The organism is Bradyrhizobium zhengyangense (genome assembly GCF_022012555.1).
Lineage (GTDB): Bacteria > Pseudomonadota > Alphaproteobacteria > Rhizobiales > Xanthobacteraceae > Bradyrhizobium > Bradyrhizobium zhengyangense.
The window spans coordinates 1-57671 of record NZ_JAKLTZ010000016.1 but is presented as its reverse complement, the minus strand read 5'-3'; the positions used below and the strand labels follow the sequence as shown (position 1 = coordinate 57671).

The 57671-nt window shown below is 63.8% G+C and carries 55 protein-coding genes and 1 tRNA gene (1 of these 56 running past the window's edge); 31 read left to right on the top strand and 25 right to left on the bottom strand.

The window, feature by feature from the left end; genetic code table 11:
- The 3 genes from L6639_RS35415 to L6639_RS35405 form a co-directional block, all read left to right on the top strand.
- Positions 1–1199: the 3' portion of a caspase family protein gene (locus L6639_RS35415; RefSeq protein ID WP_237866240.1), read on the top strand. It extends 652 nt beyond the left edge of the window; the window shows 1199 of its 1851 coding nt (coding positions 653–1851); its start codon lies beyond the left edge, outside the window; it ends in the stop codon at positions 1197–1199.
- A gap of 320 nt (positions 1200–1519) precedes the next feature.
- Positions 1520–3361: a caspase family protein gene (locus L6639_RS35410; RefSeq protein ID WP_237866239.1), complete on the top strand. Its 1842-nt coding sequence runs from the start codon at positions 1520–1522 to the stop codon at positions 3359–3361.
- Positions 3362–3374: 13 nt separating this feature from the next.
- Positions 3375–5222, top strand: coding sequence for a caspase family protein (locus tag L6639_RS35405; RefSeq protein ID WP_237866238.1), 1848 nt, complete (start codon positions 3375–3377; stop codon positions 5220–5222).
- Positions 5223–5549: 327 nt separating this feature from the next.
- Here L6639_RS35405 and L6639_RS35400 read toward each other — a convergent pair whose 3' ends face one another.
- Positions 5550–5768: a DUF3126 family protein gene (locus L6639_RS35400; protein ID WP_007602550.1), complete on the bottom strand. Its 219-nt coding sequence runs from the start codon at positions 5766–5768 to the stop codon at positions 5550–5552.
- Between the two features lie 123 nt (positions 5769–5891).
- Positions 5892–6716, bottom strand: coding sequence for a serine O-acetyltransferase (gene cysE / locus L6639_RS35395; protein WP_237866237.1), 825 nt, complete (start codon positions 6714–6716; stop codon positions 5892–5894).
- A 287-nt stretch (positions 6717–7003) separates the two neighbouring features.
- Here cysE and L6639_RS35390 point away from each other — a divergent pair, with 287 nt between their 5' ends.
- On the top strand, positions 7004–8407 hold the full coding sequence (locus tag L6639_RS35390) for a hypothetical protein (protein WP_237866236.1): 1404 nt from the start codon (positions 7004–7006) through the stop codon (positions 8405–8407).
- Here L6639_RS35390 and L6639_RS35385 read toward each other — a convergent pair.
- Together L6639_RS35385 and L6639_RS35380 are read right to left on the bottom strand one after the other, a co-directional pair.
- On the bottom strand, positions 8365–9120 hold the full coding sequence (locus tag L6639_RS35385; protein ID WP_237866235.1) for an alpha/beta fold hydrolase: 756 nt from the start codon (positions 9118–9120) through the stop codon (positions 8365–8367). The two genes, L6639_RS35390 and L6639_RS35385, sit on opposite strands and share 43 nt — an antisense overlap.
- Positions 9121–9156: 36 nt before the next feature.
- Positions 9157–10293 (bottom strand): hypothetical protein, encoded by a 1137-nt coding sequence (locus tag L6639_RS35380; protein WP_237866234.1) that lies wholly within the window; start codon positions 10291–10293, stop codon positions 9157–9159.
- A 307-nt stretch (positions 10294–10600) separates the two neighbouring features.
- On the opposite strand from L6639_RS35380, the gene L6639_RS35375 reads away from it, so the two are divergent.
- Both L6639_RS35375 and L6639_RS35370 read left to right on the top strand, forming a co-directional pair.
- Positions 10601–10846, top strand: a complete 246-nt coding sequence (locus L6639_RS35375) for a zinc-finger domain-containing protein (RefSeq protein ID WP_007602543.1) — start codon at positions 10601–10603, stop codon at positions 10844–10846.
- A 19-nt stretch (positions 10847–10865) separates the two neighbouring features.
- Positions 10866–12068, top strand: a complete 1203-nt coding sequence (locus tag L6639_RS35370; protein ID WP_237866233.1) for an FAD-dependent monooxygenase — start codon at positions 10866–10868, stop codon at positions 12066–12068.
- Here L6639_RS35370 and L6639_RS35365 read toward each other — a convergent pair.
- Positions 12065–12475: a twin-arginine translocation pathway signal gene (locus tag L6639_RS35365; RefSeq protein ID WP_237866232.1), complete on the bottom strand. Its 411-nt coding sequence runs from the start codon at positions 12473–12475 to the stop codon at positions 12065–12067. The two genes, L6639_RS35370 and L6639_RS35365, sit on opposite strands and share 4 nt — an antisense overlap.
- Positions 12476–12645: 170 nt before the next feature.
- On the opposite strand from L6639_RS35365, the gene L6639_RS35360 reads away from it, so the two are divergent.
- From L6639_RS35360 to L6639_RS35350, 3 genes are all read left to right on the top strand, one after another.
- Positions 12646–12734 (top strand) — tRNA-Leu (locus L6639_RS35360).
- Positions 12735–12753: 19 nt separating this feature from the next.
- Positions 12754–13050, top strand: coding sequence for a hypothetical protein (locus L6639_RS35355; RefSeq protein ID WP_237866231.1), 297 nt, complete (start codon positions 12754–12756; stop codon positions 13048–13050).
- A 24-nt stretch (positions 13051–13074) separates the two neighbouring features.
- Positions 13075–13632: a hypothetical protein gene (locus L6639_RS35350; protein ID WP_237866230.1), complete on the top strand. Its 558-nt coding sequence runs from the start codon at positions 13075–13077 to the stop codon at positions 13630–13632.
- A gap of 404 nt (positions 13633–14036) precedes the next feature.
- Here L6639_RS35350 and L6639_RS35345 read toward each other — a convergent pair whose 3' ends face one another.
- Together L6639_RS35345 and L6639_RS35340 are read right to left on the bottom strand one after the other, a co-directional pair.
- A complete protein-coding gene (locus L6639_RS35345) occupies positions 14037–15353 on the bottom strand; it encodes a hypothetical protein (protein WP_237866229.1) in 1317 nt (438 codons plus the stop codon).
- Between the two features lie 158 nt (positions 15354–15511).
- Complete coding sequence (locus L6639_RS35340; RefSeq protein ID WP_237866228.1) at positions 15512–16297, bottom strand: crotonase/enoyl-CoA hydratase family protein; 786 nt, start codon at positions 16295–16297, stop codon at positions 15512–15514.
- Positions 16298–16385: 88 nt separating this feature from the next.
- Here L6639_RS35340 and L6639_RS35335 point away from each other — a divergent pair, with 88 nt between their 5' ends.
- From L6639_RS35335 to L6639_RS35325, 3 genes are all read left to right on the top strand, one after another.
- Positions 16386–16967 carry a TetR/AcrR family transcriptional regulator gene (locus L6639_RS35335; protein WP_237866227.1) on the top strand — a complete coding sequence of 194 codons (582 nt, stop codon included), beginning with the start codon at positions 16386–16388 and terminating at the stop codon, positions 16965–16967.
- 124 nt (positions 16968–17091) lie between these two features.
- Entirely contained in the window at positions 17092–18342 is a 1251-nt protein-coding gene (locus L6639_RS35330; protein ID WP_237866226.1) for a multidrug effflux MFS transporter, read from the top strand.
- Between the two features lie 54 nt (positions 18343–18396).
- Positions 18397–18537, top strand: coding sequence for a hypothetical protein (locus tag L6639_RS35325; RefSeq protein ID WP_237866225.1), 141 nt, complete (start codon positions 18397–18399; stop codon positions 18535–18537).
- A gap of 68 nt (positions 18538–18605) precedes the next feature.
- Here L6639_RS35325 and L6639_RS35320 read toward each other — a convergent pair whose 3' ends face one another.
- The 3 genes from L6639_RS35320 to L6639_RS35310 all read right to left on the bottom strand — a co-directional run bounded on the left by L6639_RS35320 (position 18606) and on the right by L6639_RS35310 (position 23773).
- A complete protein-coding gene (locus L6639_RS35320) occupies positions 18606–20204 on the bottom strand; it encodes a glycosyltransferase family 39 protein (protein WP_237866320.1) in 1599 nt (532 codons plus the stop codon).
- 246 nt (positions 20205–20450) lie between these two features.
- Positions 20451–22061, bottom strand: a complete 1611-nt coding sequence (locus L6639_RS35315) for an ABC transporter substrate-binding protein (protein WP_237866224.1) — start codon at positions 22059–22061, stop codon at positions 20451–20453.
- Positions 22062–22162: 101 nt separating this feature from the next.
- Positions 22163–23773 carry an ABC transporter substrate-binding protein gene (locus tag L6639_RS35310; protein WP_237866223.1) on the bottom strand — a complete coding sequence of 537 codons (1611 nt, stop codon included), beginning with the start codon at positions 23771–23773 and terminating at the stop codon, positions 22163–22165.
- A gap of 17 nt (positions 23774–23790) precedes the next feature.
- Here L6639_RS35310 and L6639_RS35305 point away from each other — a divergent pair, with 17 nt between their 5' ends.
- From L6639_RS35305 to L6639_RS35265, 9 genes are all read left to right on the top strand, one after another.
- On the top strand, positions 23791–24045 hold the full coding sequence (locus tag L6639_RS35305) for a hypothetical protein (RefSeq protein ID WP_237866222.1): 255 nt from the start codon (positions 23791–23793) through the stop codon (positions 24043–24045).
- 11 nt (positions 24046–24056) lie between these two features.
- The gene (locus L6639_RS35300; RefSeq protein WP_237866221.1) at positions 24057–25187 is read left to right on the top strand and encodes a M20/M25/M40 family metallo-hydrolase; all 1131 of its coding nucleotides are present in this window, start codon (positions 24057–24059) and stop codon (positions 25185–25187) included.
- Between the two features lie 229 nt (positions 25188–25416).
- Entirely contained in the window at positions 25417–26358 is a 942-nt protein-coding gene (locus L6639_RS35295) for an ABC transporter permease (RefSeq protein WP_237866220.1), read from the top strand.
- Positions 26359–26378: 20 nt separating this feature from the next.
- Positions 26379–27266 carry an ABC transporter permease gene (locus L6639_RS35290; protein WP_237866219.1) on the top strand — a complete coding sequence of 296 codons (888 nt, stop codon included), beginning with the start codon at positions 26379–26381 and terminating at the stop codon, positions 27264–27266.
- Positions 27267–27277: 11 nt separating this feature from the next.
- Positions 27278–28927 carry an ABC transporter ATP-binding protein gene (locus tag L6639_RS35285; RefSeq protein WP_237866319.1) on the top strand — a complete coding sequence of 550 codons (1650 nt, stop codon included), beginning with the start codon at positions 27278–27280 and terminating at the stop codon, positions 28925–28927.
- Positions 28928–29164: 237 nt separating this feature from the next.
- Positions 29165–30670: a M81 family metallopeptidase gene (locus L6639_RS35280; protein WP_237866218.1), complete on the top strand. Its 1506-nt coding sequence runs from the start codon at positions 29165–29167 to the stop codon at positions 30668–30670.
- A gap of 14 nt (positions 30671–30684) precedes the next feature.
- Entirely contained in the window at positions 30685–31848 is a 1164-nt protein-coding gene (locus L6639_RS35275) for a M20 aminoacylase family protein (protein WP_237866217.1), read from the top strand.
- A 2-nt stretch (positions 31849–31850) separates the two neighbouring features.
- Positions 31851–33269 (top strand): amidase, encoded by a 1419-nt coding sequence (locus L6639_RS35270; protein WP_237866216.1) that lies wholly within the window; start codon positions 31851–31853, stop codon positions 33267–33269.
- A gap of 86 nt (positions 33270–33355) precedes the next feature.
- Entirely contained in the window at positions 33356–34246 is an 891-nt protein-coding gene (locus L6639_RS35265; protein ID WP_237866215.1) for a crotonase/enoyl-CoA hydratase family protein, read from the top strand.
- Positions 34247–34349: 103 nt separating this feature from the next.
- On the opposite strand, the gene L6639_RS35260 is transcribed toward L6639_RS35265, so the two are convergent.
- The 3 genes from L6639_RS35260 to L6639_RS35250 all read right to left on the bottom strand — a co-directional run bounded on the left by L6639_RS35260 (position 34350) and on the right by L6639_RS35250 (position 36774).
- A complete protein-coding gene (locus tag L6639_RS35260; RefSeq protein WP_237866214.1) occupies positions 34350–35327 on the bottom strand; it encodes an NADPH:quinone oxidoreductase family protein in 978 nt (325 codons plus the stop codon).
- A complete protein-coding gene (locus L6639_RS35255; RefSeq protein ID WP_237866213.1) occupies positions 35327–35935 on the bottom strand; it encodes a 2-hydroxychromene-2-carboxylate isomerase in 609 nt (202 codons plus the stop codon). Before L6639_RS35255 ends, L6639_RS35260 begins: the two co-directional genes overlap by 1 nt.
- Before the next feature lie 137 nt (positions 35936–36072).
- Positions 36073–36774 (bottom strand): glutathione S-transferase N-terminal domain-containing protein, encoded by a 702-nt coding sequence (locus L6639_RS35250; RefSeq protein ID WP_237866212.1) that lies wholly within the window; start codon positions 36772–36774, stop codon positions 36073–36075.
- Between the two features lie 132 nt (positions 36775–36906).
- Between L6639_RS35250 and L6639_RS35245 the strand changes: the two genes are divergently transcribed.
- Entirely contained in the window at positions 36907–37929 is a 1023-nt protein-coding gene (locus tag L6639_RS35245) for a methionine synthase (protein ID WP_237866211.1), read from the top strand.
- Between the two features lie 16 nt (positions 37930–37945).
- Here the strand turns inward: L6639_RS35245 and L6639_RS35240 are convergent, their stop codons facing one another.
- The 3 genes from L6639_RS35240 to L6639_RS35230 all read right to left on the bottom strand — a co-directional run bounded on the left by L6639_RS35240 (position 37946) and on the right by L6639_RS35230 (position 40036).
- Positions 37946–38563: a hypothetical protein gene (locus L6639_RS35240; RefSeq protein WP_237866210.1), complete on the bottom strand. Its 618-nt coding sequence runs from the start codon at positions 38561–38563 to the stop codon at positions 37946–37948.
- Positions 38564–38738: 175 nt separating this feature from the next.
- Positions 38739–39266 carry a xanthine phosphoribosyltransferase gene (gene gpt / locus L6639_RS35235; RefSeq protein ID WP_057740910.1) on the bottom strand — a complete coding sequence of 176 codons (528 nt, stop codon included), beginning with the start codon at positions 39264–39266 and terminating at the stop codon, positions 38739–38741.
- Positions 39267–39298: 32 nt separating this feature from the next.
- Positions 39299–40036, bottom strand: coding sequence for a competence/damage-inducible protein A (locus tag L6639_RS35230; RefSeq protein WP_237866209.1), 738 nt, complete (start codon positions 40034–40036; stop codon positions 39299–39301).
- Positions 40037–40315: 279 nt separating this feature from the next.
- Between L6639_RS35230 and L6639_RS35225 the strand changes: the two genes are divergently transcribed.
- From L6639_RS35225 to L6639_RS35200, 6 genes are all read left to right on the top strand, one after another.
- Positions 40316–41734 (top strand): circularly permuted type 2 ATP-grasp protein, encoded by a 1419-nt coding sequence (locus tag L6639_RS35225; protein WP_237866208.1) that lies wholly within the window; start codon positions 40316–40318, stop codon positions 41732–41734.
- A gap of 4 nt (positions 41735–41738) precedes the next feature.
- Positions 41739–42683, top strand: a complete 945-nt coding sequence (locus tag L6639_RS35220) for an alpha-E domain-containing protein (RefSeq protein ID WP_128951022.1) — start codon at positions 41739–41741, stop codon at positions 42681–42683.
- Positions 42684–42730: 47 nt separating this feature from the next.
- Positions 42731–43579: a transglutaminase family protein gene (locus tag L6639_RS35215; protein WP_237866207.1), complete on the top strand. Its 849-nt coding sequence runs from the start codon at positions 42731–42733 to the stop codon at positions 43577–43579.
- 65 nt (positions 43580–43644) lie between these two features.
- Positions 43645–44052, top strand: a complete 408-nt coding sequence (locus L6639_RS35210) for a carboxymuconolactone decarboxylase family protein (RefSeq protein ID WP_237866206.1) — start codon at positions 43645–43647, stop codon at positions 44050–44052.
- An 88-nt stretch (positions 44053–44140) separates the two neighbouring features.
- Positions 44141–44899, top strand: a complete 759-nt coding sequence (locus L6639_RS35205; RefSeq protein ID WP_237866205.1) for a proteasome-type protease — start codon at positions 44141–44143, stop codon at positions 44897–44899.
- A 25-nt stretch (positions 44900–44924) separates the two neighbouring features.
- Entirely contained in the window at positions 44925–45683 is a 759-nt protein-coding gene (locus L6639_RS35200) for an SDR family oxidoreductase (RefSeq protein ID WP_237866204.1), read from the top strand.
- Between the two features lie 50 nt (positions 45684–45733).
- Here L6639_RS35200 and L6639_RS35195 read toward each other — a convergent pair whose 3' ends face one another.
- From L6639_RS35195 to L6639_RS35165, 7 genes are all read right to left on the bottom strand, one after another.
- Entirely contained in the window at positions 45734–47347 is a 1614-nt protein-coding gene (locus L6639_RS35195) for an FGGY-family carbohydrate kinase (RefSeq protein WP_237866203.1), read from the bottom strand.
- Positions 47348–47395: 48 nt separating this feature from the next.
- Positions 47396–48124, bottom strand: coding sequence for an SDR family oxidoreductase (locus L6639_RS35190; RefSeq protein ID WP_237866202.1), 729 nt, complete (start codon positions 48122–48124; stop codon positions 47396–47398).
- Positions 48125–48148: 24 nt separating this feature from the next.
- The gene (locus L6639_RS35185) at positions 48149–49405 is read right to left on the bottom strand and encodes a sugar ABC transporter permease (protein ID WP_237866201.1); all 1257 of its coding nucleotides are present in this window, start codon (positions 49403–49405) and stop codon (positions 48149–48151) included.
- A complete protein-coding gene (locus L6639_RS35180; RefSeq protein ID WP_237866200.1) occupies positions 49402–50226 on the bottom strand; it encodes an ATP-binding cassette domain-containing protein in 825 nt (274 codons plus the stop codon). The genes L6639_RS35185 and L6639_RS35180 overlap by 4 nt, the downstream gene beginning before the upstream one ends.
- A gap of 62 nt (positions 50227–50288) precedes the next feature.
- Complete coding sequence (locus L6639_RS35175) at positions 50289–51362, bottom strand: ABC transporter substrate-binding protein (RefSeq protein ID WP_237866199.1); 1074 nt, start codon at positions 51360–51362, stop codon at positions 50289–50291.
- Positions 51363–51578: 216 nt separating this feature from the next.
- Entirely contained in the window at positions 51579–52463 is an 885-nt protein-coding gene (locus L6639_RS35170) for a helix-turn-helix domain-containing protein (protein ID WP_237866198.1), read from the bottom strand.
- Between the two features lie 205 nt (positions 52464–52668).
- Entirely contained in the window at positions 52669–53907 is a 1239-nt protein-coding gene (locus L6639_RS35165; protein WP_237866197.1) for an MFS transporter, read from the bottom strand.
- A 157-nt stretch (positions 53908–54064) separates the two neighbouring features.
- On the opposite strand from L6639_RS35165, the gene L6639_RS35160 reads away from it, so the two are divergent.
- Positions 54065–55315, top strand: a complete 1251-nt coding sequence (locus L6639_RS35160; RefSeq protein WP_237866196.1) for a NupC/NupG family nucleoside CNT transporter — start codon at positions 54065–54067, stop codon at positions 55313–55315.
- A 117-nt stretch (positions 55316–55432) separates the two neighbouring features.
- Here the strand turns inward: L6639_RS35160 and L6639_RS35155 are convergent, their stop codons facing one another.
- Both L6639_RS35155 and L6639_RS35150 read right to left on the bottom strand, forming a co-directional pair.
- Positions 55433–55984, bottom strand: coding sequence for a cupin domain-containing protein (locus tag L6639_RS35155; RefSeq protein ID WP_237866195.1), 552 nt, complete (start codon positions 55982–55984; stop codon positions 55433–55435).
- A 163-nt stretch (positions 55985–56147) separates the two neighbouring features.
- Complete coding sequence (locus L6639_RS35150) at positions 56148–56435, bottom strand: usg protein (RefSeq protein ID WP_237866194.1); 288 nt, start codon at positions 56433–56435, stop codon at positions 56148–56150.
- Positions 56436–56836: 401 nt separating this feature from the next.
- Between L6639_RS35150 and L6639_RS35145 the strand changes: the two genes are divergently transcribed.
- Positions 56837–57151, top strand: a complete 315-nt coding sequence (locus tag L6639_RS35145; RefSeq protein ID WP_130369321.1) for a co-chaperone GroES — start codon at positions 56837–56839, stop codon at positions 57149–57151.
- A 47-nt stretch (positions 57152–57198) separates the two neighbouring features.
- On the top strand, positions 57199–57671 hold a 473-nt coding region (locus L6639_RS35140), incomplete at its 3' end, for a TCP-1/cpn60 chaperonin family protein (protein ID WP_276576262.1).

Sequence of the window (57671 nt, the reverse complement as noted above, 5' to 3'; positions counted from 1 at the left end):
CGACGCCGGGCCTCGACTTGGGCAAGGCCTTTCGATTCGTTCGCGACGACGTGCTCAAGACCACCGGCTACCAGCAGGAGCCGTATGTGTACGGGTCGCTTGGTGGAGATGACGTTTCGCTGGTACCGGCCAAGCCGGCAGCAGCCGGTCCACAGGCCAACCCGGACAGCGAAATCCGGCGCGACTACGAACTGGCGCTCCAGATTGGCACCCGGGACGTTTGGTCCTCGTTCATCAACCGCTACCCAAGCGGCTTCTACACCGACCTTGCCAAGGGTCAATTGAGCAAGATAGTCGCCGAGGAAGCTCGCGCTGCAGCTGCGGAAAAGGCCAGGCAGGCCGAGGACGAGAAGGCCCGATTGGCAACCGAACGCGCCAAGAAGGTCGAACAGGAGAAGGCCGCTGCGGCTGCCCAAGCCGCCGAGGACGCCCGGATCGCGGCCGAGAAAGCCAAGCAGATCGAGGAAACGAAGGCTGCGGCAGCCGAACAGCGCAGGAAAGATGCCGAGGCCGCCGTCGCCAAAGCGCTGGCCGACAAGCAGGCTGCCGAGAAGGCGCTCGCCGACAAGATGGCAAGTGACAAGGCGGCTGCCGAACTGGCTGCGAAGCAGGCGGCGGACGCGAAATCGCAGGAGGGCGAACAGAAAGTTGCCGCCGTTGCCCCGACCTCTTCACCGTCGAGCCTCTCTCCCCAGGAGACCGCGAAGCTGGTTCAGTCCGAACTCCGTCGTGTCGGCTGCTTGGCCGCCGCGGCCGACGGCGACTGGAATGCGACGTCGCAGCGCTCGCTGACGCAGTTCAACAAATATGCCCGGACGAACTTCGACGCCAAACTTGCAAGCTCCGACGCGCTCGATGCCATCAAGGCCAAGCCGGGCCGGATCTGCCCGCTGGTGTGCGATCACGGCTTCAAGGCCGATGGCGACGCTTGCGTCAAGATCGCGTGCCGCGCCGGCTATCGCATCAACGACGACAACGAGTGCGAGAAGGTGCAGGACAAGAAGCCGGTTGCGACCCGCGAGGATGCCAAGACGCGAGACGACAACAGGAAGAAGGTCGAATCGGCGCCCTCGAAGCCGCAGGCGTCTGGTCAGATCCTTTGCAATACGACAGGCTGTCGGCCGGTAACCCCCGGCTGTCGCATTGTTAGCGGGAGGAATTCAATGGACTCAGGGAAACAATACGAAGTGTGCAATTGAGGCACGGCTGAAAGGCAATTACTGCCTGACGCCACGGCGCGCGGTATTCTGGCGAAGAACCAGATCTCGACGCCAAAAGGTCGGCACCTGCGGACGCGATCCGCACATGCAAAGTAGCCCGGCGCCCGTCACGGCTTCTGATTTTCAATAATTCTGCTTTTTCGATATTTACCCTCGGCCGATACAGGGCATGATGGTATCATGGAGGGATTGATTGACTTGAATAACGCGGTTGCCAGCAATGTGACTGATGTCACAGACCACAAATTGCATTCGGCCATTATGCGGATAATCTGACGCTATTGCATTCGGGGGCTGGAATGCGGCTTCGGCTGTTTGTTTTGTTTGTTGTGGCGACCTGGCTTTCAGCCTGGCTCGGGACCGGCTCCGCACTGGCCGCCGAAAAGCGTGTCGCGCTGGTGATCGGCAATTCGGCCTACAAGAGCGCCCCGCGGCTCACCAATCCGGTTAACGACGCCACCCTGGTCGGTGGCATGTTCAAGTCCGCCGGCTTCGACAATGTCGATGTCAGGCTCGACCTGAATGCTGCCGACATGCGCAGGGCGCTGCGGGAGTTCGCGGGCCGGACGCGCGATGCCGGGGTTGCGGTAATCTACTATGCCGGACACGGCATTGAGCTCGACGGCACCAACTATTTGATCCCCACTGACGCCGCGCTGGAGACAGACGGCGACGTGCTCGACGAGACCGTTGCGCTCGATCGCGCACTGTTCGCTGTCGAACCGGCCAAGCAGCTCCGGCTCGTCATCCTTGATGCCTGCCGCGACAACCCGTTCGCAAAGACCATGAAGCGCACGGTTGCCTCGCGCGCAATCGGCCGCGGCCTTGCCAAGGTCGAGCCGACCAGCCCGAACACCATGATCGCCTTTGCGGCCAAGGCCGGCTCCACCGCCTCGGACGGCGATGCGAAAAACAGCCCGTTTGCCACCGCTCTCGTCGAACGTCTGCCGACGCCGGGGCTCGACCTGGGCAAGGCTTTTCGATTCGTTCGTGACGACGTGCTGAAGAGTACGGGCTACAAGCAGGAGCCTTATGTGTACGGCTCGCTCGGCGGCGATGATGTTTCGCTGGTACCAGCGAAACCAGCGGCCACAGGACCGCAGGCGAGCCCCGATGATGCGACCCGCCGGGGCTACGAACTCGCACTTCAAGCGGGCGATCGCGACGCGTGGGAGGCGTTTCTGCGGGCCTTCCCGAGCGGTTTTTATGCGGACTTGGCGAAGGTGCAGCTCAAGAAGATTGTCGCCGAAGAAACCCGCGCCGCGGCTGCCGACAAGGCACGACAGGCCGAAGAGGAGAAAACCCGGCTCGCGGGCGAGCGCGCCAAGAAAGCCGAACAGGAGAAAGCCGCTGCGGCCGCCAAGGCGGCAGAGGACGCCCGGCTTGCCGCCGAGAAGGCCAAGCAGATCGAAGAGGCCAAGGCGGCCGCAGCAGAACAGCGCAGAAAGGATGCCGAGGCTACCGTTGCCAAAACGCTGGCCGACAAGCAGGCCGCCGAGAAGGCGCTCGCCGACAAGATCGCGAGCGACAGGGCGGCGGCTGACAAGCAAGTGACCGAGAAGCCGCAAATGGCCGACGGTCAAGAGAAGGTTGCAACAGTTGCCCCGACCTCGTCGCAGCCGAGACTTTCCCCCGCGGAAACGGCGAAGCTGGTTCAGTTAGAGTTGCGCCGTGTCGGCTGTCTCGCGGACGCAGCCGATGGCGACTGGAATGCGTCATCGCAACGTTCGCTGACGCAGTTCAACAAATACGCGGGAACGAAGTTCGACGCCAAGCAGGCGAGCTTCGACGCGATCGATGCCATCAAAGCCAAATCGGGCCGGGTCTGCCCGCTGGTCTGCGAGCACGGCTTCAAGGCCGATGGCGATGCCTGCGTGAAGATCACCTGCCGCGCGGGCTATCGCGTCAATGACGACAACGAGTGCGAGAAGACGCGGGACAAGAGGCCGGTTGCCACCCGGGAGGATGCGAAGCCGCGAGACGACGAGAGAAAGAAGAGCGAAGCCACGCCGGCAAAGCCGCAGACCACGGGGCAGATCTATTGCAACTCGACAATGTGTCGTCCGGTGCGACAAGGATGCCGCTTGCAGCTGCCTAAGGCTGCTTTCACTCAGGGACATATGACTGAGGTCTGCGATTGAGGGTTGGCCGCATATGCTGAGAGTCCTGATTGCCCTTCTTCTTACAAGTTTCACCTGCGGCGCGGCGTTTGCCGAAAAGCGTGTCGCGCTGGTGATCGGCAATTCGGCCTACAAGAGCGCCCCGCGGCTCACCAATCCGGTGAACGACGCCACCCTGGTCGGTGGCATGTTCAAGTCCGCCGGCTTTGACAATGTCGATGTCAGGCTCGACCTGAATGCTGCAGACATGCGCAGGTCGTTGCGCGAATTTGCGGGCAAGACCCGCGATGCCGAGGTTGCGGTGATCTACTATGCGGGACACGGCATCGAGCTCGACGGCACCAACTACCTGATCCCCACCGACGCCGCTCTGGAGACCGACGGCGACGTGCTCGACGAGACTGTTGCGCTCGACCGCGCGCTGTTCGCCGTGGAATCGGCCAAGCAGCTCCGGCTCGTCATCCTGGATGCCTGTCGCGACAATCCCTTCGCCAAGACCATGAAGCGGACCATGGCCTCGCGCGCGATCGGCCGCGGCCTCGCCAAGGTCGAGCCGACCAGCCCGAACACCATGATCGCTTTTGCGGCCAAGGCCGGCTCGACTGCCTCGGATGGTGATGCGAAGAACAGCCCGTTTGCCGCCGCTCTGGTCGAACGCCTGCCGACGCCGGGCCTCGATCTCGGCAAGGCTTTTCGATTCGTCCGTGACGACGTGCTCAAGGCCACCGGCAACAAGCAGGAGCCCTTTGTCTACGGCTCGCTCGGCGGAGATGACTTAGCCCTGGTTCCGGCGAAGCCAGTCGCGGCTGGACCGCAGGCAAACCCGGACAGCGAAATCCGGCGCGCCTACGAACTGGCGCTCCAACTCGGCACGCGCGAAGTTTGGGCGGCGTTCCTCAACCGCTACCCGAGCGGATTCTACACAGACCTCGCCAAGGCCCAGCTCAATCGGATTGCCGCCGAAGACGCCCGTGCTGCAGCGGCTGAGAAGGTGCGACAAGCCGAGGAGGAGAAAGCAAGACTGGTAGCCGAACGAGCGAAGAAGGCCGAGCAGGACAAGGCAGGAGCGGCAGCCAAGGCCGCCGAAGATGCCCGGCTAGCGGCAGAAAAGGCCAAGCAAATCGAGGAAGCCAAGGCGGCCGCAGCAGAGCAGCGTAGAAAGGATGCCGAGGCCGCTGTTGCCAAGGCGCTGGCCGACAAGCAGGCCGCCGAGAAGGTGCTCGCCGACAAGGTCGCAAGTGACAAGGCCGCTGCCGATTTGGCTGCGAAGCAGGCTGCGGACGCAAAAGCGCGGGAGAGCGAACAGAAAGTTGCCGCCGTGACCCCGACGTCGTCGCAGCCGAGCCTGTCGCCGCAAGAGACGGCAAAGTTGGTTCAGTCCGAGTTGCGTCGAGTCGGCTGTCTGGCGGCCGCGGCCGACGGCGACTGGAATGCGACATCGCAGCGCTCGCTAACGCTGTTCAACAAATATGCCGGAACGAAGTTCGATGCCAAGCAGGCGAGCTTCGACGCGCTCGACGCAATCAAGGCCAAGCCGGGCCGGGTCTGCCCGCTGGTGTGCGATCGCGGATTCAAGGCCGACGGCGATGCTTGCGTGAAGATCGCCTGCCGCATCGGCTATCGCGTCAACGACGACAACGAATGCGAGAAGATTCAGGACAAGAAGCCGGTTGCCACTCGCGAGGATGCCAAGCCGCGAGACGACGCGAGGAAGAAAGTCGAGTCCTCACCCGCGAAGCCGCAGGCGACAGGTCAAATGTTTTGTAACAATGCGGGTTGCCGTTCAGTCCGGCCGGGCTGCCACCTTGAGGCTACTGGAATGAAGCCCGGCCAAAGCACTCCGAGTTCTTCGGGCGCCTCAAGCGTGGAAATCTGCAACTGAAGACGAGTGACAGGCGAGGAAGAAGCCTTCGGTACATAGATTGTGCTGCTGGCAGAACACTCCGAATACTCTCGATTCTAATTTGAGGCTGAAATGGTGCGCTTCGGCTAATTATCGCTGCGCTCGCAATGACGATGTTGATGCAGTTGTACTCAAAACGCGATCTCGTGCCCCGAACGCAGCGCAGCGTCTTTTCGACGGTGCGCTGCAGTGCCAGGGCCCATGTTGCAGAGATGCGCTGTGTGGCTTCGGCGTCCCGTCTCTGCACTGCAACGCTTTAGGCGTTGCAGTGCGTCCGGGACACAAGAGGACGACCCGTGCGTCGAATTATTCCTGATCGACCAGATCGTCCTCGAGGATCGCCATCTGGAACTGGAACGAGCGATCATCGTCCTCGTCGTCGACAAACAGCACGCCGATGAACTCCTCGCCGATATAGACCTCGGCGGAATCGTCCTTCTTCGGCCGCGGCACGACGCGGATCTTCGGGTTGCCGAAAACGCGTTTCAGATACGCATCCAGCTTTCTGACTTCTTTGACGTCCACGGCAAGTCTCCGATCAAAATTGGTCGGCGGGTTTTAGGACGAGATGCGGCGAACCGCCAGCATGAATTGCCAAAGAATTTGGGGACGAAAAGGGCCGGCAAATCCGGCCCTTAACGTGCACGCTTAAAGTCCCATCGCGTTGATCATCTGGTCCATGGTGCGCGATGGCTCGGCGCAGCCGGCTTTGCCCACGATCTTGGCCGGCACGCCCGCGACCGTGACGTTGTGCGGCACGGGCTCAAGCACGACCGAACCTGCGGCGATGCGCGCGCAATGGCCGATCTCGATATTGCCGAGGATCTTGGCGCCGGCGCCGATCAGCACGCCATGACGAATCTTCGGATGACGGTCCTCGTTCTCCTTGCCGGTGCCTCCAAGCGTGACGCCGTGCAGGATCGAGACGTCGTCCTCGATCACAGCCGTCTCGCCGCAGACAAAGCCCGTGGCGTGGTCGAGGAAGATACCGCGGCCGATGCGCGCGGCGGGATTGATGTCGGTCTGGAACACCGCGGAGGCGCGGCTCTGCAGGTAGTAAGCAAAGTCCTTGCGGCCCTTCAAATAGAGCCAGTGCGCGAGGCGATGGGTCTGGATCGCGTGAAAGCCCTTGAAGTAGAGCAAGGGATCGATGAAGCGCGAGGTCGCGGGATCGCGGTCGTAGACGGCGACGAGATCGGCGCGGAAGGCATTGCCCAAATCAGGATCGTCGCGCAGCGCCTCGTCGAAGGTCTGGCGCACCAGATCACCCGAGAGCGCGGCGTGATCGAGCCGGTCGGCGACGCGGTGGACCACCGAATCTTCGAGCCGGCTGTGGTGCAGCACCGTCGAGTAGATGAAGGTCGCAAGCTCGGGCTCGCGGTAGACGATGTCCTCCGCCTCGCCACGGATCCGGTCCCAGATCGGATCGAGCGAAGCAAGCTTTCCTCCCGGATTGACCTGATGCACTGCCATGATTGTCTCTCTGGAATCTGCTCTTTCGAACGGCTGGTTTTGTTGGCTTTATAGCACAGTGTAGGCGACAAAGTCCTGACGGGCTTGCCTGAGAGTGAACAGCGCCTTGCCCCGCGAAAGCACGCCAACGCCTTGAAACACAAGAACTTCTTCTGGCGTCCCCAGGCGGCAAGGTCGGCTTGAAATGGTCAGAGTCTCGCCAAATTCAAGCCGGGTCGCGTCAAACTATTGGTGAATTTCGTCCCGACCCTTATTGCGGGCATGGTCCTGATGACCACGGAGCCGTTTTGAGCATCACCACCGATCAATTGCGCGCGCGCGCCGCGGGTACGTTTTGGCTGCGGCTGGCGGCGGTGGCGCTGCCTCTCCTGTTGATCGCGCCGGCGTTCTGGAACGGCTATCCGCTGTTGCAATGGGATACCGGCGGCTATCTGGCGCGCTGGTACGAAGGCTATCTGGTGCCGAGCCGGTCCACCGTATTCGGCATCTATCTGCACCTTGGCGAGAGCTCCGGATTCTGGATCAATCTCGCGGTCCAGTCGCTGGTCACATTGTGGCTGTTGCAGCTCACCTTACGCGTCCTCTCGATGATGCAGACGGCCCGCTTCGCGGCCATCAGCCTGCTGCTGATCCTGTCGACGGCCCTGCCCTGGCTTGCCAGCATGCTGCTCACCGACATCTTCGCGGGGCTGTCGGTGCTGTCGCTGTTTCTGCTGGTCGTTGGCGGCAGCCGCATCTCTTGGGCGGAGCGGGCCGCGCTGTTTGTCTTCACCGCCTTTGCGGCCGCAACCCACAGCGCCACGCTCGGCGTGCTGTTCGGGCTCTGCGCCGTCGGCTGGATGGCGCGGCCGTTGCTTGGGCCTCGTCTGCCGATCGCTGGACTGGCCCAGGCGAGCCTGACAATCGTCGCAGGGGCGCTGATGCTGATCGCAGCCAACCACGCGCTGTCAGGCAAATGGGCCTGGACGCCGGGCGGCACCGGCGTCGCCTTCGGTCGCATGATGCAGGACGGCATCGTTGCGCAATTCCTGAACGACCATTGCCCGCGCGAAAACTTCAAGCTCTGTCCCTATCGCAATGAGCTGCCGGCCACCGCTGACGAATTCCTATGGGGCCACAGCATGTTCAACACGCTCGGCCGCTTCGATGGGCTTAATGACGAGATGGGCACCATCGTCGAACGATCGCTCGCGGACTATCCGGCGTGGCAGGCCGGTGCGGCGCTGCGGGCGACGGGCCAACAATTGCTGCATGTGGCGACCGGCGAAGGCTCCAGTGTCTGGATTCCGCACACCTACGGCATCATCGAACGCTACATTCCGGCGCAGGTCGCGCCGATGCGCGCGGCGCGTCAGCAGAATTGGGAGCTCGATTTCGACTACGTCAACTGGCTGCACGTGCCGGTCGCGCTGGTCTCGATGCTGGGGCTGCTCGCGCTGCTCGGATACGCGCTCGCCCATCGCCGGCTCGACGACCTGACGCTGCTGGCGGGGACCGTGACGCTGGCCCTGCTCGGCAACGCCTTCATCTGCGGTGTGATCTCAGGCCCGCACGACCGCTACGGCGCGCGGATGGTGTGGGTCGCGACCTTCGTGGTGCTGATGGCGCTGTTTCGTGCATTCGGCGACGACGATCCAGTCGAGACAGCTCAACCGCGGCGTGACAGGAAATCCAGCACGCCCGACTTGTAGACCTTGTCGCCGACCGCACGCATGTGGTCGCGGTTTGGGATGTCGAGCACTTCGGACCCGGGGATGATCGCGCCGAGCGCGCCGGCCGAGCCCGCAACGTCATCGGTCGAGCCGACTGCAATCAGCACGGGCACATCGATGCGTGCGGCCTCGTCGCGGGTCATGAGATCGCGCGTGCCACGCAGGCAGGCGGCCAGCGCCACGCGGTCGGAGCGGGTCTGATCGGCAAACGCACGAAACGTGCGACCGACGGGATCGCTGACGTCGTCGAGCGAGGCCGCTTCCAGCGCCTCGGCGACGACCTCGCCAGGCCCGGTGCCTTCAATCAGGCCGCCAATGCCGATGCCGCCGAGGATCGCCGAGCGCAGGCGCTGCGGCTCATTGAGACCGAGCCAGGCCGTCATCCGGCCGCCCATCGAATAGCCCATGATGTCGGCCTGAGGGATGGCGAGATGATCCATCAGCGCCAATACGTCGCCGGCCATGGTGGGGATCGAATATTGCGCGGGATCGTAGAGCTTTGCGCTCTCGCCATGACCGCGATTATCGAGTGCAATGACGCGGCGACCGTTCTTGCGCAGCTCCGAGACCCAGGTCGGATAGACCCAGTTCACGTTCTTGCTGGAGGCAAAGCCGTGCACCAGGATGATCGGATCGCCCTCGCCTTCGTCGAGATAGGCAATTTCAACAGCGCCGTTGTGAAAGCTCGGCATCAGCAGGTCCGCAATGTTGTGGGGAGAGGTTTAATCTTAGGCCGTGGCGGCCGCGTTGGCCAGTGCGGCTTCGGCAGCCAGTTTAGCCTGGCGAAGCCGCCGGGCCCGCCTGCGGTCGCACCATCCTTGCGTGAGGCGCTCGGTGGTCGCCTTGATCGAGGACAACAGGCCGAACAGCGTCAGCGCGGCACCGAGGAGCCACAGCGTGAGATCGAACGCGCCGCCGACGAGCAGCAATGCACCGCGCCCCAGCAGCTTCATGATCGCGCGCGTCTTGCTGCCTTGTGCTTCCGCCAGCCGCGCCGCGCGCGCGACATCCTTCGGACCCTCGGCGATGCGCAAGGTATCCATGGCGCCGCGCGTGCCTGATTTCTCGGCCACGCGCGTGACGTCCTTGCCAAGCCGGACCAGCGCACCCGCCTTCTCGACGCGGAACGCGGCCTTGATCGCATTCACCGTCTCGCCCGGCCGCAGCACCGAGCCGGAGGCGACCGCGTTCTGGAGCATCGGCGTATCCACCACCTCGCGCGCGGACCGGCCGGCCCATTCGGCGAGACCTTCGCCGAGCCGTCCGACCTTGCGGGCATCCTTCACCAGCGTCAGCCCGGCACGAACAGGCGCGGCGCCGCCGGCGGATACGTAGGTCACGGCGGTCACCGCGAGACCCGCGGTGGCAAGACCAAGCACCAGGCGATCGGTATCCTCGCCCATCGCAAGATGCTTGCCCTCGCGCACGACGTCCCTGATATCGCCGATCACGAAGAGATCGCCGGCGACCGTCCCTGACAGGCTCGCGACATCTTCGGCATTGCCGGTGACGAGACCGGTGGCGAAGCGCTTGGCGAAATGCGAAGAGGAGTTTTCCGACTTGACGGCGTCGCTGACCCGGCCGAGCAGGTCGTCGGGCAGTGCGATGTTGCGGTCACGCGCGAGCGCGACAAAGCTGTCGGCGAGGTCGGCATCATCAGCATTGAGAGCAGTCTCGATATTGTCCTGAACCAGGCGATCGTTGTTCGCGAGGGTCGCATCGAGCTTGAGTTCGGACAGCGCCGCCGGATCATCCTGGGCGGCGAGGATAGCGCCGGCCTGCCGGGCATGCGGCGCTACCTGCGCGAGCACAAGGCTGCATGCAGCAATTCCTGCCAACGCTGAGCTGATTCGCAGCCACTTCATGCTGAAAGCCTGGACATTGGCAGAATCATTTTGCGCCTGATGGTTCGTCTTTCGTCGCAATTTCGCGTGTCCACAGACATAGTATGCCAAAATTGCGACACAACGTCCCCGACGAAAGAAGGGCTTCTCTGAGGCGACAAGATTGTGTCGAATTTGCATGAGCAAATGAGCATGGGGCAATTGCGAACCTTTCGGTTCCGCCGGGCTAGCAATCACTTGCACCCATCAGTATGGTCCGCGGCGTCGATAATATGCCGCGTCACTGCTGATTGTGTCTGCCGCCATTGCCACTCCAGGATGAACTACGATGTCCGACCATGTCGTCCCGCACTTCCATAACGATGCCGGTGTCCCCGTCATCGAGATCGGCTCGCAAGAGTTCATGTGCGTCGGCGCCAACCCTCCGTTCGATCATCCGCACGTCTTCCTGGACCTCGGCAACGACAACGAGATCATCTGCCCGTACTGCTCGACGCTGTACCGCTTCGCCGCCGATTTGAAGGCGGGCGAGGCCCGTCCGCCGGAATGCGTCTTGAAGGACAAGGTGGCCTGACCGTCCCCCTCGGTCAGGGGTGGCTCTCCCGCGAACGATCGTCATTGCCGGTGCCGGCATCGGAGGATTGACGGCTGCGCTCGCGCTCGCGGCCCGCGGTTTTCGCATCGTCGTGCTGGAAAAGGCCGAGCGGCTCGAGGAAGTCGGCGCCGGCCTGCAACTCTCTCCCAATGCCAGCCGCGTGCTGGTCGAGCTCGGCCTCGCCGAGCGGCTGAAGCTGCGCGCCGTGGTCCCGGACGCGGTGTCGATCATGAGCGCGCGCGCCGGCGGGGAGCTGTTGCGGATGCCGCTCGGTGATGCGGCGTCAGCGCGCGCCGGGGCGCCCTATTGGGTCGTGCACCGCGCCGACCTGCAATCGGCGCTCGCGGGCGCAGTCGCTGATCATCCCGATATCGATCTGAAGCTGGGCGCGACCTTCGAGGATGTCGCGCCTCACGCCAAGGGACTGACAGTCGTCCATCGCAGCGGCACCATCAGGCGCAGCGATCTCGCCAGCGCGCTGATCGGCGCCGACGGCATCTGGTCGACGGTGCGCCAGCATCTGTTTCCCGAGGTGCAGCCGCGCTTCTCCGGTTTGATCGCCTGGCGCGGCACGCTGGATGCCACGCAATTGCCGAAGGATTTTACAGCGCGGCGGGTGCAGCTCTGGATGGGCCCGAACGCGCATCTGGTCGCCTACCCCATCGCCGGCGGACGCCAGCTCAACGTGGTGGCGGTGCTGCCGGGCACCTGGAACAGGCCGGGCTGGAGTACGCCCGGCGATCCCTTCGAGGTGATGGAGGCCTTCGCCGCGCCGCGCTGGCCGCCGACGGCGCGGATGCTGCTGGCCGCCGTCGACAGCTGGCGCAAATGGGCGCTGTTCGGCGTGCCCGACGGATGCCCCTGGAGCAAGGGCCCGGTCGCGCTGCTCGGCGATGCCGTGCATGCGATGCTGCCGTTTGCCGCGCAAGGCGCCGGCATGGCGATCGAGGATGCAGCCATGCTCGCCCGGCATCTGAGCCTCGATACGGCCGAGGACACGGCCGGCATCACCGCGGCGCTGACCCAATATGGTCGTGCACGTCAGGCTCGTGTCAGGAAGGTGCAGCAGACCGCGCGGCAGCAGGGCCGCATCTATCATCTGGGCGGCCCCTTCGCGATCGCGCGCGATCTCGTGATCCGCGCGCTGGGACCTGAGCGCATGCTGGCGCGGCAGGACTGGATTTACGGCTGGAGGCCCTAGCGTTTCGGCGCGGGCTTGATGTCCGGCCGTTGGGGCGCGGTCGCCGCCGACGCCGCAGCAGGCGGTGTTTCCCGGCACCTGTTGCGGCGCCACGCATCCTCGGCCAGCTGCGCCATCCCACGGACCGCGATATAGTCGTTGCGATAGGCGAGCTCGGACACGACCGCGCCGCCGGTCCCGGTCTCGGCCTTGTCCATCAGCTTCTGCAAATCCGCGGTACGCGTGGCGAGCGATTTGCGCTCGGCCTCGAGCTGTTTGCAGTCGTACAATTCGTATCTGGCAGGATCGGCGAAGGCTGGAGCGATCGTCTCGCTCACGCCGGCGCAGCCTGACAGCGCGAAGCCGGCCCCGACGAGCGCGGCAACCGCGCAAGGCAAGCGCAGGGAGGAGAAAGGCAAAGCAGGCATGGGTCGCAAAATAGTCCCCGTGAATTGAGAATGCCTAAAGCAGGACCAGATGTCCGGATTGAGGCTTTGCCTTGTGCCGCCGGCTCGCTTAAGGAAGAACCCCCTGTCCGGCCGAAGCGCCAGTTCCAGACGGTTGGACGGGACTTAAGTGTTTGATCTCGTTGGATCAAGCGGGCATGGCGGAATTGGTAGACGCAAGGGACTTAAAATCCCTCGGCGCGCAAGCGCTGTGCCGGTTCGATTCCGGCTGCCCGCACCACCTGCCCCGGCGCTGCCGATTGCGCCCGCAGGATGATCCAGAAGCACAGCAGCGCGATCGCCAGCTGATCAAAGCCATCTATGAAGACATACCCTGTGATCGACGCCAGCGCAGGGATGCCGACCGCAATTGCCAGGACGACGGCAAGCCCGGCTGCAGGAAGATCGACGACGAGAATGGCGGCGTAGAGGGCGATATCGAAGAAGGCATATTCCTTCAGTCGCGGGGCGCAGAGGTAGAGCGCATACATCGTCAGCACGACGAGGCGCATTGCCGGGACGGGATGCTCAATCAGCCAGCGGTCGAACCATTTTAGGGGTGATCTTGCGTCGGCCGGCCCGTGCGCAGCAACCATGCGCCAGACCGAAACAGCGAGCGGCGCGATCACGAGCGCCACCGCGGCGAAGCCATAAAGCGAGGCAGCGATCAGCTTGCTGCCGCCGAGCCCGAGACTGTCCGCGAGAGCGAGCGCGAGGAACAGAAGCGACGGATTGAGGTCGTCACCTGGCGAATGTTGCCCCGGAATCTGGCCGGAGATCGCGCTCAGCCAGCTCGGAAACAGGTTTGCGTAAAACACCGCCGAGATCAGAATCGGCAGCGCGAATGCACCGGCTGCAACAGCAATCAGCATCAGCTTGCGCGAGCGCCGCAGCGGCAAGAGATAGAGCGCAGCGAGGATCGGACAGTAGACCAGCTTGAACGAGGTCACGAGGCCGAGCAGCGCAGCCCCGGCCAGCTGCAGCGACAAGGTCTTGTTCCCCTGCCCTTCGGAACGGGCCGGACGCAGCAACAGAGCCAACGCCACCGAGGTCAGCAGGCCGCTGAAGATCGCAAAATTGCCGGTCGCCAGAATCCATTCAAGCCCGACGAAGCCGCCAAGCACGAAGATGACCCGTAGCGCGGTGTCGCGGAGGCTTCGGCGTCTCTCGCCGAGACAAGGCAACGCTAGCGCGCACAGGATGGCTAGAAAGAGATAGATGCTCTTGTAATGGGCAACCAGGACGCCGCCGGCGCAGAGCGGACGAAAAGCGTCCAGCGTCGCGGGCAGATAAGGATAGGAATACTTCGCGTCGCTGAGGTTCTTGACGAAATAGGGATCAAGCCCGGCGATATGGGCATCGACGGCGGCGCAGTTCACCCGCGCGTCCCAGCCGAAGGTCTCGTCCATGCTGAGATAGATCGCGGTAGCGACAGCGACCAGCATGGCCACGACCACGATGAGGCGGGTCAGCCAGCTCGTGCCCGGCGCATCGGCCGCATGTGGCCGCCCCGTGGCGGCGATGGATGTAGCACCGCCGCTCTTCATGGAACCAACTCTTCCCGTTGGTCGCGGGCCAGCATGCTGCGAAAATCGAACAGCATGGTCCAAAAGCAAACCAGCGCGATGGCGAGCAGAGCGAAGCTGCCCTCAAACGCAACGCCGGCAATCGAAGCCATTGCGGGGCTGGCTATGGCGACGGTCAAGACCATGGCGAGCGCCGGCGTCGAAAGATCGACGACGAGCACGGCGAGATAGAGCGCCAGCTCGAAGAAGGCATATTCCTTGATGCGCGGCGAGCACAGATAGAGGCCGTACATCGCAAGCACGGTGACGCGCATGGCTGTTTGCGGGTGATCCATCAGCCAGCGGTCGAGCCGTGCCGGGAATGATGCTCCACCGGCGGCAATTCCGAGCGCGCTCAGCAACACCAGGGCAAAGGGCGTGATCACGAGCGCGAATGCGGCAAGCGCGTAGATCGCGAACTCGATCGGCCTGCTGTCCGCGAGCCCGATATGGTCCATCAGATTCCGCGCGACCAGAAGCAGCGATGGATTGATTTCCTCCAGATGGACCGAATGCTGGTTGGGGATCTGTCCCTTAATCGCCAGCAGCCAGCTCGCGAACAGCTCCGGATAGAACACCACCGAGATCAGGATCGGTAGCGCGAAACCAAAGCCGGCCACCGCGAGAAGACCGAGTTTCCGGGCCCGTCGCAGCGGCAGGAAGTAAAGTGCGGCCAGGACGGGGCAGAACACCAGCTTGAACGACACGACGAGACCGAGCAGCGCAGCGCCGGCGGCGCGCATCAGGAAGCGCCGATCGCCATTCGCTTCGGCTGGAAGCAGCAGCGCCAGCGCAACCGCCGTCAAAAGGCCGCCCAGAATCGCAAAATTTCCGGATGCCAGCACCCATTCGAAACCGACGAACGCGCCGAGCGCACAGAGCACCTTGAGGCCGACATCGCGCAGACCCGCACGCGACCTGCGTAGTCCAGGGAGGAGCAAGCCACAGAGCGCCGCGAGGACGAGATAGAAGCCTCTGTAGTGATCGACGAGAAGGCCGCCTGCGCAAAACGGACGAAACGCGTCAAGCGTCGCCGGGAGATAGGGATAGGAGTAGGAGGTGCCCTTCAGGTTCTTGACGAAGTAGGGATCGAGCCCTGCGACATGCGCGTCGACTGCCGCACAATTGACACGGGCGTCCCAGCCGTAACCCGTTCCCAGCGCCGTGTCGTTGGCGAGATTGTAGAGCGCCAGCACGGTTACGATCGCGATCAGGGAACCAAGCCAGACATTCCGCTTCGCAGCCGTGTCGGCCGACGGCCCCAACCATCGTGTCGCACCCGTGACGTCGGACACCGCAAAATACCTGTGTGCTGCTTGAGTTCCCCCGGCGCCTGATCTGGCGTCCAGTCGGCACACAGTGGACAGGATTTGTTGCGGATTCATCTTCCCAAGCGGTTGTCGCCGCTCTTATGGTGAATCCCTGGTTTCCAACCCCTGCAAGGGACGGCAGGTCAACCTGACCTTCCGGCGCGGGCGGCCAGCCAGGCATCGAGCGCCTCGCGCGTGTCCTGCGTCGCCGCCATCCGCGCGAACTGCTCGCTCTCGATGGCGAGCCCCTCCGCGATCGAAGCGTTGAGGCCGCGCGTGGCCGCCGTAATGACCCGGGCCACCGCAAGCGGCGAATGCCTGATGATGCGATCAGCCAGCGCCAGGGCGGTATCCAGCAGCTCCTCGTGCGGCACGATGCGGTTGACGAGGCCGATCTCGCAGGCACGTTGCGGCGAAAAGGAATCGCCGGTCAGGAGATGTTCCAGCGCCCGCTTGCGGCCCGCGAGTCGCGGCAGGCGCTGCGTGCCGCCGAAGGTCGGCGTGATGCCGATTGCGATCTCGGGCTTGGCAAAGCTGGCGCGCTCGCTGGCGATGGCAAGATGCACGGCTTCCGTGATCTCGCAGCCGCCGCCGAAGGCGATGCCGTTGACCGCAGCGACGATCGGCTTCGGAAACCCTTCCATGCGCGCCGTCATCGCCTGCCCGCGCCGCACGAAGGCTTTCACCGCAGCATCGGGGCCAATCTTCACGCTCTCGGCGAATTCGGCGATGTCGGCGCCCGCCGAGAAGGCGCGATCGCCGGCTCCGGTCAGCACCACGGCGCGAATGCGCGCATCATCCTCGATGCGATCGAGGATCGCCATCATCTGATCGATCAGCGCGTAGCTCAACGCATTGAGCTTGCTCGGGCGGTTCAGGGTCAGCAGCGCGACGGCGCCGCGCGTTTCCAAGAGGACGAGGTCAGACAAGAGCAGGTTCCTTCCAGATCGAACGGGAGCGGAAGTCAGCCACAGCGGAATTGTTGTGTATACTCACTAGGCAGTATACATTGCAGGCATGGCCACCAGGGGTGACAGCACACGCGAGCAGATCGTCGTTGCGGCGACGCGGCTGTTCTATGGCGAGGGCATCAGGGCGGTGAGCATGGACGCCGTCGCCGAGAAGGCCGGCGTCACCAAGAAGACGCTGTATTATCACTTCACCAGCAAGGACGAGCTCGTCGCCGAAACCATCGCAGCGAGGGACCAGCCGACGCTGGAGCTGTACATGCGCTGGTTCGCCGAGACCGATGGCTCCGTGGCCGACAAGGTCCGCGGCCTCTTCACCAAGCTCGGCAAGTCGGTGGATACGCCGAAATGGCGCGGCTGCGGCTTCCTGCGCACCATCGCCGAGCTCGCCAACACGCCGGCGCACCCGGCGGTCAAGGCCGGCGCGGCCCACAAGAAACGTTTCGAAGCGTGGCTTGAGGCGGAATTGCGCAACCAGGACATTGGCGGCGCGGCTGCGCTGGCGCGTCAGATCGTGATCCTGCTCGACGGCGCCACGACCGTGATGTTGATCCATCGCGATCTCGCTTACGTGGAGACCGCCGGCCTGATGGCGCTGGACCTGGTCGAGCGGTCCCGGCGTGCGAGCTGACTCCAGCCCCCGTCTTCACCATTTGTTGTCCCTCCCCGGCCCCGCCGGACAGCCATCCCAAAACATGGGTTGTGCGATGCAGCACGAGCCTTAGATATGACCTCTGAAATCAGAGGTGTGCTGCTTGTCCGACGTCAATGCCGACGAATGGGTGTCCTCGGGACACCGTCCGATGGGTTTTCCCGAATTCGTCATCGTGATCGCGTCCATCATGGCGCTGAATCCGCTCGCGATGGACATGATGCTGCCGGCGCTGCCCAATATCGGGGCGGCCTTCAACATTCCCAACGCCAACCATCTCCAGCTCGTGCTGTCGACCTTCCTGATCGGCTTCGGCGCCGGCCAGTTCATCATGGGCCCGCTGTCGGACCGGTTCGGGCGACGGCCGGTGCTGCTCGGCGGCATGGCAGTTTATGCGGTGGCGAGCGTGCTGGCGGTCGCGGCGCCCACCTTCGAAACGCTGCTGCTGGCCCGCGCGCTTCAGGGGCTCGGTACGTCAGCGACGCGCGTCATCGCGACCTCGATCGTGCGCGACTGTTATGCCGGCCGCCGCATGGCGAGCGTGATGTCGCTTGCAATGATGATCTTCATCGCGGTGCCCGTGATCGCGCCCTCGTTCGGACAGGCGGTGTTGCTGGTCACGCATTGGCGCGGCATCTTCGTCGTGCTGATGCTCTACGGTGTCATCGCGCTGGCATGGAGCGTGTGGCGGCTTCCGGAGACGCTACCCGAGACGGAGCGCAGGTCGCTCGCACCTGCCGACGTGCTCTCGGCGTTCCGCCAGACCGTCACCAACCGCCAGACCATCGGCTATGCGACGGCCGCCGGCAGCGTCATGGGCGCGCTGTTCGCCTTCGTGTTTTCCGCGCAGCAGGTCTTCACCGGCATCTATCATCTCGGCCATTACTTCCCGCTTGCCTTCGCCGCGATCGCGGCCGGCACCGCCGTCGCTGGCTTCCTCAACGCAAAGCTGGTCGGGCGGCTCGGGATGCGCGTGATCTCGCACGGCGCGCTATCGCTCTATGCTGCGGTGGCAGGCGTGATGCTGCTGACCGAGATCCTCGGCGTGCTGCCGCTGCCCCTGTTCATGGCGCTGTCGGCGCTGATGATGTTCTCGTTCGGCATGATGGTTGCCAATTTCACCGCGCTCGCGATGGAGCCGCAGGGGCATATCGCCGGCACCGCCTCCTCGCTCTACGGCTCGATCACGACGCTGATTGGCATCGTGGTCGGCACCGCGATCGGCCAGAGCTTTGATGGCACGCTGCTGCCGTTCTCGATCGGCTTCTTCCTGTCGACGCTCGCGGCGCTCGCAATCGTGATTGTCGTCGAGAAGGGACGGCTGTTCAAGCCGCATCATCGCCCGATCGTGTGAGGAACCTCGAAGGCGCTTCGATGTTGTCCTGCAGCAATTCGAGAGGCCGCTTCAATGGAACTGGAACAGCGCGACGAACGTCGCAAGTCGAACCGGCAGCCCGCCGAACCCGCGGCATCGCGCGCTGAACAAGCCGCAGTCGACCCGCCCTTCGCCAGCGAGGGACTCGAACAGGTCCGCGACAGCCACTGCTGAACGCTCTCGATTATCGTTGTGAAGCGCTTGCTTCACGCGAATCGGCACCCGCTTCGCTCGAAAACGATTCAGTCCAGGCCGCGCTTGCTCGCACTGAAATCCTGCGCGGCGCTCTCGGGCGATGCATCACCGTTCGCGCGCGGCGGCACGATCATCATCACCACGTCCCGAGACAGGCCGGTTCGGCCCCACAGCGAGGCCTGCACGGTGAACTCCCGTCTGACGAATGTCGCGGTGCGCGAGGTCACCCATTCCATCCAGCGAGCGCAATCGTCCTGACCCTTGAAGCAGAGTGCGGCCCAGCCGCGATCCAGTGTCGTCCTGCGCGGCAGCCCCCAATTGTGCTGATGCTCGAATGGACGCGCGTAGAGCGGATGGTCGGGGCTGTAGAATGCGGTGGCGAAAGCGAGTGAATCGTCGCCACTGACGGCTCTGAGGGGCTCGCCGGTCAGCTCGTGCCATTGTCTTGTGAGCTCGCTTGCGGCTTGCGCGTAAAGATTCCGTCCCTCTTCGTAGCCGTTGATATTGCGATAAAAGTCATGGATGGGGGCCGCGACCAGGACGGCGACCAGCGCAACACCTGCAACGATGACCGTGACATTGACGGTGTAGAAGCGCTCGATCGGGTAGCGAGCGCCGCAGACGATGAGCACGACGAATAGAAACAGCCCCTGCAGGGCCCATAGCGACGGCAGATCAGTCCCCATCGCGAGCGAGGTCAGAACCGGCAGGACGATCGTGCCGATGGCGACGTAGAAGAGAAGCCGAAGGCCCGCGCTCATCGCAACAAAGTCGGCCGGAAATTGTTTCAGGCGCGTGCCCGATATCATCACCCAGATCAAGGCCGCAGCGCTGATGGCCGCGATAAGCCCCAGCAGGAAGTTCTTCACGTCACTGAGCGAGCTGACAGCATTGCCATTGGCATGGGCCAGCGCGTAGCCGAAGGTCGACGCTCCCGTGGTCGCAAGCCAATAGATGTGCGGCGACAGCACCGCGAGCCCGGTCAAGGCCGAGATCCAGGGCGAAGCCGAGGTGAAATAAGCGCGACGCGAGGGGTGCGCCAGCGCCGCAACCGCAAAGCTCGCGACCAGAAAGATCGAATAGTATTTGCCGACCATGGCGAGCGCCGCGGTGCACCCGGCCGCGACCGCCCAGAACACCGACCGTGTTTCGAACGCGCGCAGAAAACACCATGTGGCCAGCGGCCATGTCGCCAGCAGCACGGAGTTGGCGTTGAAGCGCTGGGCGTGGAATTGATAGGCCGGCGTCAGCATCAACAACAGCAGCACCAGGATGCGCTTGTGTCCGGTGACGAATTGCCGCGCCACGCAGTCGACGAAGAACAGCGCGAGCCCCGCATTCACCATCGCCATCAGTTGCAGCGACACGTCGCCGACCGGGGATACGAAGGTCCAGCTTGCTGCGACCCAGCCCATCAGCGGCGGATGCTTGTGATAACCGAAAGCGAAATTCCGCCCCAGCGTCCAGGCCTCGAGCGTGTCGGGGTGCAGACCGCCACCGGCATAGGCGATGGCAAGATACAGCGTCCAGCTTGCGACGAAGCACGCAATAAGAAGTGGTACGGCCCAGCCCGCCTCCACACCATCGAGCCAGCGCAGCAACGGGCGCCGCCAGCGCGCCGGCGCGCGATCCGACCGTTCGGCCATCGCCTGGAATGCAAAATCGATCGGCACGAGACTCAAATCAAAGAAGGGCAAGCGGTGCTGGCAAACCATCTATTTCAGATCAGAAACAAATAGCAACAATTGGAAACCGGAAGAGTTAAAGGCGCCCCGCTTTCAGTGAAGGGCTCCCGCCGTAGGAGGAACGGCAAAAGACAACGGCGCCGCTGACGACAGCGGCGCCGCGTGTCGATGCTATGAGGTTGCGGGAGTTCCCTTATCCCTGCTTCGTCACTCCGACTTATCGATATTCCAGAACACCGGGGTCGCGGGGCCCTCGATCACGCCAGACAGCGACTTCCGCCACGCGCTCGGCGATTGATACTGGCCGAGCGGTATGTACAGCACCTGATCGTAGGCTTCCTTCTGGATCTCGGCCGCGATCTTCTTCTGCTCATCGAGCGAAGCCGCGCGAACGAACGCGTCCTTGAGCTGCTCGACCTTGGCGTCCTCCGGCCAGCCGAACCAGCCGCCCTTTTTGCCCTGCCCACCGACGGCGATGTTGGAAATCGGGTTCGAGGCGTCGGCGCTGACAAAGTTTGTGACGAACATGTCCCAGCCGCCCTCCTTCGGAGGCTTCTGGCTGGCGCGCCGGCTTACCACCGTCTGCCAATCGGTGGCCTGCAAATCAACCTTGAAGCCGGCTTCGCGTAGTTGCTGGGCCATTACGATCGGTTGAGCCTTCAGCGTCACGACGTCGCCCGGCGCCATGAGCACAACCGGTGTCCCGTCGTAGCCGGACTCGGCGAGCGCCTTTCTGGCCGCAGCCATGTCGCCGCCCTTCGCGAGGACCTCACCGCCAATCTCCGTCGCGAACGGCGTGTCGCAGATGAAGGCCGCAGCGCACGTCTTGTAGTATTTGGGATTGCCGATCAGCGCATCGAGCACGTCCTTCTGGTTGACCGCCATGAATGCTGCGCGACGAACCTTGACGTTGTCGAATGGCGGATGGAGGAAATTCATCCGCGCGCCAGTCTGGAATCCGAACTTGTTCAGGATATCAACCTTGAGGTCCTTGTCGGCCTCGATGGTAGGCAACATCTCGATGGCAGGCACTTCCATGAAATCGATGTCGCCCGACTGCAGCGCGTTCAACGCCGTCTGCGCGTCCGGCATGGTGATCCATTCGACGCGGTCGACCTTCACCACCTTGCCGCCCGCGGTCCAGCTCGGCGGCTCCTTGCGCGGAACGTAGTCGGTGTTCTTGACATAGACCGACTTCACGCCCGGCTGGAATTCATCCTGCACGAACTTGAACGGGCCGGAGCCGATCTGCTCGGGGATCTGCTTGTCCACCGGCGTCTCGGCCAGACGCTTCGGCATCATGAAAGCGACCCGCGAGGACGGCTTGCCGATCGCATCAAGCACGAGCGCGTAGGGCTCCTTCAGCTTCAACGTGATCGTCTTGGGGTCGGTCGCCTCGATGCTCGCGGTGAACAGCATCATCTGCTGCCCCATGCTGTCGACCGCGGCCCAGCGCTTCAGCGAGGCAACGCAATCTTCCGCGGTGACGGGCGCGCCGTCATGCCATTTCAGGCCGTCGCGCAGCGTGAATGTATAGGTGAGCTTGTCGTCAGAGATTTTCCAGTCCGCCATCTGCGGCTGAATCTTGAAGTTCGAATCCGTCGCGATCAGCGTGTCGAAGACCATGTAGCCATGATCACGCGCGATATACGCGCTGGTGAAGATCGGATCGAGGATGCGCAGATCCGAATGCATCACGGCGGTGATAGTCTTGCCGGCCGCAAGCACCGGCGAGGCGATGGCCGTGGAAAGCGCGACGACCGACAGCGCAAGTTTGGAGGCGAACGTGCGACGCCCCCGCCGCATGAGTTGGAACATTGAAGCCCTCCTGGCGAGAGCGGCACCGCTGCAAGCACGGCGCTGCGCGATGGAAAAGACGAAGGGCGCGGAATGCGCCCTTCGCTCGTTTCGACCTGGTCTTACTCCGACTTGTCGATGTTCCAGAAGATCGGCGTTGCCGGACCGTCGAGCACGCCGGACAGCGACTTCCGCCAGGCGCTCGGCGCCAGATACTGACCAAGCGGGATGTAGATCACCTGGTCATAGGCTTCCTTCTGGATCTCGGTCGCGATCTTCTTCTGATCGTCGAGCGAGGCAGCGCGGACGAAGTCGTCCTTGAGCTTCTCGATCTTGGCATCCTCCGCCCAGCCGAACCAGCCGCCCTTCTTGCCCTGGCCGCCGATCGAGAGATTGGAGATCGGGTTGGACACGTCGGCGCTGACCCAGTTGGTGAAGAACATGTTCCAGCCACCCTCCTTCGGGGGCTTCTGGCTGGCGCGGCGGCTCACCACCGTCTGCCAGTCGGTCGCCTGCGCATCGACCTTGAAGCCAGCTTCGCGGAGCAGCTGCACCGCGACCGTCGGCTGCGCCTTCAGCGTCACGACGTCGCCGGGCACCATGACGACGACGGGCGTGCCGTCATAGCCGGCCTCGGCGAGCAGCTTCTTGGCTTCCGCCATGCCGTTGCCCTTGACCAGCGATTCGGAGCCGACGTCGGTCGCGAACGGCGTATCGCAGATGAAGAAGGCGCCGCAGATCTTGTAGTACTTGGGATTGCCGACGAGCGCGTCGAGCACGTCCTTCTGGTTCATCGCCAGAAGCGCGGCGCGACGGATCTTCGGATTGTCGAAGGGAGGATGAAGGAAGTTCATGCGACCGAGCGTCTGGTAACCGAACTTGTTCAGCGTCTCGACCTTGAGGTCGGGATTGCCTTCAAGCACCGGCAGCAGGTCCCACGGCGGCACTTCCATGAAGTCGATGTCGCCCGACTGCAGCGCATTCACTGCGGTCTGCGAGTCCGGCATGGTGATCCACTCGACGCGGTCGACCTTCACCACCTTGCCGCCCGCGGTCCAGCTCGCCGGCTCCTTGCGCGGCACGTAATCAGGATTCCTTTCGTAGACCGCCTTCACGCCCGGCTGGAATTCGCCCTGTACGAACTTGAAGGGACCGGAGCCGATCTGTTCGGGAATCTGCTTGTCCGGCGGTGTCTCGGCGAGGCGCTTCGGCATCATGAAGGCGACGCGCGAGGACGGCTTGCCGATCGACTCCAGTACAAGGCTGTAGGGCTCCTTCAGCTTCAGCGTGATCGTTTTCGGGTCGGTGGCCTCGATGCTCGCAGTGAACTGCATCATCTGCTGGCCCATGCCGTCGACGGCGGCCCAGCGCTTCAGAGAGGCGACGCAGTCCTCCGCCGTCACCGGCGTGCCGTCATGCCACTTCAGGCCGTCGCGCAGCGTGAAGGTGTAGGTGAGCTTGTCGTCCGAGATCTTCCAGTCCGCCATCTGCGGCTGGATCTTGAAGTTCGAGTCTGTCGCGATCAGCGTGTCGTAGACCATGTAGCCGTGATCGCGCGTAATGTAGGCGGTGGTGAAGATCGGATCGATGATGCGCAGATCCGAATGCATCACGGCGGTGATGGTCTTGCCCGCTGCAAACACCGGCGAGGCCATCGCCGTTGCAAGCGCGACGACCGACAGCGCAAGTTTGGAGGCGATCGCGCGACGCCCCATGCGCATCAAGTGGAACATATAAAGTTTCTCCTGGCGTGAAACTGTTCAAAGGCGGATTATTGGTTGAGCATTTGGTTCGTTCGTTAGGCGAACTAACCTCGTGCAATGCCTTTATCTTTTCGAGACTTGCAGACAGTCCTGAGCGCGTCAATCCGGTTTCGGCGCAGGCCCTTGCGGCGAACGCGCGGGCTCTACAAAGTCCGGATTGGCTCTACAACTCAACTCCGCTCGTCCTGCCTGCCAGTCTTGCCTGCGCCGATGCAATGCGCATTCCATCTTTCGAAGCTTGAGAGACTTTAAGATGAATCCAGCCAATCTTCCCTTCGATTCGGAGACGATGCTCGCGGGCCTGCGCACCTGGGTGGAATGCGAAAGCCCGACCTGGGACGCGAGCGCGGTGAACGGCATGCTCGATATCGCAGCGCGGGATATGGCGATCATGGGTGCGACCATCGAACGCATCGCCGGCCGTCAGGGCTTTGGCGGCGTCGTTCGCGCGCGTTTTCCCCATCCGAAACAAGGCGAGCCGGGCATCCTGATCGCTGGACATATGGATACCGTCCACCCGGTCGGCACCATCGACAAGCTGAAATGGCGCCGCGAGGGCAACAAATGCTACGGCCCCGGCATCTACGACATGAAGGGCGGCAATTACCTGTCGCTGGAAGCGATCCGCCAACTGGCGCGCGCGTCCTTCACGACGCCCCTGCCGATCACCATCCTGTTCACGCCGGACGAGGAAGTCGGCACGCCCTCGACGCGCGACATCATCGAGGCGGAGGCTGCGCGGAACAAATATGTGCTGGTGCCCGAGCCCGGCCGCGCCGACAACGGCGTCACCACCGGACGTTACGCCATCGCGCGTTTCAATCTTGAAGCGACAGGGCGACCGAGCCACGCCGGCGCGACCTTGTCGGCCGGACGCTCGGCCATCCGCGAGATGGCGCGGCAGATTCTTGCGATCGACGCGATGACGACGGAGGACTGCACCTTCTCGGTCGGCGTCGTGCACGGGGGGCAATGGGTCAATTGCGTTGCAACGACTGCCACCGGCGAAGCGCTGTCGATGGCCAAGCGCCAGGCCGATCTCGACCGCGGCGTCGAACGCATGCTGGCGCTGTCGGGCACCACCAACGACGTCGCCTTCAAGGTGACGCGCGGCGTGACGCGGCCGGTGTGGGAGCCGGATGCGGGCACCATGGCGCTGTATGAAAAGGCGCGCGGCATCGCCAAATCTCTCGGCGCGGAATTACCACATGCGAGCTCCGGCGGCGGCTCCGACGGCAATTTTACCGGCGCCATGGGCATTCCGACTCTCGACGGCCTGGGTGTGCGTGGGGGCAATGGCCACACGCTGGAAGAGTATATCGAGGTCGAGAGCCTCGTTGAGCGTGGCCGCCTGATGGCGGGGCTGCTGGCGACGCTGGAGTGATCGCGAAGCCGTTCTGTAGGGTGGGCAAAGGCGCGCTTGCGCCGTGCCCACGACCTTTCGCCGACTACAGCGAACGGTGGGCACGCTCCGCTTTGCCCACCCTACGAAGACTGGCCGCACTGCAAAATCTGTGGCCCTGATGGCACAGGAATTGCTGAAATGTTAGGCTGATGGCAGAACGGGCCATGACCGCTGCCGCCGATTTGACTCTCATCTGACGGGATCCAACTTGCTCGGATATCTCCTCCGCCGAATTTTCGCCGCCGTGCCTGTGATGGGCGTCGTCGCGCTGTTTGTCTTCCTGCTGCTGCGGCTGACGCCCGGCGACCCAGCCGCGATCCTCGCCGGCGACAATGCGACGCCGGAACGGCTGGAGCGCATCCGCACCTCGCTCGGCCTCAACGAGCCCTTGATCGTGCAGTTCATCACCTGGGTGAACAAGCTGCTGCACGGCGATCTCGGCACCTCGCTGATCTCGAACCTGCCGGTCATGAAGATGATCGGCCAGCGCGTCGAGCCGTCGATCTCGATCGCGCTCTCGACCATCATCCTCGCCGTCATCGTCGCCGTGCCGCTCGGCGTCATCGCGGCCTGGAAGCACGGCACCTGGATCGACCGCTTCGTGATGGGCCTGTCGGTGCTCGGCTTCTCGGTGCCGGTGTTCGTGGTCGGCTATGTCCTGATCCAGGTGTTTGCGATCGACCTGCGCTGGGTGCCGGTGCAGGGCTTCAAGAGCATCAGCGCGGGCTTCGGGCCGTTCTTCGAGCGCATCATCCTGCCGACCTGCGCGCTGTCCTTCATCTACATCGCGCTGATCGCGCGCATGACGCGCGCGGCCATGCTCGATGTTCTGGGCGAAGACTACGTGCGAACGGCGCGCGCCAAGGGCATCAACGAGGTCGCGGTGATGCTGCGGCACGCGCTGCGCAACGCCGCGGTGCCCGTGATCACCGTGATCGGCACCGGCTTTGCGCTTTTGATCTCCGGCGTCGTCGTCACCGAGAGCGTGTTCAACATCCCCGGCATCGGCCGCCTCACCGTCGATGCGGTGCTGGCCCGCGACTATCCGGTGATCCAGGCGATGATCCTGCTGACCTCGCTGATCTACGTCGTCGTCAATCTCCTGATCGACGTCGCCTACACGCTGCTCGATCCCCGCATCCGGTACTAAGGCTAAGGACAAGAACAACGATGACAGTCGATAGCCTTCCCCAATCCTCGATTCCGATCACGTCGCCGCTGCGGCCGCGTCTCGGATTCCTCACCTCGACGCCGATCATCGCGGCGGCCACGATCCTGCTCGCGCTGATCGTGCTGATCTCGATCCTGGCGCCGCTGATCGCGCCGCATGATCCGATCCAGCTTGCGCCGTCGCAGAGGCTGAAGCCCTCGTCCGCGCAATTCCTGCTCGGCACCGATGCCTATGGCCGTGACCTGCTGTCGCGCGTCATCTATGGCGGCCGCATCTCGCTGCTGGTCGGCATCGGCTCGGCGATCCTCTCGATCACCATCGGGCTCGCGATCGGTCTCGTCTCCGGCTTCTTCAAGCTGGTTGATTCCGTGATGATGCGCATCATGGACGGCCTGATGGCGATGCCGAGCATCCTGCTTGCGATCGCCGTGGTCTCGCTGTCGGGCGCCAGCATCTGGACCGTACTGGTCGCCATCACCATCCCCGAAATCCCGCGCGTGGCGCGCCTGGTGCGCTCGGTCGTGCTGTCCGCGCGTGAGGAGCCCTATGTCGAGGCCGCGATCTCGGTCGGCTCCAGCCTGCCGAAAATCATGTGGCGGCACCTGATGCCGAACACGATCGCGCCGCTGATCGTCCAGGGCACCTATGTCTGCGCCTCCGCGATCCTCACCGAAGCCATCCTCTCCTTCCTCGGCGCCGGCATCTCGCCGGAGACGCCGACCTGGGGCAACATCATGGCCGAGGGGCGCCAGTATTTTCAGCTCAAGCCGACGCTGATCTTCTGGCCGGGCCTGCTGCTCTCGATCGCCATCCTCAGCATGAACCTGATCGGCGACGCCGCCCGCGACGCCCTCGATCCCCGCATGAAGCAGCGGGAGGGCAAGTGATGGCCGATCAAATGACCAACCCCGTCCTCGACATCAACAACCTCGTCGTCTCCGTCGGCAAGAAGCCGAACGGAGCAAAGATCATCGACGGCATCTCGATCCAGGTGCACGAAGGCGAGACGCTATGCCTCGTCGGCGAAAGCGGCTCGGGCAAGTCGGTGACCTCGCTGACCACGATGGGCCTGCTGCCGAAGGGCACGCTGGTTCCATCAGGCGGCAGCGTCAAGCTCGTCGGCGAGGAGATCCTCACCGCGACCGATCGCCGCCTGCGCCAGTTGCGCGCCACCAAGATGGCGATGATCTTCCAGGAACCGATGACCGCGCTCAATCCTGTCGTGCCGGTCGGCCGCCAGATCGACGAGGTGCTGCGCGCCCACACCAAGCTCGATGCGAAGGCGCGCAAGACGCGCATCCTCGACATGATGGAGCAGGTCCACCTGCCCCAGGTCGAGCGCATCTTCGCCTCCTACCCGCACCGCCTCTCCGGCGGCCAGCGCCAACGCATCATGATCGCAATGGCATTGGTGCTGGAGCCGAAGCTCTTGATCGCGGATGAGCCGACCACCGCGCTCGACGTCACCACGCAGAAGCAGATCCTGTCGCTGATCCGCGAGCTCCAGCGCGATCACGGCACCGCGGTGCTGTTCATCACCCATGACATGGGCGTGGTCGCCGAGATCGCCGACCGCGTCGCTGTCATGCGCCAGGGGCGCCTGGTCGAAACCGGCCCGCTCGACACCGTGCTGCGCAATCCCACGATGGAATATACCCGTAACCTGCTGGCCGCCGTGCCGAGCCTGGTGCCGCGGCCGCCGCGTGAGGAGAGCAAGGAACCGATCGTGCTCGAGGCCAACGACCTCAGCAAGATCTACAAGGAGCGCGCCTTCTTCGGCAAAGGCCGCGAAGTCGTCGCCGCCGACAAGGTGACGCTGACCCTGCGCAAAGGCCGCACGCTCGGCATCGTCGGCGAAAGCGGCTCCGGCAAGTCGACGGTGGCGCGCTGCATCGTCCGCCTGATCGATCCGACCTCGGGCGGCGTGCGCCTTGCCGGCCGCGAGATCTCCGACATCTCGCGCCGGCTGCTGCAGCCGCATCGGCAGAAGATCCAGATCGTGTTCCAGGATCCCTACCGCTCGCTCAATCCGCGCGTGACCGTCGGCGAGAGCATCGCCGAAGGCCCGATCAATTACGGCGTCTCGCATGCGAACGCGATGAAGCGGGCGCGCGAGCTGCTCGAGCTCGTCGGCCTGCCCGCCGACGCGGTGTCGCGCTATCCGCACCAGTTCTCCGGCGGCCAGCGGCAGCGCATTGCGATTGCGCGCGCGCTGGCGCTCGATCCTGACGTGCTGGTCGCCGACGAAGCGGTCTCCGCGCTCGACGTCTCCGTGCAGGCGCAGGTGCTGGACTTGCTCGACGAGATCCAGAAGCGGCTCGGCATCGCCATCCTGTTCATCACTCACGATTTGCGCGTCGCTGCGCAAATCTGCGACGAAGTCGTGGTGATGCAGCACGGCCGCGTCGTCGAACAGGGCCCCGCCGCCGAAGTGCTGACGCACCCGCAGGAGGCCTACACCCGGGCGTTGCTCGAAGCGGCGCCCGGCCGCGGCTGGGACTTTGCGAACTTCCGGCCGGTGTCGGAGGGCGTGGTGGCGACGGCCTAGTCAGTCCCCTCCGTCGTCATTCCGGGGCATCGCGAAGCGATGAGCCCGGAATCCATCAAGCCGCAGAGTCTGTCGCCCAATGGATTCCGGGCTCGCGCTGCGCGCGCCCCGGAATGACGGGGGAGCAGCATTCCCAAAACGATCTGACCCTATGCGCAGCGCGATTGCTTCCCGCCTTGCTCTCCTCGCAAAGCCAAGGCTAACGTCGCGCACTTTCAATCGGCTGGAGATGCTTTGATGACACGTATCGCCGTCGGCGGCTTCCTGCACGAGACCAACACCTTCGCGCCGACGAAGGCGACCTACGCCGACTTCCAGCATGGCGGCGGCTGGCCGGCGATGACTGTAGGCCCCGACGTGCTGAAGGTGATGCGGCGCATCAATGTCGGGCTGGCCGGTTTCGTCGACAGCGCTGAAGCCAATGGTTGGGAACTGGTTCCGACGATTGCCTGCGGTGCGAGCCCGTCGGCGCATGTCACGAAGGATGCGTTCGAGCGCATCGTGAAGGTGATGGTCGACGGCATCGCGGCCGCGGGCCCGATCGACGCCGTCTATCTCGATCTGCACGGCGCCATGGTCACCGAGCATCTCGACGACGGCGAAGGTGAGATTCTGGCGCGCGTACGCCGCGTCATCGGCAAGGATGTTCCGCTGGTCGCAAGCCTCGATTTGCACGCCAACGTCACGCCTGCGATGATGGAACATGCGGACGCGCTGATCGCCTACCGCACCTATCCGCATATCGACATGGCCGAGACCGGCCGCGCCTCGGCAAAACATCTTGCCCTGCTCCTGAAGACGACGCTTCGCTTCGCAAAGTCATTCCGCCAGATACCGTTCCTGATCGCGATCAGCTGGCAATGCACCGACGACTTCCCCACCAAGGGCATCTACGAGAAGCTTGCTGCGCTGGAGAACGATGCGGTTCCGACGCTGTCTTTCGCGCCGGGCTTCCCTGCCGCTGACTTCCGCGATTGCGGGCCGAGCGTGTTCGCCTATGGCAAGACGCAGGAAGACGCCGATCGCGCCGCCGACGCAATCGTCAAGCTGATCGAAAGCCACGAAGACGATTTCGACGGCAAGATCTGGTCGCCCGATGACGGCGTGCGCCACGCGATGGAACTCTCCAAGAACGCGAGCAAGCCGATCATCATCGCAGACACCCAGGATAATCCCGGCGCCGGGGGCGATTCCGACACGACGGGCATGCTGCGCGCGCTGGTGCGCAACAAAGCGAGCGCTGCGACCGGCGTGATCTACGATCCAGAATCCGCCAAGGCCGCGCATGCGGCGGGCGTCGGCGCCGCCGTCACGCTCTCGCTCGGCGGCAAGTCGGGCATCGCCGGCGACGAGCCCTACACCGAGACCTTCGTCGTCGAAAAGCTCTCCGACGGCCGCTTCATCGCGCCCGGCCCCTACTTTGGCGGGCGCGAGATGGAGATGGGCCTCTCCGCAGCCCTGCGCATCGGCGACGTCCGCGTCGTCGTCTCCTCGCACAAGGCGCAGCTGGCCGACCAGGCGATGTACCGCTATGTCGGGATCGAACCGACGAAGGAAAAAATCCTGGTCAACAAGAGCTCGGTGCATTTCCGCGCCGATTTCGAACCGATCGCTGAACAGCTGATGATCTGCGCCGCCCCCGGCGCGATGCCGGCCGACACCGCCTCCCTGCCATGGACGCGCCTGCGCCCAGGCATCCGCATCAAGCCGAACGGCCCCGTTTTCAATCCCCCTTCACGCTAACCGGACAGGATCACATGCCCACCATTGAACGCATCGACGGCTATGCCGACGAACTCACCGCTATCCGCCGCGACCTGCACGCCCATCCCGAGATCGGCTTCGAGGAAGTGCGTACGTCCGGCATCGTCGCCGACAAGCTGACGAGCTGGGGCATCGAGGTGCATCGCGGTCTCGGCGGCACCGGTGTGATCGGCGTGATCAAAGGCAAGGGTTCGGGCAGCAAGCGTATCGGCCTGCGCGCCGACATGGACGCGCTGCCGATGGAAGAGAACACCAATCTGAAATGGAGCTCGAAAATCCCCGGCCGCTTCCACGGTTGCGGCCATGACGGCCACACCACCATGTTGCTCGGCACCGCGCGCTATCTCGCCGAGACCAGGAATTTCGACGGCACCGTGCACCTGATCTTCCAGCCGGCCGAGGAAGGCCTCGGCGGCGCCCGCGCCATGATCAAGGACGGCCTGTTCGAGAAGTTTCCGTGCGACGAGCTCTACGGCCTGCACAACGCGCCCGACCTCAACCACGGCGAAATCGCCATCCTGCCCGGCCCGGCCATGGCCAGCGCCGACTTCTTCGACCTCCGCATCACCGGCTATGGCGCGCATGGCGCGATGCCCGAGCGCTCCAAGGACGCGGTCGTGATCGCGACCACGCTGGCGCAGGCGATCCAGACCATCGTCAGCCGCAACGTCGAGCCGCTTCAGGCTGCTGTCGTATCTATCACCCAGATCCATGCGGGCTCCGCCTACAACGTGATTCCGGGCGATGCGCATCTGTGCGGCACCATCCGCACCTTCTCGAAGGAAGTCCGCACCCTGGTCAGCGAACGCATCCGCACCATCTGCGCCGGCATCGCCAGCGCCTATCAGTGCGTGATCGACGTCGACATCCGCGACACCTTCAACGTGCTGGTCAACCAGGTCGAGCAGTCCAAGGTGGTCGAGGACGTCGCGCGCACCGTTGTCGATCCCGCCAAGGTGATCACCCGCAGCCAGCCGAAGATGGGCAGCGAGGATTTTGCCGACATGCTGGAGACCATTCCCGGCGCCTATTTCTGGGTCGGCCATGACGGCTCCGTGCCGGTGCACAATCCCGGCTTCGTGCTCGACGACAAGATCCTGCCGATCGGCGCCAGCATGTTCGCCCGGATCATCGAAACGCGCATGCCGGTCGGTTAGCAATGAAGAAGAGCGCCGCGGAGGCGGTCACATCGCTGCACGATCTCTCCGCGGTCGATCTGATCGCGGGCTATCGGGCCAAGCAATTCTCGCCGAGCGAGGTGCTGGAGGATTTGCTCGCGCATGTCGCTGCGTGGGAGCCGCATCTGAAGGCGCTCTATGCATTCGACCCTGAAAGTGCGCGCGCGGCCGCAAAAGCCTCGACCGCGCGCTGGACCGGGGGCGAGCCCTCTGGTCCGCTCGACGGTGTGCCTGTCACGGTGAAGGACAACATCGCGACCAAGGGCGTGCCGGTGCCGCTGGGTGCCGCGAGCGTCAGATTGGTCCCAGCCGAGAAGGACGCCCCACCCTCCGCGCGGCTGCGTGAGGCAGGCGCGATCATCTTCGCCAAGACCACCATGCCCGATTATGGCATGCTGTCCTCGGGACTCTCTTCGTTCCATGCGCTCGCGCGCAATCCCTGGGACCTCTCCAAGAACCCCGGCGGCTCCAGCGCGGGCGCCGGCGCTGCGGCAGCGGCCGGCTATGGTCCGCTGCATCTCGGCACCGATATCGGCGGCTCGGTGCGCCTGCCCGCCGGCTGGTGCGGCCTCGTCGGCCTGAAGCCGAGCTTTGGCCGCGTGCCGATCGATCCCGCCTATGTCGGCCGCGTCGCCGGCCCGATGACCCGCACCGTCGATGATTGCGCGCTGATGATGAGCGTGATCGCCAAGCCCGACCGGCGCGACGGCACGAGCCTGCCCGCCGAACCGCTGAACTGGAAGGGCCTGGAGAAGTCGCCGCGAAAACTGCGCATCGGCCTGATGCTCGATGCCGGCGTCGGCCTGCCGGCGGAACGGCTCGTCCGCGATGTCGCGGTGAAGGCTGCAAAGGCGTTCGAATCCGCCGGTGCCGTCGTCACCGAAGTCGACGGCATCCTCACGCGCGAGATGCTCGACGGTCTCGACAATTTCTGGCGCGCACGGATGTGGGATGACCTTTCGAAGCTCGCGCCAGCCGAACAGGCAAAGGTGCTCCCCTATATCTTCAAATGGGGCGCCTCCGGCGCAAACCTGTCGGGCGTCGACGTCATCAGAGGCTTCAATCAGACCATGGCGATCCGCGCGGCGGCATCAAGACTGTTCTGCGAGCTCGACTACGTGATCTCGCCAACGGCGCCGAACGTGAACTATGCGGCGGACTGGGCCTCACCCACCAACGATCCGATGCGGCCGTTCGAGCACATCTGCTATACCGTGCCGTGGAATATGTCGGAGAACCCCGCCGTCTCCATCAATGGCGGCTTCGATGACACGGGTTTTCCGATCGGCGTACAGATCGTCGGCCGCCGCTTCGACGACATCGGCGTGCTCGGCATGGCCAAGGCGTTCGAGGGCCTGCGCGGGGCGCAAAGGCCGTGGCCCAAGCCGCCGGCGAAGTAGATGCCCAGTCCGCGCAAGACGGACAGCGGCGAGCGTGCGTCTCGTCTCATCGAGACCGCATTCAAGACAAGGAAGGAAACCACGCCATGGCGTATGAGACGATCAAGTACGAGGTCGCCGAGCAGATCCTCACCATCACGCTGAACCGGCCCGACAAGCTCAACGCCTTCAATGCGCAGATGCAGGCCGAGCTGATCGACGCGTTCGACGCCGCCGACAAGGACGACAATGTCCGCGCCATCATCGTCACTGGCGCCGGCCGCGGCTTTTGCGCAGGCGCGGATCTCTCGTCGGGCGCTGACACCTTCGATCGCGACGCGCGGCGCGGGCCGGTCAAGCGCTTAGCCGACGGCAAGGTCGATTACAGCAATCCGCAGGTGCGCGACGGCGGCGGTCAGGTCACCTTGCGCATCTTCAAATGCCTGAAGCCCGTCATCGCCGCGGTGAACGGTCCCGCTGTCGGCATCGGCGTCACCATGCAGCTTGCGATGGACATCCGCATAGCCTCGGAGGCCGCGCGGTTCGGCTTCGTGTTCTCCCAGCGCGGCATCGTGCCGGAGGCGGCCTCGAGCTGGTTCCTGCCGCGCATCGTCGGCATCTCGCAGGCGCTGGAATGGTGTTACTCGGGCCGCGTCTTCCCGGCGCAGGAGGCGCTTGCCGGCCGTCTCGTCAGCAAGGTCGTCGCGCCCGACGATCTGCTGCCGACCGCCCGCGCGCTCGCCAAGGAATTTTGTGCCAAGACAGCGCCAGTGTCGGTGGCGCTGATCCGCCAAATGATGTGGCGCATGATGGGCGCGGACGATCCCATGGAAGCGCACAAGGTCGACAGCCGCGGCATCTATGCCCGCGGCCGCTCGGAGGATGTGAAAGAAGGCGTGGTGTCGTTCCTTGAGAAGCGGCCGGCGCAATTCAAGAACAAGGTGTCGAGCGATATGCCGGACTATTTCCCGTGGTGGACGGAGCGGGAATACAAGTGATGCTCTTGTAGGGTCGCAAAGGCGCCCTTGCGCCGCGCCCACGATCTTTGCGTGATGGATACAGATCGTGGGCACGCTTCGCTTTGCCCACCCTACGTTACCTTCATTGCATCACCAGCGCCACGCGCCCGATCGCCTTGCGATCGAGCAACAGCCGCATCGCCTTGGCACAGTCCTCCAGCGGCAGCCGGTGCGAGATGTTGGGGCGCAGCTTGCCCTCCTCTGCCCATTGCAGCAGCGCCTTCAGCCTGATTTCGCCGAGCGCGGGATTTTTCCGCACCGCCTCGCCCGCGCGCACGCCGAGCACGCTGGCGCCCTTGATCAGCAGAAGATTGGTCTTGGCCGAGCCGATGCCTCCGGTGAAGCCGATCACCAGGAGCCGCGCGCCCCAGGCGATGCAGCGCATCGAGTCCTCGAACACCTGCCCGCCGACAGGATCGAACACGACGTCGGCGCCGCGACCGTCGGTGATGCGCTTGACGGCATCGCGAAACGGTTCGCGGTCGTAGCGGACGAGATGATCGGCGCCGCGTGATTTCGCAATCGCAAGCTTCTCATCGCTGGAGGCGGTTGCGATGACGGTGGCGCCCAGCATCTTGCCGATCTCGACGGCGGCAAGGCCGACGCCGCCGCCCGCACCGTGCACCAGCAGCACCTCGCCTGGTTCGACTCGGCCGCGATCGATCAGGGCGTGATAGGCGGTGCCATGGCCCGCGAGATAGGTCGCGGCTTCCGCATAATCGAAGGTCGACGGCATCGGCGTCAGCTGCGAGGGCATCACCACCGCTTCATCCGTGAACGCACCGTGGCGCATCTTCACGATGACCTTGTCGCCGACCGAAACACCCTTCGCCTCCGCGCCAACTTCGATCACATCGCCGGCGGCTTCCATGCCGGGCGTGAACGGCAGCTCGGGCTTGAGCTGATACTCGCCGGCCGCCATCAGCACATCAGGGAAATTCAATCCGGCAGCACGGATGGCGATCCGCACCTCGCCCGGCTCCAGAGCGCGCGAGGGAAACTCTTCCAGCCGCAAGATCTCGGGCGCGCCGAGTGCGCGGCAGACGACAGCCCGCACCATCAGGCCGCGCTCGCCTTGCTGCGCAGCAGCGCCTCGCGGATCAGCGGCAACCGGTCATTGCCAAAATACATGTCGGTCTTGTTCACGAAGATCGTCGGCGAGCCGAAGCCGCCGCGGGCAACGACCTCTTCCGTGTTGGCCTTGAGCTGGTCCTTGATCGCCTGCTCGGAAATGCCGGCGAAGAATTTCTGCTCGTCGATGCCGACCTTCTTGCAGATTTCGGCCAGCACCGCATCCTGCGAGATGTCCTTGTCGCCGCCCCAATAGGCCTCGAATACTGATGTTGCGAACGGCACCATCTCGTTGCCGAGCCAGATGCAGCCGCGCATCGCCTTGACGCTGTTCACCGGGAACACCGTCGGCGGCATCTTGATCGCAAGCCCTGCCGAGCGCGCCCAGTCGGCAAGGTCCTTCTTCATGTAGCGCGCCTTCAACGGCACCGGCTTCTCACGCTGCGCGTAGACGCTCGGATTGACCGTGTTGAAGATGCCGCCGACCAGGATCGGCCGCCAGATGATCTCGGCGCCGAGCTCTTTCGCCAGCGGCTGGATGTTGTGGAAGGCGAGATAGGTCCAGGGGCTGGAGCAGTCAAAGAAGAATTCGATCATGGTGTTTTTCCTTATGTATCTTGTCCCGCTCTCCCCGTCATTGCGAGGAGCGAAGCGACGAAGCAATCCAGAGTCCCTCCGCCGAAAGATTCTGGATTGCTTCGCTGCGCTCGCAATGACGAGGCGAGAGCGGAGGTCTATTTCCTTCCCAACAGTTCCTTCGCACGCTGGCCAAACATGATCTTGCGTGATTCCTCGTCGAACGGCTCTTTCACGAATTTTCCGATCGCGAGCCCCGCCTGCACCTGCGGCCGGGCGCGGACCTCGGCGTACCAGCGCTTCACGTTCGGATAGTCGTCGAGCGTAAAACCCTGCGCCTTGTGGGTCATGGTCCAGGGGAAGCAGGCGATGTCGGCGATGGAATAGTCACCGGCGACATAGGCGCCAGTCTTGGCGAGCTGGCGGTCGAGCACGCCATAGAGCCGCGCGGCTTCGTCGCGATAGCGCTCGATCGCATAAGGAATTTTCTCCGCCGCATAGAGCGCGAAATGGCCGTGCTGACCGAGCATTGGACCGAGCCCAGCCATCTGCCACATCACCCACTGGATGGTGGTGGAGCGGCCGCGCAGGTCGCTGGGCAGAAAGCGGCCGGTCTTCTCCGCCAGATAAATCAGGATCGCGCCGGTCTCGAACACCGAAAACGGGCCGCCGCCATCGGCCGGCTCGTGATCGACGATCGCGGGAATGCGGTTGTTGGGCGAGATCGCCAGGAATTCAGGGTTGAACTGCTCGCCGGCGCGGATGTTGACGGGCTTCACTCGATAGGGAAGCCCGAGCTCCTCCAGCATGATCGAGATTTTCCAGCCGTTCGGCGTCGGCGCGTAATGGAGGTCGATCATGACTGTCCTCTGGCTTTCCCTTGGGCCTTCCCTGTCATCACCGCCGGAATAGAGGGCGACTTTTGTTGTTCTGTACCTTGACGTTAGGACATGGCAGGAAGGGGCGCAACACAACCTGCCGGGAGGGCCGCCATGCTGTTTCCAACCACGATCGCCGGCTCCTTGCCGAAGCCGGAATGGCTCGCCGAGCCCAATATGCTCTGGGCGCCCTGGAAGTCTGAAGGCGACGAGCTGCTCCGTGCCAAGCGCGACGCGACACTGATCTGGCTCAAAATCCAGGAGGACGCCGGCATCGACATCGTCACCGAGGGCGAGCAGGCCCGGCAGCACTTCGTGCACGGCTTTCTCGAGAAGATCGAAGGCATCGACTTCGCCCACAAGGTCGAGATGGGCATCCGCAAGGATCGCTACAAGGCGATGGTGCCGCAGGTCGTCGCCCCGCTCCGGCTCAAGGACCGTGTCCATGCCTTCGAGGCGCGCGTAGCGCGCACGCACACGAAAAAGAAGCTGAAATTCACCCTGCCCGGCCCGATGACGATCATCGACACCATTGCGGACCGTTACTATGGCGACCGCGTCAAGATGGCCTTCGCCTTCGCCGAGCTGCTGAACGAGGAAGCCAAGGCGCTGCAAGCCGACGGCGTCGATCTCGTGCAGTTCGACGAGCCCGCCTTCAACGTCTACATGGACGAGGTCAACGACTGGGGCATCAAGGCGCTGGAGCGCGCCGCGCAAGGTCTCACCTGCACCACCGCCGTGCACATCTGCTACGGCTACGGCATCAAGGCCAACACTGACTGGAAGGAGACGCTCGGCACGCAATGGCGGCAGTACGAGCAGATCTTCCCGGCGATCGATGCCAGCCCGATCCAGCAGGTCGCGATCGAGTGCCGCAATTCCAAGGTCCCGCTCGATCTGCTCGCGCTGTTAAAGAACAAGATCGTGCAGGCCGGCGTCATCGACGTCGCCAGCGACACGGTCGAGACCGCCGAGGACGTCGTGCAGGTGATCGACGCAGTCTCGAAATTCGTGCCCAAGAGCAACATCATCGCCACCACCAATTGCGGCATGGCGCCGATGCGGCGCGAGATCGCCGAAGCCAAGCTGATGGCGCTCGGTGCCGGCGCCGCGCTGGCGCGCGAAAAGCTGGGGTGATGGCAAGGATTCGGCGCTAGGGCTGCGCTGAGGGGTGCAGCACCGGCCGATAGCCGGCGTTCAGCGTGCGGAGTGTCGAGGGCGGCGTGAGCAGCGTTGCCTCGCCTGGGAGCTGCTCCGCCGCGGCATATCCCGCCGGCGACCACAGCAGCGCCCTGCCCTGCGTCACTAAGAAGCTTGCCTCGCCGTGCTGAACCATCGCGCCGTCGGGCAATTGGTCGAGCGGCACCAGAAGCGCGTGCAGTCGCTTCTTGCCGTGATCGAGCCGCTCCTGGTGCAGCACCGTGTCGATGTCGTGCATGCGGACATCGTGCACGCGATTGCCCTTCTCCCACGCGGCGCGGAAGCGATTGGCATCGTCTCGTCGGCAATAGAAGCAAGGGCGATGCCCGGCGGCGAGCGCGGTGGCTTCATCGAGGAAGAACAACTCGGTCCAGCTTCGCTGCGCCATCACCTCGCGGTGGCGGCCGCGGAATTCGCAGGTACAGGTGAGCCAGGCCGGCGACGACCAGCGCTTCCTCAGCAGCGTCTTGGTCGCGGGATCGTGGATGATGCCGCGATTGCCGGTGAACATCCCGCGATGTGGCGTTGCGATGATCTCGCCAGTCGGCGTGACGCGGTTTTGCAGGGGCATGGTGGCTCTTCTCCTTTTCCCCGCTCGCGAGGCCGCGACGAGCTTTCGCTCGCTGAGAAGGTCGGGATGAGAGGGAGCCTCCGCAAGGTCGGTGAGAATTGGACTCGCGGAGAGTCCCCCTCACCCGCGCCTTCGGCGCGACCTCTCCCCGCAAGCGGGGCGAGGTGAAGAAAGGTCACGCAGCGCCGTCGCGCAGCGGCGGGTGGTAGGAGAGCGCGGTATCCCAGGGGAAGAAGATCCAGGTGTCCTGCGAGACTTCCGTGATGAAGGTGTCGACCAGCGGACGCCCCTTCGGCTTGGCGTAAACAGTGGCGAAATGCGCATCCGGCAGCATCTCGCGCACCAGCTTGCCGGTCTTGCCGGTGTCGACGAGGTCGTCGACGATCAACAGCCCCTTGCCGGTGCCGCCACCAAGTTTCATCGCCTGTTCTGAAATACCCTTGAGGACCTGGAGATCGCCCTGCTTGTCGTGGTCGTAGCTGGCGATGCAGACCGTGTCGATCACGCGCACGCCCAGCTCGCGCGCCACGATCGCAGCCGGCACCAAACCGCCGCGGGTAATCGCGATCACCGCGTGGAACGGCCCGACCTCGTTGAGCCGCCAGGTCAGTGCCCGGCAATCCCGGTGGAACTGGTCCCACGACACCGGAAAGGGCCTGCCTGCCCGTTCCTGCGCGCTCAGTTCCGGTGCTTCACCAGCCATCGTCGTCTCCTGCTTTCGCCTGCCGGCATTTGCTACCGGGTGATGTTCAATCCCGCCAGCATTTCCTTCACCGCAGCCATTGCGGCGGCCAGCTTATCTGCGTCGCGCGAACGCACCACCAGATTGGTGTTGGGCTTCGAGTCCTCGTCCATGAAGGGATAGCTGCCGATGATGGTGTCGGGATGAGCGGCGGCGATCGCCCTCAAGGGGCTGCCGATGTCGCCTTCCCGCGCATTGGCGCGGACCGATTCAGAGAGCATGCGGACGCCTGACTTCAGCTTGGGCGAGACGATGTCCATCATCGCCTGCATGATCGAGGGCACGCCGGCCATGACGATGACATTGCCGATCTTGAAGCCGGGCGCGAGGATGGTCGCGCTCTGGATCAGCTCGGCACCATCGGGGATGCGGGCCATACGCAGGCGGGCCTCGTTGAGGTCCTGCTCGCTCCAGCGCTCGCGGAAGCGGGCGACTACTTCGGGATGGTGGTCGATGCCGACCCCGAACGCCTTGGCGACGCTGTCGGCGGTGATGTCATCATGGGTCGGCCCGATGCCGCCGGTGGTGAAGACATAGGTGTAGCGTTGCCGCAGTGCATTCAACGCGGCGACGATGTCGTCCTCGTCGTCGGAGACGACCCGGACTTCCTTCAGGTCGATGCCGATATTGGTCAGGTACTCGGCGATGAAGCCAATGTTCTTGTCCTTGGTCCGGCCGGACAGGATTTCATCCCCGATGACCAAAATGCCCGCCGTGACGATCTCGCTCATACCTTAAGTCCCTCACTGTCCCGCCGAATTTGCCGGGGTAACGCGTTGAAGTCACGCGCTTTTGCTGCCGAAATAAGCAGTCCTCAGCCATTTTTTCAGGCAGGCCGCCAGCCATGTCAGGCAAATGCCCTCTCACCATGCTTATCCCGCTGGCCCGCCCCTTGCTACCACATGAAAGTCATGCACTCTTGCCGCATGGCCACAGGACGTTGCGGTCTGCGCTAGGACCTCTTCGGCCTGACCATTGGCGCAACGCCTTGGGGAGACAAGTCGGGATCTATGGCAGTCGCGTTTGATGAAATGAATATTCCGGGTGGGGACCTTCGCCCCGCCTATCAGGAGCTGGCACGCTGGCTCAAGGAGACGCCTCCCGAGGCGCTTGAATATCGCCGCCAGGAGGCCGAACTCCTGTTCCGCCGCATCGGCATTACCTTCGCGGTCTATGGCGATTCCGAATCCACCGAGCGGCTGATCCCCTTCGACGTCATCCCGCGGATCATGTCCGGCAAGGAATGGACGGTGCTGGAAAAGGGGCTGAAGCAGCGCGTCAAGGCGCTGAACATGTTCCTGCGCGACATCTATCACGGCCGCGACATCCTCCGCGCCGAGATCGTGCCCGAGGATCTGATCTTCCAGAACCCGGTTTTTCGCCCTGAGATGAACGGCCAGCAGGTGCCGCACGACGTTTATGTGCACATCGCCGGAATCGATATCATCAGGGTCGATGCCGAAGACTTCATCGTGCTGGAGGACAATGCGCGCACGCCGTCCGGCGTGTCCTACATGCTGGAAAACCGCGAGATCATGATGCGGCTGTTTCCGGATCTGTTCGCCCGCCACAAGGTGGCGCCGGTCGAACGCTATCCGGACGAGCTGCTCTCGGCGCTCCGCTCGGTCGCGCCGCATGGCGCCTCGGGCGAGCCGACCGTCGCCCTGCTCACGCCTGGCGTCTACAACTCGGCCTATTACGAGCACTCCTTCCTGGCCGACAAGCTCGGCATCGAGCTCGTCGAAGGCCGCGACCTCATCGTCAAGAACAACGAAGTGTTCATGCGGACGACAGAGGGAGTGAAACGGGTCGACGTGATCTATCGCCGCGTCGACGACGACTTCCTTGATCCGCTGACCTTCCGGCCCGACTCGGCGCTGGGCGTGCCCGGACTGATGTCGGCCTACGCCGCCGGCAACATCACGCTCGCCAACGCAGTCGGTACCGGCATCGCCGACGACAAGGCGATTTACTCCTACATGCCGGCGATCGTGAAATTCTATCTCGGCGAGGAGCCGATCCTGAAGAACGTGCAGACCTGGCGCTGCCGCGAGCCGAAGGATCTGGCTTACGTGCTCGACCATCTCGGTGAGCTCGTCGTGAAGGAAGTGCACGGCTCCGGCGGCTACGGCATGCTGATCGGCCCTGCCGCGACGAAGGCGACGATCGAAGCCTTCCGCGAAAAGCTCAAGCGCGAGCCGGAAGGCTTTATCGCCCAGCCGACGCTGGCGCTCTCGACCTGCCCGACCTGTACGGCGTCAGGCCTTGCCCCGCGCCATGTCGATCTTCGCCCGTTCGTGCTGACCGGCAGCAAGAACACGACGATCGTGCCGGGCGGTCTGACGCGCGTGGCGCTGAAGGAAGGCTCGCTCGTGGTGAATTCGAGCCAGGGCGGCGGCACCAAAGACACCTGGATTCTGGACGAGTAGAGAGATGCTGTCGCGCACCGCCGAAAACCTCTACTGGCTCGCCCGCTACGTCGAACGGGCCGAATATCTCGCACGCACCATCGATGCGACCCTGCGCGTCACCGCGCTTCCCGCCGCCTATATCGGCAAGACCAACGAATGGGACTCCGCGCTGCTCACCGCCGGCGTCGCGGAGAGCTTCTATCAGACCCACGAGGAAGCCAACGAGCACAACGTGGTCGACTACCTTTCGTTCTCGGCCGACAACCCGTCCTCGATCCGGAACTGCATCGAAGCGGCGCGGCTGAACTCGCGCTCGGTGCGCACCGCGCTGACGAGCGAAATGTGGGACACCATCAACTCGGCCTGGATCGAGTTGCAGGAGGTCTGGAGCAAGGGCACCTCGACGCGCGAGGACCTGGCAAAGTTCCTGCGCTTCGTGCAGGAGACCTCGCTGCGCTTCGACGGCTCGGCCTACCGGACCATGCTGCGCAACGACGCCTATTGGTTCTCCCGCCTCGGCCTGCATCTTGAGCGCGCCGACAACACCGCGCGCATTCTCGACGTGAAGTATCACGTGCTGCTGCCCGAGGAGGAGCATGTCGGCGGCCCGCTCGACTTCTACCAGTGGAGCTCGATCCTGCGTTCGGTCTCGGCGCTGACGGCCTATCACTGGGTCTATCGCGAAACGCTGAAGCCTTGGCTGGTGGCGGATCTGCTCATCCTCAACGGCACGCTGCCGCGCTCGCTGGCGAGCTGCTACGACAATCTCGTGCGCAATCTCGACCAGATCGGTGTGGCCTATGGCCGGCAAGGCCCGGCCCAGCGCCACGCCCGCGGCATCCGCAACCGGCTGGAACACAGCAACATGAACGACATTTTCCAGCATGGGGTGCATGAATTCATTCAGGAATTCATCGCCGACAATTCCAGGCTGGGCGAAATCATCACGAAGCAGTATTTGATCTGATCCACGCAGTCATTCCGGGACACCCGGACTGACGGAATCAAAACACCATGCGCCTGCGAATCCAGCACACCACGACCTATCGCTACGAGCCGGCGGCGACGAGCGTGATCCAGATCCTGCGCATGACGCCGTGCAGCCATGACGGGCAGTATGTGGCGGAGTGGCAGATCGACGTCTCCACCGACACCAAGCTCGACATGCACGAGGACGCGTTCGGCAACGTCACCCATGTGCTGTCCTGCGGCCCCGTCAGCGACATCAAGATCACGGCCGAAGGCCTGATCGAGACGCACGATACCGGCGGCGTGCTGCGCGGCGCAGACGAGCGCTTTCCCGCCGACATGTTCCTGCGCACCACGGACCTCACGACCGTCAATCCGGCGATGGCGGCGGTCGCGCGCCAGCTGCGCAGCGAGGCCGAGAGCGACACGCTCGGTTTCCTGCACGCGCTGATGAGCGAGATCAGCGATCACATGACCTTTGACGAGGACCCGACCAACAGCGGCACCTCGGCCGCCGACGCGTTCACGCTGAAGCGCGGCGTGTGCCAGGACTATGCGCATATCTTCATCGCCTGCGCCCGCACCGGCGGCGTGCCGGCGCGCTTCGTCTCCGGCCATTTCCTGCGCTCCGACGGCACGGTGCATCAGGACGCCGGCCACGCCTGGGCGGAAGCCTATGTGCCTGACCTCGGTTGGGTCGGCTTCGATCCCGCCAACAGCATCTGCACCACAGATGCCCATGTCCGCGTCGCGATCGGGCTCGACTATCTCGGCGCAGCCCCCGTGCGCGGCACCCGCTATGGCGGCGGCGCGGAGACGCTGACCGTCGCGGTCAAGGTCGAGCAGGCCGGCCGCGGCGGGCAGTCGCAATCGCAGTCGCAGCGGCAGAGCTAGACGCCAACGGCCAGTCTCATCAGGCGTGCTATGATCGCGGGATCAAATGGCCCTGCGAGGACCCCATGGCGACAGTCAAACTGCTTTCGGATGACGAGCTCTCACTCGAGGCGCGCGCCGTTTTCGACGACATCCGCAAGGTGCGGAAGTCGGACTTCGTCAACAATTTCTGGCGCGCGCTGGCGCATGATCCGAAGACGCTGCGGCGGACCTGGGAGAGCCTGAAGGAGGTGATGGCGCCGGGCGCGCTCGATCCCAAGGTCAAGGAGATGCTCTATGTCGCTGTGTCGATCGCGCATGGCTGCAGCTACTGCATCCATTCGCACACGGCCGCCGCGCGGGCCAAGGGCATGACTGAGGCCGAATATGGCGAGCTGCTCGCCATCGTCGGCATGGCCTCCGAGACCAACCGGCTGGTCACCGCGCTGGGCGTTCCCGTCGACCAGGCGTTCCTCGTCGACGCCGCGGACTGAGATCGCCGACCTCCCCCTGGGAATCGGGGGTTGGAGCGGGCGGCGAAATTGGCTAGTAATTTCGCGCAAACGCGTTCGGGGACTGGAAATGACCTATTGTTGCGGAATCCTGGTTCGGGACGGTCTGGTGATGATCGCCGATACCCGCACCAATGCCGGCCTCGACAATGTCTCGACCTTCCGCAAGCTGCACATCTTCTCCAAGCCCGGCGACCGCATCATGGCGATCGCCAGCGCCGGCAATCTCGCCATCAGCCAGTCGGTGCTGTCCACCTTGACCGAAGGCCTCGAGGACCCCAACACGGGCGAGATCGAGACGCTGATGAACGCGCCGACCATGTTCCAGGCGGCCCAGCGCATCGGCCGGGCGATCCGGGCGGTGCATGCGACCGAGGGACCGGCGCTGAAATCCGAGGACGTCTCCTTCGACGTCTCGTTCCTGTTCGGCGGCCAGATCAAGGGCGCGCGCATGCGCCTGTTCATGGTCTACACCGCCGGCAATTTCATCGAGTGCACCACCGACACGCCTTACTTGCAGATCGGCGAGCACAAATACGGCAAGCCGGTGCTCGACCGCGCCATGCATTACGACGTCGAGCTTTACGAGGCGCTGAAGACCGGCCTGATCTCGATGGACTCGACGATGCGCTCGAATCTCGGCGTCGGCCTTCCGATCGACGTGCTGGTGGTGCGCTCGGACGCTTACGATGCGGACCTGAACCACCGCATCGAGGCCGGCGAGCCTTATTTCCACGACCTTCGCTCGCGCTGGTCGGCGGCACTGCGCGCGGCGCATCAGAACATTCCGCGGCCGCCCTACAAGAACGAAAAAGAACCCAAAACCTGACAACTCAAAGAAAAGGCAGGAAACGATGAGTGAAGCAAAAAAGATCGCCCTGGTGACGGGCGCCGGCACCGGTGTCGGACGCGCGGCTGCACTGGCGCTGATGAACACCGGCTTCACCGTGGTGCTCGCAGGCCGCCGCATGGAGATGCTCGAGGAGACCGCCAAGCTCTGCCCCGCGGGAAAGAGCCTCTGCGTCACCGCCGACATGACCAAGCCGGAGTCCATCGCCGCGCTGTTCGACAAGGTGAAGGCGACCTACGGCCGCCTCGACGTGCTCTTCAACAATGCCGGCATGGGTGCGCCCGCCGTCAATTTCGAGGACCTCAGCCTCGAGCAGTGGCAGGCGGTGGTGAACACCAACCTCACCGGCCCGTTCCTGTGCACCCAGCACGCCTTCCGCATCATGAAGGACCAGAGCCCGCGCGGCGGCCGCATCATCAACAACGGCTCGATCTCGGCGCATGCGCCGCGGCCGTTCTCGGCGGCCTACACCTCGACCAAGCACGCCATCACGGGCCTCACCAAGGCCAGCAACCTCGACGGCCGCATGTATGACATCGCGGTCGGCCAGGTCGACATCGGCAATGCCGCAACCCCGATGACCGATCGCATGGTCAACGGCCCCGGCGTGCTGCAGCCCGACGGCACCACCAAGCACGAGCCGCGCATGGACGCGAAGGCGGTCGGCGATGCCGTGGCCTACATGGCCGGCCTGCCGCTCGACGCCAACGTCCTGACCATGACGGTCATGGCGACCAAGATGCCGTTCGTGGGCCGTGGCTGAACGAAAACGCGAAAACAACCCCATGCACAGTAGAGGCATGGGGTTGCCATCTAGCCAGCGTTGCTTCGGATCGCTCGGCCGACCTGCTGCAAGGCCTCGAAGGCTGCGAACCGCCTGGCGTTCCAACTGGCCAGGGCCCCGTGCGGTGGATGGATTTCTCCTAGGGCCGACATCGCCTCCATCGCCTCTCTGACATCGGTGTGGTCGCCGGAAGCGACCGATCCGAGCATCGCGGAGCCGAGCAACACCGGCTCCGGAGATGCCGAGGCAGCAACCGTGAGGCCGGTCGTATCGGCGAGCACCTGCCGCACCAGGCGGCTCTGAGCCGCTCCACCGCTGACGACGATCGTATCGATGGCGATACCTTTGTCCTGCTGGGTGCGCACGATCTGGCGCGCGCCGTGGCCGAGGCCGCACAGGCCAGCAAGATAGAGGGCGAGCAAGCTCTCCAGGTCGGAGCGCATATCCAGTCCAGCGATCAGCGCACGCGCATCGGGATCCGCGAAAGGCGCGCGGTTGCCGAGAAACTCTGGCACGACATGAAGCTCGCCCACCAGGTCGCGAACCATCTCCGCACCGCCGCGCGCGTCCACCTGCGCGGCCAGCCAATCCGCGAGCGTCCGTTGGTGCTGACGCGCCGTCTGTGTCGCCTGTGCAGAATACGGATGCATCTGGATGAGATGGTCAATGGCTGCACCGGCGACCGACTGTCCACCCTCATTGAGCCACAGCCCCGGAACCATGGCGGAGAAATAAGGTCCCCAAACACCGGGAACGAAGACCGGATTCTCGGTGGTTGACATGGTGCAGGCCGACGTTCCGAACACATAGGCCATGCGGGTGAGCGCCGTACCCGCAGTTCCGCGCGCGCCGACCGTGCCGACACCGCCCGCATGCGCGTCGATAAGACCTGCCGCAACTGATGTGCCCGACTTCAGGCCAAGGTCGGTCGCTGCCTCTGCCGTCAGGCCGGCGGCCAGCCGTGTGCCGCCGGGCACGATCTCGGTACCGATGCGGCGAAACTGCTCGTCGGCCAGCGTGCCGAGACCGACCGAGCGAAAGAAATCGGCATCCCAGCGATCTTCGTGGCCCAGATAGGTCCACTTGCACGTGACGGTGCAGGTGGAGCGGGCAAGGCTCCCGGTTGCACGCCAGGTGAGGAAATCAGTGAGGTCCATGAACTGCCAGGCGTCCGCAAAGCTGCGCGGCATGTTTTCGGCAAGCCACAACAGTTTCGGCGTCTCCATCTCGGGTGAGATCGTTCCCCCGACATAGTCGAGAACTTTCGCGCCGGCGCGATTGATGCGGCGCGCCTGATCGACCGCACGATGATCCATCCACACGATGATATTGCGGGCGGAATCGCCGGACGGGCCGACGGCAAGCGGCGCGCCGCCACTGCCCAACACCACCAGCGAGCAGGTCGCGTCAAATCCGATGCCGGCAATGCTGTCGGGCGCGATGTCGGCCTTTTCGACCGCGCCGCGCACGCTGAGGCATACGGCGCGCCAGACGTCCTCGCTCGACTGCTCGACAATATCGCCGGCCTCCCGCCACAGCATGATGTCGGCCTTATCGGAGGAGACAAGCCTGCCGGAGCGATCGAAGACCCCTGCTCTCGCACTGCCCGTGCCGACGTCGATGGCCAGAAAATGACGAGTCATCGCGGAGTCCCTCACATGAAGCGACATACAGAGCGCAGACGCGGTAGCTTAGAGATCGTTGCTCTGCGGCAGGATCACGAGGTCGCGGATCGTGACATTTCTCGGACGGGTCAACATGAACATTACGGCCTGCGCAACTTCCGTCGGCTGGATTAGGCCACCGGCTGCCATTTCCTGCTCGAGCTTCTCCTTCGGCCAGTCGCTGATGAGTGCGGTCACGACCGGGCCGGGCGCCACCGCGCCGACGCGCAGGCCGTATTTGGCGACCTGCCGACGCACGGTATGGACAAAAGCCTGCACGGCGTGTTTTGAGGCGGTGTAGATCGGCTCCCAGACGACAGGGACGAGACCGGCGATCGAACTGGTGACGATGATGTCACCGCTCTTGCGCTCGACCATGTGGGGCAACACCGCGTGGATGGAGCGAAACATCGCATTGACGTTGAGGTTCAGCATGCGGTCCCAGGCGTCGGGGTCGCCGCCAAGCACCTCGCCGCCGACATAGGTGCCGGCATTGGCATGAAAGATGTCGAGCCGGCCCGCCCTCTCGAGCACCTGCGGCATCATGCCGGCCATGTCAGCAGCATCGGTCAGGTCGATACGCAGCGGAATCGCGTTATCGCCAAGCTCGGAACAGACACTATTCAGCGCCTCCTCCGCCCGGTCGACCAGCACCACGCGCGCGCCTGCTGCGATCATTGCCCTGGCGCACTCGAGACCGATGCCCGACGCAGCACCGGTAATGGCGGCAACCTTTCCTGCAAGTTCCTGGCCCACGGTCGGTCCTCTTGTTGGAGTTTGTTAGGCTCGGCCATGGGAGACACGCGAGCGTCGTGCCAGCGAGTCGACGATAACCGCAACGGCAAGCACGGCGCCGGTGATCATGTACCGAAGCGACGAAGAGAGATCGAGCAGCGTGAGGCCGCTGGCGATCGACTGGATGACGATGATACCGAGCAGCGCGGAATAAGCGCTGCCGCGGCCGCCAAACAGGCTGGTGCCGCCGATGACCGCTGCAGCGATGGCGTTGAGGTTCACATCTCCCGTACCGGCCTGCTGGCTGGAAGAGGCCAGCCGCGCGGCGCCAAGGATACCGCCGGCGGCTGCCAGCGTGGAGCATAGCATGAAGGCGGTCATATGGATCTGGCGAACGTTGATGCCGGCACGACGGGCGGCCTCGCGATTGCCTCCGACCGCGCTCATTGAGCGGCCCCATTTGGTCCGCTTCAGTGCGTAGTTCATGACCACGCACAAGCCGACGAACAGGCCGAACATCCACGGAACGCCGCGCGCGAGATTGAGATAGTAGACAATGAATTCGAGCACGACGATAACGAGCGCAGCCTTCAGCAGAAGGCGACTGAGCGTACTTGCAGACAGCCCTGCCGCTCGCCTGCGCGCAGCCATGCGGTAACCAGTCGCGAACACGACCACGCCGGCAAGTGCCGCGAGCGTGTAGGATACGATCGGCGGCATGACCAGCATCTGTCCGAAATTGACCAGCGGCGATCCGTAAGGGAGATTGATCGAGCCGGACGAGCCGAGCAGATAGAGTTGCAGGCCGAGCCACGCCAGCAGGCCTGATAGAGTCGAGACGAAGCTCGGCATGCCCAGGCGGTTGAACAGGAACGCATAGAGTGCGCCGATCGAGGCGCCCAGCACCAGCGCCGTGACGACTGCCACCGCGACGGGCCAATCCTGATTGACCCAGAGCACGCCGATCAGCGCGGAGGAGAACCCGCTCACCGAACCGACCGAAAGGTCAATCTCGCCGACCATCAGGACACAAACGATGCCGAGCGAGATGACGCCGACGGTCGAGCAATCGAACAGCAGATTGACCAGATTGTCAGGCGCCAGGAAAACCGGATTGAGGCTCTGGAATGCGGTGCAGATGATCAGCAGGCCGACAACTACCGGCAGGGAGCCGAGGTCGCCCGACCGGACCCGGTCGACGAAGGCGCCGATCGTGCCACTGAGAGTATCCGCGTGTGCGACGCGCTCGTCGCGACGGTCGAGCAACCGCGCGGTCGAAACCCGTTGCGTATCGTCGGTCATATCAGCGCCTCCCGCGATTGCTGCATGCCGCGTCGGCTGGCGCGTCGGGAGACCGAATTCTCGTCGGCACCCGTGATGGCCGTGACGAGATCCTGGTTGGAAACATCGGGTCCGAATTCGCCGTTGTTGCGGCCGAGGCGCAGCACCACGATGCGGTCGGCGACGGCCCGGACGTCCTCCATGTTGTGACTGATCACGATGACGCCGAGGCCGCGGGCGCGCACGCGCTCGATCAGATCGAGTACCTCCGCGGTCTGGGCGACGCCGAGCGCCGCGGTCGGCTCGTCGAGCAGAATGAGCTTGGGTTCTGTCAGCAGTGAACGCGCGATTGCCACGGTCTGGCGCTGCCCGCCCGACAGTGACGCAACGGGTTCGCGCACGCTCGGAATGCGGGCCGACAATTCGTTGAGCAATGTCCAGGCCCGGATCTCCATGGACACTTCATCGAGCCTGACGGGATTGAGTTCGCGGCCAAGGAAGATATTGGCAACGACATCGAGGTTCTCGCAGAGCGCCAGGTCCTGGAAGACCGTGGCGATGCCAAGGCCTAGTGCCGTGGCCGGATCGGACAGCACGACATGTTCGCCATCGAAGTCGATCGTCCCCGAAGTGGGCTGGTGCACGCCGGCCAGAATCTTCACCAGCGTGGACTTTCCGGCACCGTTGTCACCGACAAGCGCCACGACCTCGCCGGCATGGACGTCGAGATCGACATCGGCAAGGGCGGACACGGCGCCGAAATTCTTGGAAATGCCGCGAAGCTTCAAGACCAGTTTGCCTGGGCCCTCCTGCGGGTGATCGACATCCGAGTTCGTGGACATGTCCGCGTCCGCCTTCCCTTGGTTCATCCCGGCCGCATTGCGCGGCCGGGATGCAGCTTCGCTTACTGCGTGATGCCGAGCTTCTTGCATCCGGCGGCATATCGTCCGGTGCAAAGCTGATCGGCGGTCTGGATCTTCTTGTCGATGATCTCCGCCTTCAAATTCTGTTCGGTCACCACAGCCGGAATGAACAGCTTCGAGGGCGTATTATAGAGCGTGGTTTCCGCCTTGGGCGTGCCGCCCGAGAGGAACTCCACCGCGGCCTGCGCCGCGGCGGCTGCAACGATCTCGCTGGGCTTGGAGATCGTATTGTACTGATCACCGGCGATGATGAGCTGAAGCGCGGCAATCGTCGCATCATTGCCTGTCACCGCAGGCACCGGATCGACACCGGCAGCCTTGAGAGCGGCAATTGCGCCACCGCCCGTACCGTCATTGGCAGCGACGACGCCAAGGATCTTCTTGCCGAAGCGGGTGACCTGGCCGCTCGCCCATTGCTGCGCCTTGGGCGGTGCCCAGTCCGGCGTGTCGTATTCGGCGAGGATCGGATAGCCGCTTTTGTCGAGGCCCGCGTGGATGCCCTTCTTGATAAGTCCCGCGGCGGCATCGGTCGGCGATCCATTGATCTGGAGCACCCCTTCGCCTTCCTTCGGCGTGATCTTGGCGTCCTTCAGATGCTTGACCAGCGATTCCGAAATGGCCTTGCCGATACCTTCGTTGTCGAAGGAAACGTAGAAGTCGGCCTTGGCGTCGGGGATCGGACGGTCATAGGCGATCACCTTGATACCCTGGGACTGTGCCATTTTCACCAGCGACGCGGCGGCAGCCGAGTCGACCGGATCGAGCACAATCACCTTGGCACCCTGCGAGATCACCGAGTTGAATTGCTGTTGCTGGCGCGTGGCGTCCGCACTGGCATTCTGGTAGATGACCTTGCAACTGGCGCAGAGCTTCTTCATCTCGGCAGCAAAACCTGGATAGTCGTGCTGTTCGTAGCGGGTGGACGCCTGGTCGGGCATGAGGAAGGCGACGGTTGCGTCTTTCACCTCGGCGGCATGCGAGGACATGGCAGTCGCGCCGAGTAGCGACAGGGCGAGAGCGGCAGAGCGCGTAGTCTTGAGCGAGGGCTTTGTCATTCGGACTTCCCTTTCGGAAACTGGGTGTTAAAGTGCTGCTCGTTGAGGTCTGGAGACGCGTCATTCCTGCTTCCGCAGCCGGATGGCAAAGGCGGTCAGCGCCGATATCCTCCAAGGCCACGCGAAATCTCCGGACAGACGTTCTCCTTCGCGGGCTGCCATCGGCGCGCCCACGTCATACTTCCCGTAATCGTCCTCCTCCCTTGCTCCTCCCGGTTAGGCGGCGCGTGCCGCGTTGATGTTGTCCGCCAGCAATCGCCTGAAACGCGAGGGCGGCATGCCCTTCTCGGCCAGAAACTGACGATTGAAATTGGAGAGATTGTTGAAGCCGACCTGGAAGCAGATGTCGGTAATCGACGCGTGTTCGTCACTCATCAGGATCTGGCAGGCGAGATTGATGCGGAGCCGCTTGACGTATTGCACCAGCGACATCCCCGTGTGCCGGCGGAACGAACGCGAAAACCCGCTTTGCGACTGGCCGGCGATTGCAGCGAGATCTGCTTCGCCGAACGGCTGCGTCAGGTTCTCGCGAATGAAGGCGAGCGCCTTGTTCATTCCCGCCGACATGTAGCCGGACGGGTCGGGCAAATAGTTTGGGCTGGAGAGCGGCAGTGCGCCCCGGGCGCGACAGAGCGTCCCCAGGATCATCATGAACAGCTCGATCCGGCGCACACCCGTCGCCGCCACGATCTCCTCCATCAGCGGGGCAAGCTCCTTGCTCGTTCTGCTGGCAAAGAGGACGCCGCGTCGGGAGGATTCCAGCAGCGCGCCGAGACCCGACAATTCCGGCATCAGCCTCATCGTGTCGCCGATGAATTCTTCGCTGAACTGGATGATGCGTCCGCGCAGCGGGATGGTCATTTCCGGCGGCAGATCGCTGACCCAATTATGCGGCAGGTTGGGTCCGGTGAGCACGAGATTGCCCGGCTCAAATTGGCCGATGAAATCGCCGACAAAGTAGCGACCGGCCGTCGCCACGACCTGATGAATCTCGTATTCCGGATGGAAATGCCACCTGACCGTGTGGAAGGGATACCCGTGCGACCAAGCCTTGAAGGACTCGCCGCGCCGTATCTGGACGACTTCCAGATCTGGTTCCATATCCATTCCCTCCTGGGCCGGCCCGGTTTATGAACGTCTGGGCTCGTACCCGATGGCTGAATTTTGCTCAGCTCTATCTATTGTTCGAAACCGTATCGGGTGGGAGCCGCTGCCGCCACCACGATTCAGACGCCCAACCGATACTCTTTTGACATTCGTTCGGTGGGCGCTGCAATATCGGCTGCCTTCGGGCTCGGCCCGGCTCCTACTCCAAACTCTCCACGCGCCGCAGGCTCGGAAACAGCTTCATCCAGAGCAGCGCCACTGCGACGGTGCAGACGCCGCCGAGCACCGCCGCCGGCATGGCGCCGAATAGGGCTGCCGTCAGACCGCTCTCGAACTGGCCGAGCTGGTTTGAGGCGTTGATGAAGAGGAAGTTCACCGCCCCGACGCGGCCGCGCATCTCGTCGGGGGTGGCGAGCTGCACCAGCGAGAAGCGGATCACAACGCTGATTGTATCCGCGGCGCCGAGCACGGCGAGCGACAGCACCGACAGCCACATCCAGGACGACAGCGCGAACACGACCGTGGCGATGCCGAACACGATCACCGCCTGGAACATGCGCAGGCCCACATGCCTGGAGATGGCGTGACGCGCCAGCACCACGGTCATCAATAGCGCGCCGACCGCAGGGGCAGCCCGGAGCACGCCGAGCCCGACCGGGCCGGTCTGGAGAATGTCACGGGCATAGATCGGCAACAGCGCGGTGACACCGCCGAACAGCACGGCGAACAGGTCGAGCGAGATGGTGCCGAGGATCGCCGGATTGCTCCTGATAAAGCGGACGCCGGCAAAGATGTTGTCCTCGTCGGATCCCTCCTTGGCGACCGCCTGCGGCCGCGGCCGGATGAATCCGGTCAGGATCATCCCGAAAATCCAGAACAGCAGCATCATGGTGTAGGCGAGATGCGGCGCGATCGCATAGGCAAAGCCGCCGAGCGCAGGCCCGGTGATGGTCGCGACCTGAGCAGCCCCGCTCGCGATCGCCGTCGCGCGCTGGAGCGATCCCTGCGGCGCGATCAGCGGCAGCAGCGCCGCGGTGGTCGGGCTCTCGAAGGCTCCGGCAATGCCGAGCACGAAGGTCGCAACGAAAATCTGCACTTCGCTGACTGCGCCGAGATAGGTGATCAATGCGAGATAGAGCGCGGTGGCGGCTTCCACGAGCTGACAGAGCTGGACCACGCGCTTGCGCTCGAAACGGTCGGCGGCGTGGCCCGCGACGAACACCAAGAGCGCGGTAGGCGCGAATTGCACCAGCCCGACCATGCCGAGGTCGAAGGCCGAGCCAGTGAGGTCGTAGATCTGCCAGCCGATGGCGACCGCCGCGATCTGGCTGGAAAAGCGCGACAGGTTGCGGGAGAGCAGGAAGAACAGGAAGGCGGGTTGGCGAAGAAGCTCACCGGCGGTGACCGGCGGACTGACGGATCCTGGCTGCTCTGGCATCGCCTCTTCGGTCACGCGCGGATGATCGGCCCTTGATATCGACGCGCCGGGGTGGCCGACCCGGGCCTGGATGTCAACAGCCGGGCCGCCCGCAACATTCCCGGCATTGCGTTTGCAACGCAGGCGCGGCCATAATGATTGGGGGTTTGGGGACATCATGCTGCGGCTGCAATCGACACTCGGCGTTTTCGCATTGCTGCTGATCGCCTTCGCGCTCGCGGAGAATCGCCGTGCGGTCTCGTTGCGCCAGGCACTGATCGGCCTTGTCGTGACCTTCGTCACCGCGATCGTGCTGCTGAAGGTGCCGTTCGTGGCCCATGCCTTCGGCGCCATCAACGACGCGGTCGGCGCCATCTCCGCGGCCTCGCGCGCCGGCTCCTCCTTCGTGTTCGGCTATGTCGGCGGCGGCGCCCTGCCGTTCGAGCTGAAGGTGCCGGGCGCCGATTTCATTCTGGCGTTCCAGGCGCTGCCGATCGTGCTGGTGATGAGCGTGCTGACGACGCTGCTGTTCTATTGGCGCGTGCTGCCGCCAATCGTGCGCGGCATGGCCTGGCTGCTGGAGCGCACGCTGGGCGTCGGCGGCGCAGTCGGGCTCTCGACCGCCGCCAACATCTTTCTCGGCATGGTCGAGGCACCCCTGTTCGTGCGGCCGTATCTGGCGCAGATGTCGCGAAGCGAATTGTTTCTGGTGATGACCGGCGGCATGGCGGGCATCGCCGGCACGGTGCTGGTGCTTTATGCGACGCTGCTTGCTCCCCTCATTCCTGATGCGGCCGCGCATTTCGTCATCGCTTCCGTGCTGGGCGCGCCGGCCGCGATCCTGGTCAGCCTGATCATGATCCCCGAAACCTCCGACAAGCGCACCGGCGGCGCTCTTGAGGATCCGGAGATGGCGGTCTCCGGCACCATGGACGCGATCGTGAAAGGCACCAGTGCCGGCATCGAGCTGTTGATCAACATCGTCGCGATGCTGCTGGTGCTGGTGGCGCTGGTCTATCTCGCCAATGCAGTGCTCGGCCTGTTGCCTGCCGTCGGCGGCGCCGCGATCTCGCTGCAGCGGGTGCTGGGGTTGATCATGGCGCCGATATGCTGGCTGATGGGACTGCCCTGGGACCAGGCGATCGCCGCCGGCAGCCTGATGGGCACCAAGACCGTGCTCAACGAGCTCGTCGCCTATGTCGACTTCGCGAAGCTGCCGCCCGACACGCTCGATCCGCGCTCGCGCCTGATCATGCTCTACGCGATGTGCGGCTTCGCCAATTTCGCCAGCCTCGGCATCATGATCGGCGGCCTCGGCGTGATGGCGCCGGAGCGTCGCGACGAGATCAACGCGCTGGGGCTGAAGTCGATCGTATCGGGGACGCTGACAACGTGTCTGATGGGCGCGATCGTGGGGGTGTTGACGTAGGTCTCTCCACGCAGTCATTCCGGGGCGCGACGAAGCCGCGAGCCCGGAATCCATTCATCCACCGACTCCGTCGCCCAATGGATTCCGGGCTCGCGCTACGCGCGCCCCGGAATGACATCAAGCCTTCAACTCCACCGTCCTGAACTCCGCCGGCAAGATCACCTCCAGCAGTTCGACGTCGTCAGAATAATCCAGAATCATGTGCTTGATCTTCGGCGGCTGGGTCCAGGCGCTGCCCTCCAGCATCAGTGTCTCGCCTTGCCCATCCATGTAGGTCTTCACCCAGCCCTTGAGCACGTAGACCATCTGAAAGTCGACGTCGTGGAAGTGCAGCTTCGACACTTCCGCCGGATCGCAAGGGCCCTGCAGGCGGATGACGTGGGCTTGCGCGAGGCCCTGGCTGGCAGCGGCGATGCCGAGGTCGCGGTATTTGGCATAGGCACGCAGGCCGTCGGCTTTGAAGTCCTCCTCACGGTGGTGGCTGATGGCGATGCGCTGCTTCGGGCGCGCGGGTTTCTTTGCCGAGGTCTTGGCAGGCGCTGCGCGGGCTTTGGATTTCACCGTCTTGCGCGCTGATGATCGCGCAACGGACTTGGCCGCGCTCCGCTTCTTCACCGCGGTTTGGACTGCGCTGCGCGACTTTGCTTTCGATTTTGATTTCTTGGCCATGGGCCGGCCTCCCGTGTTGTTATGGCGGAGGCTACCACAGAACGAGATATCGTAGGGTGGGCAAAGCGCAGCGTGCCCACCTATCGTGTGCGATCGGAGAGATATGGTGGGCACGGCGCGCGAAGAGCGCGCCTTTGCCCACCTTACGAGACCGGTGTTCTCGTCAATTCAACCGGAACACGCCGTCCACGGCGCGGAGCTCGGCCGGCTTGATCAGCTTGGAGTGCGCCACGGTCACCGAATACAGCGGGCCGTCGAGCTTCTCCGTCCAGAACGCCAGGAAATCCTTGAGCGCGGGGAATTTCGGAAACATGTCGTAGTTCTGCCAGACGTAAGTCTGAAGCAGCGAGGGATGATCCGGCATCCGATAGAGAATTTCCGCCGTCGTCAGCCCGTAACCCAGCATCTGTTTCCGGAAATCCTCGGAAACGCCCCCAACGCGCAGTCCCATGCCAAACCTCCTTTGCAGGAGCGCATACAGGGGGTGGCTTGATCCGTGCCCCGGGGAGCCACCCGGAAACGATGCGCTCACATGAGAGAAATGTGACGCAAACTGACAATCCATCTCAAGCCCAAAAGTTTAACAAGCTGTTGAAATTCAATGCGTTAGCAGCAGAGACGCCCCCGTGCTAATACGGTCCCCAAGGGGGGTGCCAAGAAGCCCTGCGAAATCGGTTAACGACGGGAGAGGGATTCTGGCACTTGGTCCTTCTGAGTGCCGATTTTTCTGCTAGAAGCCCTTGTCCCCGCAAAATTCCTGTCCTATTTGAGCTATGTCCGCATTGGCACTCGCGGACATCGATTGCTAACACCCTCAAAACATCAATCTGAGCAAATGCTTAGGAGAGCTGCATGAAATTCCGTCCGCTTCACGACCGCGTCGTGGTCAAGCGCATCGACGCAGAAGAGAAGACCGCCGGCGGCATCATCATCCCCGACACTGCCAAGGAAAAGCCTTCCCAGGGTGAAGTCGTCGCCGTTGGCCCGGGTGGCCGCGACGAAGCCGGCAAGCTGGTTCCGATCGACCTCAAGGTCGGCGACCGCGTGCTGTTCGGCAAGTGGTCCGGCACCGAGGTCAAGATCGACGGCGTCGATCTGCTAATCATGAAGGAAAGCGACATCATGGGCGTTCTCGACGTCCCCGCTTCCAAGAAGAAGGCGGCCTAACAGCCCTTCTCTCCCTCCAGTCAAACACTATCCAAGGAAAATTCCAGATGGCAGCCAAAGAAGTCAAATTCTCGGTTGAAGCGCGCGACAAGATGCTGCGCGGCGTCGACATCCTCGCCAATGCGGTGAAGGTCACGCTCGGTCCGAAGGGCCGCAACGTCGTGCTCGACAAGTCGTTCGGCGCTCCCCGCATCACCAAGGACGGCGTCACCGTCGCCAAGGAGATCGAGCTCGAGGACAAGTTCGAGAACATGGGCGCGCAGATGGTGCGCGAAGTCGCCTCCAAGTCCGCTGACGCGGCCGGCGACGGCACCACCACCGCGACGGTGCTCGCGGCCGCGATCGTGAAGGAAGGCGCCAAGTCGGTCGCCGCCGGCATGAACCCGATGGACCTCAAGCGCGGTATCGATCTCGCGGTCGAAGCCGTGGTGGCGGACCTCGTCAAGAACTCCAAGAAGGTCACCTCGAACGACGAGATCGCCCAGGTCGGCACCATCTCGGCCAATGGCGACGCGGAGAT

Coding starts and splice junctions, on each gene's coding strand:
- L6639_RS35410 (WP_237866239.1), top strand. CDS start 1,520: ATGCGGCTTCGGCTGTTTGTTTTGTTTGTTGTGGCGACCTGGCTTTCA.
- L6639_RS35405 (WP_237866238.1), top strand. CDS start 3,375: ATGCTGAGAGTCCTGATTGCCCTTCTTCTTACAAGTTTCACCTGCGGC.
- cysE (WP_237866237.1), bottom strand. CDS start 6,716: ATGGCAGTGCATCAGGTCAATCCGGGAGGAAAGCTTGCTTCGCTCGAT.
- L6639_RS35385 (WP_237866235.1), bottom strand. CDS start 9,120: ATGCCGAGCTTTCACAACGGCGCTGTTGAAATTGCCTATCTCGACGAA.
- L6639_RS35380 (WP_237866234.1), bottom strand. CDS start 10,293: ATGAAGTGGCTGCGAATCAGCTCAGCGTTGGCAGGAATTGCTGCATGC.
- L6639_RS35375 (WP_007602543.1), top strand. CDS start 10,601: ATGTCCGACCATGTCGTCCCGCACTTCCATAACGATGCCGGTGTCCCC.
- L6639_RS35365 (WP_237866232.1), bottom strand. CDS start 12,475: ATGCCTGCTTTGCCTTTCTCCTCCCTGCGCTTGCCTTGCGCGGTTGCC.
- L6639_RS35335 (WP_237866227.1), top strand. CDS start 16,386: ATGGCCACCAGGGGTGACAGCACACGCGAGCAGATCGTCGTTGCGGCG.
- L6639_RS35325 (WP_237866225.1), top strand. CDS start 18,397: ATGGAACTGGAACAGCGCGACGAACGTCGCAAGTCGAACCGGCAGCCC.
- L6639_RS35320 (WP_237866320.1), bottom strand. CDS start 20,204: ATGGCCGAACGGTCGGATCGCGCGCCGGCGCGCTGGCGGCGCCCGTTG.
- L6639_RS35315 (WP_237866224.1), bottom strand. CDS start 22,061: ATGTTCCAACTCATGCGGCGGGGGCGTCGCACGTTCGCCTCCAAACTT.
- L6639_RS35310 (WP_237866223.1), bottom strand. CDS start 23,773: ATGTTCCACTTGATGCGCATGGGGCGTCGCGCGATCGCCTCCAAACTT.
- L6639_RS35300 (WP_237866221.1), top strand. CDS start 24,057: ATGAATCCAGCCAATCTTCCCTTCGATTCGGAGACGATGCTCGCGGGC.
- L6639_RS35290 (WP_237866219.1), top strand. CDS start 26,379: ATGACAGTCGATAGCCTTCCCCAATCCTCGATTCCGATCACGTCGCCG.
- L6639_RS35285 (WP_237866319.1), top strand. CDS start 27,278: ATGACCAACCCCGTCCTCGACATCAACAACCTCGTCGTCTCCGTCGGC.
- L6639_RS35280 (WP_237866218.1), top strand. CDS start 29,165: ATGACACGTATCGCCGTCGGCGGCTTCCTGCACGAGACCAACACCTTC.
- L6639_RS35275 (WP_237866217.1), top strand. CDS start 30,685: ATGCCCACCATTGAACGCATCGACGGCTATGCCGACGAACTCACCGCT.
- L6639_RS35270 (WP_237866216.1), top strand. CDS start 31,851: ATGAAGAAGAGCGCCGCGGAGGCGGTCACATCGCTGCACGATCTCTCC.
- L6639_RS35265 (WP_237866215.1), top strand. CDS start 33,356: ATGGCGTATGAGACGATCAAGTACGAGGTCGCCGAGCAGATCCTCACC.
- L6639_RS35260 (WP_237866214.1), bottom strand. CDS start 35,327: ATGGTGCGGGCTGTCGTCTGCCGCGCACTCGGCGCGCCCGAGATCTTG.
- L6639_RS35255 (WP_237866213.1), bottom strand. CDS start 35,935: ATGATCGAATTCTTCTTTGACTGCTCCAGCCCCTGGACCTATCTCGCC.
- L6639_RS35250 (WP_237866212.1), bottom strand. CDS start 36,774: ATGATCGACCTCCATTACGCGCCGACGCCGAACGGCTGGAAAATCTCG.
- L6639_RS35245 (WP_237866211.1), top strand. CDS start 36,907: ATGCTGTTTCCAACCACGATCGCCGGCTCCTTGCCGAAGCCGGAATGG.
- L6639_RS35240 (WP_237866210.1), bottom strand. CDS start 38,563: ATGCCCCTGCAAAACCGCGTCACGCCGACTGGCGAGATCATCGCAACG.
- gpt (WP_057740910.1), bottom strand. CDS start 39,266: ATGGCTGGTGAAGCACCGGAACTGAGCGCGCAGGAACGGGCAGGCAGG.
- L6639_RS35230 (WP_237866209.1), bottom strand. CDS start 40,036: ATGAGCGAGATCGTCACGGCGGGCATTTTGGTCATCGGGGATGAAATC.
- L6639_RS35225 (WP_237866208.1), top strand. CDS start 40,316: ATGGCAGTCGCGTTTGATGAAATGAATATTCCGGGTGGGGACCTTCGC.
- L6639_RS35220 (WP_128951022.1), top strand. CDS start 41,739: ATGCTGTCGCGCACCGCCGAAAACCTCTACTGGCTCGCCCGCTACGTC.
- L6639_RS35215 (WP_237866207.1), top strand. CDS start 42,731: ATGCGCCTGCGAATCCAGCACACCACGACCTATCGCTACGAGCCGGCG.
- L6639_RS35210 (WP_237866206.1), top strand. CDS start 43,645: ATGGCGACAGTCAAACTGCTTTCGGATGACGAGCTCTCACTCGAGGCG.
- L6639_RS35205 (WP_237866205.1), top strand. CDS start 44,141: ATGACCTATTGTTGCGGAATCCTGGTTCGGGACGGTCTGGTGATGATC.
- L6639_RS35200 (WP_237866204.1), top strand. CDS start 44,925: ATGAGTGAAGCAAAAAAGATCGCCCTGGTGACGGGCGCCGGCACCGGT.
- L6639_RS35195 (WP_237866203.1), bottom strand. CDS start 47,347: ATGACTCGTCATTTTCTGGCCATCGACGTCGGCACGGGCAGTGCGAGA.
- L6639_RS35185 (WP_237866201.1), bottom strand. CDS start 49,405: ATGACCGACGATACGCAACGGGTTTCGACCGCGCGGTTGCTCGACCGT.
- L6639_RS35180 (WP_237866200.1), bottom strand. CDS start 50,226: ATGTCCACGAACTCGGATGTCGATCACCCGCAGGAGGGCCCAGGCAAA.
- L6639_RS35175 (WP_237866199.1), bottom strand. CDS start 51,362: ATGACAAAGCCCTCGCTCAAGACTACGCGCTCTGCCGCTCTCGCCCTG.
- L6639_RS35170 (WP_237866198.1), bottom strand. CDS start 52,463: ATGGAACCAGATCTGGAAGTCGTCCAGATACGGCGCGGCGAGTCCTTC.
- L6639_RS35165 (WP_237866197.1), bottom strand. CDS start 53,907: ATGCCAGAGCAGCCAGGATCCGTCAGTCCGCCGGTCACCGCCGGTGAG.
- L6639_RS35160 (WP_237866196.1), top strand. CDS start 54,065: ATGCTGCGGCTGCAATCGACACTCGGCGTTTTCGCATTGCTGCTGATC.
- L6639_RS35155 (WP_237866195.1), bottom strand. CDS start 55,984: ATGGCCAAGAAATCAAAATCGAAAGCAAAGTCGCGCAGCGCAGTCCAA.
- L6639_RS35150 (WP_237866194.1), bottom strand. CDS start 56,435: ATGGGACTGCGCGTTGGGGGCGTTTCCGAGGATTTCCGGAAACAGATG.
- L6639_RS35145 (WP_130369321.1), top strand. CDS start 56,837: ATGAAATTCCGTCCGCTTCACGACCGCGTCGTGGTCAAGCGCATCGAC.